This window comes from Paenibacillus sp. FSL R10-2736 (genome assembly GCF_038000245.1).
GTDB lineage: Bacteria > Bacillota > Bacilli > Paenibacillales > Paenibacillaceae > Paenibacillus_AQ > Paenibacillus_AQ phytohabitans.
In genome coordinates this window covers 57672-115342 of the sequence record NZ_JBBOBN010000001.1, presented here as the reverse complement: position 1 = coordinate 115342, position 57671 = coordinate 57672, and the positions used below count along the sequence as shown (strand labels likewise).

The window sequence follows — 57671 nt, the reverse complement described above, 5'->3', positions numbered from 1 at the left end:
AACCTGCTCTACATAATAACGGCTTACCTCACGCGTTGTCATGCCATCCGTGAAATCCCCAAGGTGAATGATCCCATCAAAGCCTACTTCTTTATGCAATTGTTGGATGGACGCAGACGTGTCATCCCAAGTCCCATTTACTGTATAATGTGTATCGGTTAACAATGCAAAGGAAAGTTCATTCTTTTCCCGTACATCCATAACATGCTTCGCGACCCGCTCTACTTCATTTCTGATCCACGGCTTCATTTCAGGCGGGGAAGCTGCATTTTTTTCAAAAGAAAGAATACGATTTAGTTCCTCGGAACCTTCAAATGCTGTTCCATTCATTTTCCTTAGACATACACGAAAGTAAACGCACTCTGTAAACATATAATCGTCTTGCTTGTAACTGTTGCCGCTCAAATCCTGTCGGTAAACCGTCCAGCTCTCGTCCGGGGCATAGTCATAGGTGTAAATCCAACAATCTTTCACTTCCGCAGCGTAGGTTGCAACGTTGAACTTATACTCCGAATCCATGAGCCGAAGTATATCGCCAGGCTGTGCTAAATAAAAAAGAGGGGTGCTTAGCATCTCAGGATGTCCCAGCTCTTGGCAGCCATCAACTGCGCGTATTTTCATCCCTGCAAGACCCGTTAATGATAGCTTCAAGCACTCCACTCCTTAACTAGAGTTTATAACGATTATCTTTGAGCTTCTTTCAGCTCTTTTCTTGTTACATCCAGCGAGTTTCTGACGATTTGCCACATATCATAATATTTGTATTCAGCCAGCCTGCCGCCGAAAATGACGTTTTCTTCTTTATCGGCAAGTTCTTTATAACTTAAATAACGCATGTTGTTCTTTTGATCATTAACCGGATAATAAGGTTCATCTCCATTTTCATACTCTTTTGAATACTCACGCGTAACTACTGTTTTAGGCTGAGTGCCAAATTCAAAGTGTTTATGTTCGATAATACGCGTAAACGGGGTTTCCGGATCTGTGTAATTCACAACAGCGTTACCTTGGAAATTCGGTTGATCAAGGATTTCCGAGTCAAACCGGAGCGTACGATACTCAAGCGGCCCGAATTGATAATTATAGAACTCATCAAGCATTCCTGTGTAAACAATTTTTGTAGCAATACCATCAAAGGATTCTCTTTGTGCGAAATAGTCTGTACTCAGTCTAACCTCGCTGCCTTCAAGCAGCTTTTCAATAATTGGCGTATACCCTCCGACAGGTATTCCTTGATACTGGTCGTTAAAATAATTATTATCCCAAGTGAAACGAACGGGCAGGCGCTTAATAATAAACGCAGGCAAGTCCTTGCAATCACGCCCCCATTGCTTTTCTGTATAGCCTTTGATCAATTTTTCGTAAATATCGCGTCCGACCAATGAGAGAGCCTGCTCTTCAAGGTTCTGCGGCTCCTCACCTTTCAAGCGCTGCGATTCTATAATTTTTTCTGCTTCTGCCGGATCGGAAACTCCCCACAACCGGTAGAATGTATTCATATTAAAAGGCAGATTGTATATCTCACCATTAAAATTCGCTATCGGGGAATTGGTATAACGATTAAACGTCGCAAGACGATTAACATACTCCCATACTTCTTTATCATTGGTGTGAAAAATATGCGCGCCGTATTTATGCACATTAATACCTTCCACTTGCTCCGTGTAAATATTTCCTCCGATATGGTCACGCTTATCTATTACTAAGCATTTTTTATTACACTTCATGGCTTCATGTGCAAATATTGCACCAAATGGCCCTGCACCGACAATCAAGTAATCGTACTTCATTAATGCAACACCGCCCTTATAGACTTCTCATAGTTTTCATCCAAGTTTTTCTATCAGGATGAGAAATCTCCGCATGACGGAGTTTGGCCTGCAATCTGTTTTCTTATCGCTTTTTGCAACATAGAGGAGCTTGTGCTTTGTGTATATGGGAAAAACTCAAGTTCCGAGCCTAGACTACGCAGCTGACTTTGAAGTCTTGTCCAAGAAAGCTCGCTGTCATGGTCACTACCCGAAAACAAGCAGCCGTAGCGTAATTCTTTCCATGCGTCAATTTTATTTGTATTGTGCTTGTCCACCGAAATGGCTCTATCAATATATTTGCACTGCTTAACAATCTCAATACGCTCTTCAAATGGGATAAACGGGGTTTTATGTTTTTCATGTTCAATTATTTCATCTGTTAGTACTCCTGCAATCAAGTAATGACAGCGCTCCTTGCATCTCTTCAAAAGATTAAGATGACCAATATGAAACAAATCAAATGCTCCTGTTACATAACCTATATTATATTTTCCGTCGGACATTGTATCAGCAACAGTTAATGGCAGTAAATCATCAATACCTTTCTGATAAATACGATAACTGTCCTCATAGATACCCATAGAATTCAATTGCTCAACAATCGGTTGATAATTTGCAACTGCTATAACAATTCGGTATGTTCCATAAATAAGACTACTAACTTCAGACGGTGATTTTACAGTTATCCCACATTTCACTGTTCCCCATTGATCCCTGTTGTTATCTATAATAAACTCTGTTTTGTACTGCTCTCCGTATTTATCCAAAAAATAATCCGCATATGTTCCGGAGCCGAAAAGGACCAGCTTTTTGTCATTGAGTCCCGAAATGGCGTCGAAAAGCTTAATTGAACTGTCGCTGCTCAATTTCATTGTCCTCCTATTGCTTCTAAGAATATACTCGGAATCATTCATCCATGTTGAACGTCCAGTATAGATATCCCGGTTTACTATCTTTTTGGTTAATTCATCTTCCATCTTCAAATAGGAACTCCATAAACTTTTCAACTTATACCTTCCCTGCATTTCTACAAGCGGAATCAGTTTTTCAGTATCAGGTATAAAATTATAAATATCATGAACAGCTCGGAACATAACATATCCTGCCGGACAATTATCCATAGTATATTCCTGATCAAAAAACAAAAGTTCTCCATCTATAAAAAAGCAGTTAACAGGAATCATTTCAACATATGCCTTTTTTAATACAGGTCCCCAATTTTCATTTTGTGCTAAGCTTGAAAATGAACTATCAGAAGTATAATCCGATGAGTTCATTATGTGCTTATAAAGTATATCTAAGCAATCAAAAACAGCTTGCGTATTTTTATCATCTACCAGCTTCCTAAGGTAGTTCGATAATGTCGGCGCTTCTATTTTATCCATAACTGCAATTCCGTTATCAATCGATATTTTAAGTGACGGAATTTTTCTTTTAATCTGCTCTTCTGCATTTCTTTTTAATTCTTCAAGGCCGGATAGTCCTTCATCATATATAGGCATCTTTCTTACCTTACCGTCGTTGCATATAACTGTGGCAAATGCTCTGCTACGGCTCCTTTCTGAAGAGATTGCAGAATACAGTATATTACTGGTTTTAACATCGTTTCCGCACTCGGCAATAAAATAATTCGAAAAAGAAGTCAATACATTATTTTGAGCAAGGATACTATAGAGGTTCTTTTCACTTAAAAGTCTCTCGTTGTTTTTAGATAGATATACCTTCAAACGCTCGGTTATATCTTCTGCAGGAGGATTGTCATCTGTATATATAAGTTGAGGATTTCTATAGTCGGGAAACGGATAATAGAGCTTTATGGAGTCGAACTGCATATTTTCAAGAAAATTCAAGAGCTCATTACGGCTAAATCGATACGTACTAAAGTGATTATCGGTTATTCCTTCAAACGGCAATCCCGATTGGATATCTCTTTCTCCGCATAAAAAACGGATACCCATGCGATTTGGAATTACGGCAAGAATTTTCCCTTTTGGTGCAAGCAGGCTTTTCATCGCTGAAAAGTTGATTTCATAGTCTTTTTCACTCAAACTGTCATTACCTTCGTCAATTGCCCATATGATATAATCGAAGACTTGATCGGATTCTTTTCGGTACTGAATCACATCGGAATTTATAACACTGAGATTTTTGACATTATTCATACGCTTCTTAAGAAAGTGCGCACGATAGCCGTCTTTTTCTACAATGACAGTGTTTTCGCATCTTCTGCATATGCTAGTCAAGAACGCACCGAAAAATCCGCCGATTACCAATACTTTCGAAGTGCTTTCAAATGGATACCATGCAAACAAACCGTTTGGGATATCGCTTAAATAGCGTGCAATCTCCAGACGCTTGTCCTTTCTTATAACATCGATGAAATTCTTGTCAGTACGCGAGTTAATGTATGCCCCTATATCAGCGTCAATTTCATTTAACGGATGAGGAATATCGTTAATCATAACTCAGCTCCGTTCATGAAAATTTTAGGTAATATTCATTTTTGCAAATAAAAGTTACTTAACAATAAAGTATCTGCATCTAAGGTATACGCATAAATATGATCATCTGCAATGCCCATGCTTAATAATTGTTTTTCTATTTCTTGACGGTGAGCCTTGTTAGCAACAATATATGTTGTCTGCGGATAGTCCCGAACTGCCTGTTCTGGCGAAATTATAGGTTTTCCTTGCAACTCATTACCCCACAAATCAGAATTATTATCGCAGCAGGCTTCAACTTTATCTATTCCGTTCATTCCGAGCAAAACAGAAACAAATTCCCCAAATAAACCACATCCAAAAATAACAATCTGATTAACAACAGACATTTTTTCTAATAAACAGGAAAGCTCTCTGCGCTTTTTAGTTTCGGCGGTTATATAATAATCATATAGAGATATCGGATTATGTATCATTAATTCTAATTCTGGCAGTTCTTTAAGCAATAAATGTTCAGATGCAATAGGATTACCATTAATTCCTTGTTTTAATTTGTCGGAAATGATCTGCAGATCCGAAATTGCCAAATCCCAGACGCTGCCCGAAACCGCCATTAACCTGATTCTTTGGTTTGTTTGACGAAACATTTTGCAATAGCTTAAAATTCGCCATATTTCATCTTGGTTTTGAAGCAAATTATCTGCATATTGGTACTCTTCAACAATGTAATGAAACGCATTGGGATTGTATAAAGAAGCATTCGGATTATCCTGCCGATAATGATAAAATATTTCATCCATATAAACTGCTTTTTGCGCTCTGCAAAAGGTCTGAAAAAGAAAACCAATGTCCTGATAGGCAGCACCAGGAGTTTCATTCAGTCGTATTGATTTAACAAAATCATTTTTATATATACCAGTCCACAAATAGTAATCCCTAAGAATAAGATCCGGTGTTATGCTTGGATTAACAGAAACCGCTCCATGACCAGGAGCAAACTCTTTTTTTGAAAACACTTCTATTTTTCTGGTATATGTTAGCCCATCGGTCACTCCAAAAAACCTTTCTGCACTTCCCTTAACATAATCTGCTTTTGATTCCAAAGCCACACTGTACAAGGTTTCATACATATTTAATGCTATATAGTCATCAGTTTCTACAATTCCAATAAAGTCTCCACAAGCCTTTGAAATTCCCAGGTTTACTTGGTAGCCATAGCTTCTTTTATCCGAGTGTATAATATGAACTCTATGGTCCTGCAACTCGAGTGCCCTCAAAATCTCAAGGGTTCCGTCATTCGACCCTGCATCTACAACAATAATTTCTATATCTTTCAGCGTTTGCTTTATTACGCTTTCCATACATTTTTCAATATAACCTGCCACGTTTAAGGACGGCATAATTATGGAAACCTTAGGCATTTTAATTGCTCCTTATACCATCAATTAAATCCAATATAAATCTTGCCACACGCTCGCTTGCATGTCCGTCTTCATGAACTCCGTACTTTTCCATAAATTCATCAACTTTACTTACATATTTATCCTGTTTAAAACTTTCAATATTATATGCCAGTTCTTCGTTTGATTCCGCAATAGGAAATGGCAGAGTATCGTAGTCAATCAACAACTTGCGTTCACCGTCGATATATTCCTTGCGGTCAGGTGCATATAGAAACACAGGTTTCCTTACAAAAGCAGGTTCAAACATAATGCTTGAATAATCTGTAATCATTACATCTGCAGCGGCAACAAGTTCTTGACTGTCGGGATAATCGCTAGCGTCAATAACGTAATCCGGTCGTTTCATCGATGTACTCGCATCGGAAACGATCGGATGTAATCTTAGCAGAATACTCCAGTCATCAGTAAATCTGTCAGCCAACTTTTTCACCAGTAACCCATAATCAATATTGGTTTCGTAAGCTTCAGGTGTATAATATACACCTTGTTTGTAACGAAACGTCGGTGCATATAACAATATTTTTTTATTATTATCTAAATTGAAATAGTTGCATATTTTTTCTCTGTATTGGCCCTCATTAAAAAGAATATCAGAACGCGGCGAGCCGGCTTGTAAAACCTTACCATTATAGACAAAGCCGCTTCTGCAAGCATCTGTATCAAATTCGCTGCCTGTAATTATATAATCAATCATTACTGAATTATGTTTATAGACTACGAGATCCCTATCTTCATTGCGAAAGTTAGAAACATCAAACCCAAAAGTTTTCAATGTGACACTGGACCAATGTTTAACCTGAACATAAATTTGTTCCGGTCGCTTTTGAAAGTATAATGGAACCAAATTATCATATATCCACATCTTGGCTGTTTCCAGTTCGGGAATATATTTGTTTCTGTTTCCCCCATATACAAGTCTGATCCCTTCTGGCACATTTAGCGTCAAATCGCTAACAATCCAAACAATGTCTAAATCATTTCGCAGCTTTAACAACTGCTCAGTTATATATTTCCCATGCCCGAAATAGCCCCCTGTATTGTAAAACACAAGCTTATTAGGCTCAATTTTGTCAGTTTGTTTCTTGTAAATATTATCAATAATATAATCTTTGGCCCTAATAAAGGACTTTGTTCTTATTGTTTCCATGGCTATTAATGAAAAATAATTGTTTATTCCTAAGCTTTCAAGTTGCTCTGCAATTTGTTCGGATGCGTTTAAATTAGCTATAAGGATAACGATATGATCAACCGGATACTGATTTAATACGGATACATCCAAAACTTTCTTTTCTTGACACTTATTCAACGCTTTTTTATTGACAAACAAATCAATCGGAAGCCCTTGTTTTTTTTTATCATTATCAATGATGCCTACAATATGGTTTTCATCATTCTCAAAATAAAATTCAGCACCGTAACCAATGCCGAATATAAACACTTTTTTTTTTCTAAAATAATCAAAGTCTTCCCATGTCTGAGAATTAAATTTATCTATATTAAATTTATAGTTCCTATTACTTGATACTTTTTCCCTTGTGTCCATACTAATGATCATCCCTTTCACTATGCTCAAGACTAATCCCTCAATAAAGTCAAATGGCTTAGAATGAACACCAATTATATTGAGCACTTGCAGACACTATTTTTTTGCCAATTAAAGATTATAAAATGAAGGCTTTCTCTTCCAAATTAACCTGCTCCATATATACTTTTTCGATATTTTTAATTCTAATGATTTAGCATCAATTGATCCAAATCATCGTTACACGAAAGAACCAATGAACTTCGTAGCCTACTTATTTCAGTTTGTTAGCACCTTAAACACATTTTTTATCCCCTCACTATTTAAGATTTTAGTAACTTCAGTTTGATCTTTCATAGCGATTATTACTCCGATCTTATCTTTCTGTAGTCTGGTTTCCGACAGATAATAAATTGGATGGTCGTTAACATGCGATTCTTTAGGTCGTCCATCAGATATGATAAATCCCTCAAAACCAATCCCATTTGCAGTCAAATATTGTGCATATTTCCTCCCCATAACCCCAGCTCCATAAATATAATTTCGTTTATTTTTTTTACAGAAATCAATTAAAAGCCCGATTTCTTCTTTTTCAATCAAATTTAAGTAGCCAATAACATCACTATTTCTATTTAAACCGTTCAACATAAAATTTTGCATAGACATTTGTAAGGATGCATAATTATCGTTCATTACGGTCCCGCTATAATATCCTTTGTCTTGTGCCAGATATGGCAATATCATTTTAAACACATTATCCATATATTCACTGTTAAGCAATGAAGGTTCAAAGCTAACATCCAGCAATTTATTCAATATACTAGTTCTCCCCCAGAAGCATGAAACAAACGAAAACGGGGGTGCATCTGCATTAATATCACATTTCAAGCCAATGACATCAGCGAATAATTTTACTTTTCCATGATTTTCACGCCATTCTAAAAAAGGCATCCCAAAATATTGAGAATGATATGGCATTGGTGGCATCAACAAACCCAGTTTGTTATGTTTTTCAAATTCATCAATAATATTTTCAATATATTCTGGACTTTTCAATGTGTTCTCCCACATATTATTCATTAATGTTTCATCAATAATATACGGGCCATATTGACCTAGTTCTTGATTTTCATGAATAAACCCAATATATTTATATTTTAGTATTATATGCTTATTTTCTATTAAAAACGGTAATATTGTAGCGGCGTCGCAGTTGAACAGTTGGATATGACACTTATAATCAGCATCCGAGCCTAGTAAATCACTTAATTTATTCTTAACTGATTGGTTATTAGTTGTCACATAAATCTCTATTCCTTTCGGAATCTGTTTAATAAAATGAGTCCATTCAACCAAAAACTTATCATGAAATATTAATATGAAAACTGCTGCATTATCAATCTCAAGTAAATCGCTTCCCCTTGTATTGACATTTGCAGGTAAAATATAATCAAGATGCAATGCACTATGAATTTCTGATATATTATAAATTCTAAGAATGTTACTCCATATCAAATCGGCATTGTATTTTGTATGTTTTTCAATATAATTCAGTGTTTTAGCAGCATCCACACCTCCGTTTAGATTTAATAGTCCTCCATTTAACGTAATAAAGTTTTTGCGCTTTACGATAGGACATTTATATTTATAAATCAAATTAAAGGCTTCATAAACAGAATAATTATAATTATTTTCCGTCTTATTTGACGCAAAAGGATTTATATCTATATAGGAATCAAACTTATAACCAAGTTCTGCAAAATGCTGAGTCAATATAATCTCAAATTTTCGAACAGCATCATTATAATTATTTATCTGACCTAGATTTTCAAAGAACAGAAAGAAATCCTTACTTTTTAATAATTTTTCCCTGAATACCAAAAAATAAGATTGCAAATGAACTGGAGTAACTATATTGTCAAAAATCAATAAATTATTCTGTAATGTAATACCCCAAAAATCCGAACTATCTCTTACACTCATTTCATCAAACATATCTTTAAAGGGATAAATAGGGCCATAAAAGGTATCGTTAAATAATACAAGCTCATCAAAACTATATACCTTGTCCCATCCATACAAAGAAGTCAGCGCAGCTTTCCAAGCGGTAGAATCATAGCCTGTGTTATCACGAATAAATACGTCCCTTGTATACTTTTCCAGCTTTGCTAGACCAGTCTCCTCAACTTTTCCATTGCAGACAATAACAAGATGGTTTAAATTTTCCATCATACCGTCCAGTAAGTGAAGAACATAATCATCGACGATTCCTTCTTTATCATAGAAGACAAAAATACCAAGACGTGAAACTGGTATGCTTTCGTTATTCAACACGGTCAAGATCTCCTATCATGTAAAGAATATTAATTTCGGTACGTACGTTTTATACATTACTAAATCCTTTACTACATTTCCTCTACAATAGATAGTATTAACATTGAAACTAATTCCGTCTCCATATTTCTTCCCCATGCACTCGTGTAAACTTTCATTATTATCTGCTTAGTGCCAGTTCATATATATATCGAAGACCTAATGACTTTTTGAAGTCTATCAAATAATTTGGATAAGACAGTTTTTAAAAATTCTCCAAATTCCACTCCGGATTTTCATATAAACTTTCCACAAAACTCCCCTTGTTTAATTGAACGGCTCGTTTGTCAGATTCATCTAATTCATATTGATCTTACTACATCAAATTTTCCCGACAACCTTAAAGGCTCCATTAAACCACTCATATGTTGATAAATCTGGTAACACACTACTTTCAATAGTACTTTTTTCAATAAGCCCCAAAATAGAATCTGTAAACTCTCCATCAAAACGTTCTGGTATGCCTCCTGAGAAAGAATCAATAAAGTCAACGCAAAATTCAAAAATCCCTTTTTGTATTTTGATCATAAATTGTTTCCCTTCAATTGTCCTGTCCTCAGGGAAGAAAAGCTTACTCTCTTTCGAGATTTTCTTAAGACAAGGTTCAGGAGAAGAAATAATATATTCTAAAAGAGAATACAGCTTAAAAACATTATAATTTTTTTCATAATGATTATTTGCTTTATATAAACTGAAATAATCTATTTCATTTCTTCTCGAAATTCCACTGATAGATTTATGCAAGTAAACACCATTTAGTTTTTTATCTAAAATCCGTTCTAAATTATCCTGTCCTGTTCCTTTAGAAAAAAAGTCAAAGAGCATAACTTCATTATCAAAGCAAATATTTTGATCGTCTAAATATGACTGATAATCTATACGCTCTTGTTGAGCTTCTTTAATAATTTCATCTACATTAACCTTAACATTTTCAGCAATAGATGCATCTGGGTTGACTTCGTATCCATCAAGACAAAAAATATTAGTAAATAATTCTTGCACATCTCCTTTAAATTCCTCTAACATAGGCAGCAAATCCGTAATATCTGTCATAGCAGGGATAGATGCTGCTCTTCCAGATGTATAGATATATTTCCCTTTCGGTAAATCGTTCAGTTTTTGCTTCTGACATATCATTTGATATATTTTCATCGGTAAATATCCGTCTCTGGAAACAAATAAAATATCACTAGCTTTCTGTTCCTGCACCCTTTGAATTATCCATAACAAATAATTAAGTATTGTCGGAGCAATTAAATTGCTAAGTTTATCAAGTGTATTAATTTGATATTTCCCTTTGGTACCATACAAGGCAAATGGACTATTAAATAATCTGCTGATCATCAATCCTAAATAATACCTATTATATATCTTGTCAGATCCGTCCATTATTTTATAATAGGAACTATGATTCACCATTTCATAAGCTTTCATTATTTTAAACGCGGAGATCCCCAAGCTTTCGGCAGCAAGAACATCGGCTTTTTCATCATCGCCGATATGTAAGATTCTTTTCGAATCTTCAAAAAGCAATAATTCACTAAACAGGCCCTCTTGTTTTGTTTTCCGATACTCACAGGATATAAATAATTTTTCAAAACCCGAAATCCCATTTTCCTCCAACAAAGCTTCCATTTCTGTAATCGGCAAATACATGTCTGATACGATGTATACTTTTTTATTATGATTAATCGCATAATGAAAAGCTTCTATTATATCATCTCTTGGTATAATTAATTGATGTTCTTTCTGAATCTCCATTTGCATAAGTTCTTGACAAATCTCTTTACTAAGATCATATTTCACTCTAATTGAATCGTATATCTCACTCAATTTTGGATACCTTAAGCGCATTAATCCCAGTTCTGTTTCCTGTCTTATATCAGAAAAAACAAAACCTAAATTTTTATCCTTAAATTCATAATCCAATAATAAGAAAAGGTCTTTTGGGTACAATATCTTACGCATAATAAGTGTGTCAAATACATCAAATGATATCACATCATATTTATCAATCTCATCCAGCAAATTTTGTTTTTGAAATAAATAATATTGATTATTTAACTCTTGAAAATCTTCTTCTGCGTGTATTTGCTCTCCAGTAATTGAAAAAGCAGGAATGTTGTTATTTTCCACATATTCTGCGATACGTCTATAGATTATCTGATGTACCGAAGGCCTCGCTATAATCACTATTAAATCTACGCCGTTCTCTTTCAGCTCATTAACATGCAAAATTGGATATCCCCAGAGTTTTTCACCTGCTTTTTCTGCATCCATTAACCCGACAAAATTATACTGATCTCCTAATTCATCTAATATTGCCTTAGTATGCTTACCAATCCCATATAAAACAATTCTCTTATCCTTGCCTTTTGCAATATTCGTATTAAATGTTTCCACAACATACTTCCATTCGATCTGCATGACAACATCCTCCTTGCGAATTACAGAGAGTATTAAAGAGACTTATTTACGTTATCCTAAAAGTTCTCATATCTGCTGTTCTCCTGTAAGAACCTTTCCATAACCTCCGCTATCGCAATTGAATCCTTGTATGTCAATTTGAATTCACTCTCGGGATTGCCATTTATCAGAGAAAGAAAATCATTGATCTCATATCTCAACCCATCACCAAGAAACTTGTCTGAGTATTTTTCCACATCATTTGGATCTTCGTAGTGAACCTCGAAATAAGTTGTTTTCCACCACGGTGAGTCTACTTTGATATACCCTTTAGTACCAGATATGATAAGATGACCCTCAGATTTGACTCCAAGACCGCAAGTAGCAGTCCCGATACCATTTGAATATCTAAAGTATGCCTTCGTAAAAATATCAAGACCGTTTTCATCTTTTATTGAATCAAATCGTATATCTTCGTATTCAGTTCCAAAGATCTTAATAATAGGAAGCATGGTGTAGCTCCCAAGCTCAGTTAAGCTGCCTCCGAATTTCAAATCAGTCAGCTCACGGCTTGCAGGATCTTCAAGCTTCGTAAAGCAAGCCTCAACATTACGTATGCTTCCGATCATTCCGCTACATGCAATTCCCATCAGCTTGCTGAAACCCGGACAATAGGCTGTCTTAATACCTTCAAAAAGCACCAGACCATGCTCCTTTGCATATGCGAAAAGCTCTTCTGCCTGTGTTTTTTCCAAAACCATAGGTTTTTCACAGAGAACATGCTTTCCTTGCTCAAGCGACATTTTGATGTATTGGTAATGCGTTTCGTGCGGCGACGCAATGTAAACCGCGTCGACCGCAGCAAAGAAATCTTCAATTTCGGTATAGGGATTAACCTCCCATTTCTCAGCAAACCTTATAACGCTTTCTGCATTTGGATTATAAATGCCCTGGGTATTAATACCGCTAACAAGTTTCACTTCCGGTATAAACCTCTCCGCAATACGCCCTGTTCCGATAACTCCAATTCTCTGGATATGCTTATTTTGCGTGCGAAGCATTGTGCTGGAAATATCCTTAGTTCTTTCAAGGTATACAACCTTGCAATAATCGTTCAAATAATCAAAATGTCCGATCCAGTCTGAACCCACCGTAAAAATATCAATTTGATATTTTTTAATATCCCGGAATTTCTGTCCCTGGGACTCTTCAATAATAATTTCATCGGCAAAGCCCGTTTTCCGAACATTTTCAACTCGAGTTATCAATGAATCTATTACATTAAGCTTCCCTCTAGTCTGGTCATATCCCTCGGTGGTTACTCCAACAACAAGATAATCGCCAAGTTCTTTGGCTCTTTGAAGCAGTCTGTAATGGCCTTCATGGAACAAATCGAATGTACCGTATGTTATTACCTTAGTCATACAGATAGCCCCCTAATTTCCATTCAGATAGTTCTTTATAAACTTATGGACCTTTTCACCGCATGTCCCATCATTATTAGCAGCAATTTCTCCATAAGCCGTAATCTGATTCTCCTTATTAAAGGCATTTCCCGTGATATTTTCCTCAAGGAAATCAGAAAGAGTATTAAACGCACTTTCTTCGCAGCAATACTGCAACCATTCGGAATTCTTTTTAAACCCAGGCTCGTTCGCCTTCAGCTCACTGATATTAAATTCAATATTGAGTTCTTCATAATTACTGTTTTCCAAATCAATATTGTATAGTTTTCGGTCGTAAAGTGAAAATAAATTATAGAAATTCTTAGCTTCATCTGTCGGATACCGGAACCAGCTTCTGCACCATGAAGAATAATATCCGTTCTTTATATTGTCCGGCGTATCAAATGGAGGGTGCCATTCAATAGATTCACCTGTAACTCTATTAAGTTTAATGTACATATTCGACCAATATGGAGCTAAATACACATAGTCTCCACAGAATGCAGGATGGCTAAAAGGCCGTTCCACACACTCAAATCCAAAATTACCATGTCTGCATTTCATATTCTCAGGAAAATCCGAATATTCGCGAACTTCACCGCTTTCAGGATTCCAGCATGTAACAGTAGTTCCCGAAAAAGGCATAAACCACAAATTACTCCCGTCAGAAACCAAATACATACAGCCGCAGGCATTATTTGCGTCTGTAGTTAGAACCTGTTGTTTCCCACTTTCGGCTTCAATTGCTAAGACACGATTGTCTACAGGAGAGGCAATAAACAAATATCCGTTCTGAACACAAACTCCGCCTACCAAACGCTCGCCATTTCCTTTGCCGCTAATAACATCGAGATTAGCATCGAAGTATCGGATTTCTCCATTTGCAGTATTGTACCTTACAATAGCAGGATAATGAAGTGGTATTAGGAAAATATAGTTCCCACAGCTTACTGCTCCTACAAATGAGCCAGGACGATCAATGTATTTTTTTAACTTAATACGTTTGCTGATTTTATTATTATTAAAAACGATTATATCTTGTGCATTCCTTGGACAAACGTATGTTTCATTTCCAAAAGTCAATATATATGCATAATAATCACCATAAGCATAATCGGACAAATCGCACAGATACTGGTATTTATAATTGTTATCCGGAGAATAGTATAGTTTATTCCCGCGTGTAATCAACCATTTATCATCAGAGTACATATTGAATCCTCTGATAATCATTTCACCGCGCCAGTCCTCTTCAGAAGGTTCTGTGTTAATGTTATTATCTAAGATAAATATCGGCTTTCCTGCAATACCGAAAAGGGAAACAACCGAAGTACCCGAATCACCAATGTAAGCGTCACAAAGCGCGATGGTATTTGTAATATCTGGTGTATCATCGTAAATCCCGATCTCATTTCCAATGAAAAATCTTTTCAATTTAGAATAAATTTGTTTATATTCCGGCCTCATAGATTTAAGTGTTGATTCTAGCAATGGGTGGGGTCTCCACAACAGGCACACATCGTCATGAGCCGCAAATACTCTAAATACATATTGCATTTTTTTCAAAAAAACTTCAGTATTACTCAACATACCGTTAATACTTGTGTTGTAAAAATAAACCTTTTTACCTTCCATTTTTGCTTTCCAGGCAGCAGGCGGCTCAGGCGGATTATTGCATATTCTTATAACCCGATCAAACTTTGGCGAACCCATTGGAAGCAATTTTTTCGAAAAAGTAGAATCATAAAACCCACGATATTTCTCTGCTTGTGTAACTATATAATCTGCATGATAATAAGCAGAACAATTCTTTTGTCCCTCACTCATACCACCCGAAGTAGAATAATAAGGAATATAAACTAGTGTATCTGTAAACTTCTTTAATTCATCGGAATAAAACCGTGGATCAACTGAAGTAACTGCGTTATAGATGTCATACGGATTATGAATATAAATAACATCCGGTCTGCGAATACTTATGTCGTAGGATTCATAATGAGTAACCGGAACATAATCAGGCATATCTTCGCCCTCATAATGAAATTCACCGAATGAACCATCAGGTTTTCGGTCGTAGTATGGTATAGGTACAACATAAGCATCGCATTGTGCATCTTCGTTGGCTGCCATCCATACGCTTTCAAGCGAGTCCCACATTGACGCTTTATAAGGGAAAAAGACAATCTCAATCTTGTTTGGCTTGAGCTCATTTTTAATGCTGCTTTCAATCATCTTAAGTTCTTTTTTTAGTTGCTTAATGAAGCCAATATTAATGGATTCGATGTCCATAGCAATATTATAAAGGCTTGTATGGTATTCTGTTAACAATTCAACCGTTCGTGTACCTTCACCTTCAAAGCTCTCTATAAACTCACCTATATGTACCGCCGCATCCTGGCAATCACTCAATAGGTTAATTACTGTCGGAATATTTTTCCTGGAGAATTGCCGACCGATTTCGTCAGTCGCTTCATACAGTGTTATAACTAATTTCTGAATTTGTTCTTGTTGATGCTTTCTCATCAAGCTCCCGCCCCTGTATGAATGTTATATTTCTACGCCTGCCCTTTAACTCTTCGAACAGGTGAATAAATCATACTTAAATACTTGAACAATCTTCAGCTTTTAGGATCCTGATATACTAAACATGCCCCACCCCAGTGCTTTTAGTACATTTAATAGTAATTACTGCTCTCACTTATATTATCGGTCTTTTTCTGAGGAACGTTAAGTTTATTAACTTTATCTTTTTTACTTGAGTCTTGCGAAATCGACCTGAATGTCTTGAAAAAGACAGAGCTGTAGTGTGTTAGGCTATGAGACGCTTTAGGCAGATAACCGAAACAACTTGAGAATGTCGAAAAGAGGCTTCTTTTCCAGGGCTTGTTGATACACATAGACGATCATTTGCCCGAAATGCTCTTCTCGAATGCGGCGCTCCACATCACCCAGCGTGAGGTTTGGCGTCTGCTTTCATCCACTCTTGCCGCTGACACTCCAGGAAGTTCTGCGTCAAGAACTGGATCGCCCAAAAGCGCTCAATGCCATGAAACGAAAGCAATTGATATTGGTCAAAGCCAAGCAGTTCCTTGAAGTCTCGATATCCCGTCTCGATATTCCAGCGCACGTGATAATACCTTTGGATCGTAACGAGATCTAGAGACAGATCCGTGCACAGGAGACAAACCTGTGGTTTGCTCGAAGCCGTGTATTCGTCCTTCCAGGACAGCAATAGTTTGACGTTTTCGATGTCGCTCACGGGTCCCTCGTATGGCTAAACCCAGTACTTTCCTTGATCCTCGACGGTAACGGAGTGGAGGTCAGACTTGCGAATGTACTGTTGAGCAAAATCATCCAAAGGGAGCCTAATCCCTGTCGGACGAATCCGGCGATTGGTTTTGACGGCGGCAATGACATGAAATCCTTTGCGGTTACACGCGTTAATCACCTTTTCGCTGGTGTACCAGCTATCCATGAGGACGTAGACCCGTTCATCTGTGGGAATGGGAAACGCCTCGACCATCTCTAACGCCAAATCATTTTTGCTCTTAAAAGGCAGACGCTGAGCCTGGCAATACTTTTCGGAATAGTAGGGCCGATAATCCCAGGCATATGACCCCTCTGCAGCAACCACCTGGGTAGTGACCAAGCAATGGCACCACACCGTTTTTCCGGCTTCGTGAGCGTACTGAAAGCTGAGCCCCTCCATTTTGCGAGTCGACTTGTCTTTCTTACAACACGTGTCGTCCACGATGAGGAACACGGGAGCACGCTTATCGCCAGCTTTGGCCGAAATTCGTTTTATGACCCTTTCCATGCGCCGACGCTGCATGCGGTTCACACACCACGGCGAATGATTCAGGAAATTCGTCGTGCTGCTTAAGTGACGATTGCCCTTGGCCGCATGCTGAATTTGAGTGATATTCTTTCGCCCGGCGCAGAGAATAATGCCTTGAACGAGCGTAAACAAATGGCTGAGCTGCGGCTTCGACATGTGCAAGTGGAGGGACAAAATAAACTTGACGATGGGCGTTGATTAGTTTATGTTGAAAAAAAAGGGTTGGATCAACGTGTGTATCAAATAGTGAAATCGCTAGCCATTTCCAAGTGAGCGATTTCTTTTTAGATTCTATATACTATAGGACCAACTTGGCTTACCCAATGGAACTCAAAGAAAGAACGCTGTACGGAGACCACCGGAAACCGGAAAAACCTGAGAAACAAGGAAGGGTACCTTTTAGCTCTACGCCAAATAACGGAGCTGGAAGGTGTATTTGGACAACTGAAGAACAACCGGGGGTTCCGCGATTCCTGCTTCGCGATATCGATAAAGTGACTCTCAAAGTCGGTCGACTTTTGCTCATCCATAATTTATTGAAGCAAGCTAAAATTAAGCAACAAAAAAAATAGCGATTCTCCAATACGGGAGAATCGCTGCTTTTTTAATGTTTGAAAGCTTTTGAGAAGATCGAAAATCTGACTCGTCAGTAGAATATCTACTTTGGGGACGGTCCCTTCTAATTCTTATAAAAAACTCATAGTTTGATTTCATCTTCTATAAAAGTACGTACAAACGAAATATCAGCAAATTCAGGGCATTCCGCTATAAATTTATTTACAAAGTAACCCTTTTGCTCCTTGGGCGCGCTCTGAATTAGAGCATAGTAAAGGTGTTTAGCCTTGGGATTCAAAATTATCGCTTCACTTAGAAACTCCACTGCATCAGAATGATAACCATGATTAGCATGGTACAACCCAAGATTGACAAGACTAACAATATCTAATTTATGTTCCGACAACAATAACGAGTAATAATTCATAGCCATTTCGGTCATATTCAAGCTATAGAAGTAGTTAGCCAATTCATTAATTAATCCAGTAGATCTGACCGTTTGTATAAACCGGTCAAACAATTCGTACTCTTTGATTAGAAACAGTTGTTTAGCCACTAAAAACAATGAATTGCAATGCGTCTTCAGGCTTTGCTCATCCAAATCTGATTTTCCTGTTAACATCTGAAGCACAAGTTCATTCAGCTTTGGAATACTTTCATTTCTGAAGTTTATAGTCATCTCTTCAAGCTTTTGAGGCGTACTCCATTTAAGTGTTGCTACAACTATTTGTGTCCACATCTGTAGTTCACTTTCCTGATCCACATCCTGTTTAGGGGCAATTGTAGATATCCATAATTCTTCATTGCCTTTAAGAGTGGAGTACCTTAACTGGTCAAGGGTATTAAGATATCCTGTCTCGTTTAAATATTGTTCATAATATTGGACTAATTCCGCTTGCCCTAGCACAAGGGATACTTTAAATAACAGATTGCAATCAGCTTTATTTCTAACATCATATATCTTATCCAGAAATCCTATAACTGCAGATGGATCTTCATTCTGAGATAACCATTCTACAAGACGCAGCAGCACCTTCGGATTTCTCGTATCTTTATTCAGCAATTTGGACAACCAATAAATAGCCTGTTGATTATCATTTAGTTTAAAATAAATATCTACTAGTTGTTTGGCCGGCGTATCAAAACTATACATAGGATCCGTTAACCAAGCTTCTAGATTCTTTTGAGTTCTTTGTTCAGCAGTATCAATCGCTTTTAGATATGAAGTCGCTGCTTGGTGAAGGAACCCCATTTTCTCCAGGTGAATGCCTTTTATGGTATGATATTCAGAATACTCCTGATATTTAGATAATTTAGCTTCCGTCCATTTCCATGATTGCTCTAGGGAATTCCGTTTATAATACAACCCAATAGCTCCAAGCAAACAATGAGTGTACCATGGCTCCTCGGAACTGGCTACTTTTAACGCCCGTTCATAGCAACGCAGTGCCTCTTCATCCTCTTTGCCATAGCGATACTGGTTCGCAAGTGTAAACCAATCATATTCACTTAACTTATTGTTTTTTTTCATTTCGTTAAATATTTGCATGTTACGTTCATGCTTACTCTTGTCTGTTACACGCTCAATTTGATATCCTGTATGATAAATACTCAGTGATATTTTTTCGTAGAATAAGTTTCTTTTCGAGCCTCTAGTCAACTGCTCATGAATAGGCCGCTCAAAATAGATCCCTTTGAAATTCGGAAATAGCCGCGTTACTGGCGCTGTTGTGATCTCATCCGGATGATCCTTGTCTCCAGTAAAGTTCACTACTGTTAATGTGTAGGCAATCTGAGCCTTTGGCTCTTGCTTTACAAACTGCCCCCACTTTTCTCGATCATCGATTCCCAAGTATTCATCAGCATCCAGTACCAATATCCATTTCCCCGTTGCATGACGAAGAGACTCGTTTCTGGCAGCAGCAAAATCATTGATCCAAGTGTACTCATAAATCTTCGCGTTATAATCTGCAGCAATCTGTTTGGTCCGATCTGTGGAACCGGTATCGACGATAATAATCTCATCAGCGATGCCACTCACACTGTTGAGACATCTTGACAGTAGGGCTTCTTCATCTTTTACTATCATACAAACACTAAGTTGCTTCATTGAGATTTATCAGCCCTTTAACTTAATTCTTCCGATCTATAAACATGCTGTCCGCTGAAAAGCTCGAACTATACGCATTTTTTTGTATTTTTATTGTACCTTGCCTAGCTAACCAATTACTGGCATCCTGCTTAAGAAAGTCCATCTTTGATAAAATAACCTCGTCAAAACAACTTAACTTTATTAAACGCTGCTTAAACTCAATTGTAAGTGAGTCTTTTTGCTTTTCAATTAAACCAACAAGCTGTTCTCTATATTCTGAGAATCCAGCTAGTTGCTCATAAGTAGTACTATCTATAGCCTCAACTATTTCTGAAGTTATCTTCTCTAATTGATCTATATATTTATTTAGTTCACTCATTTAACTTGTTCCGCAGAAGAACTTGGCGATTTGCTAGCTGTATCCCAAGCATCACGCAGCTCTATTAAGTAATCTAAGACTTCAATAGCTGGCTTTTTATCTTTTTTTAAATTAGATTGAATCAACTGGTGAATCATGTATTCATAGACCTGGTAGAGTGTTTTGGCAACAGGGTAATCGTGATTGAGCGCTGCAATCAGCTCATTGATGACTGCTTGTGCCTTACATAAATAGTTGTTTGCTTTTTCATAATTTTTCTCATCGATTCCGGAAGTACCCATTCGTACGAAACGGATAGCACCATCATACAGCATCAGCAGAAGTTGAGCGGGAGGCGCTGTCTGTAATTGGGTCTGTTGATATTTCTGATAGGGTGAAGTAATCAAAAGAAATCCCTCCTAATTTAATTAAGATAGCATACTCGATAAGCTGGAGGAGGTACTGTTATACTTATTTATGGCTGTCTCCATTGCCGTAAATTGCTTATAATATTGATTTTCTTTCATAGTCAGCCTTGTATTCATATCTGCAATTTTTCTTTCAAAAGCTCTCAACTGTTCCCCCATTTGACTGGAAACAATAAATTCAGTTGTAAGATCGCTGCTTACTTTCGACGTCCCCGCTTTTTCAAACATTGAGGAAAGCGAAAGGTTGTTAACTTTTTTCAGCCGATTAAATAAACCGTCTTTCTCAGTATAATCCTTCTTGGTTGAGGTGTCTGTCTGTGCGAATAAAGCACTCACCTTTTCGGGATTGGCTTGAAGAGCTGCTCGTAGCTTAGTTTCATCCAGAACCAGTTTTCCTTTTTCGTTATAGCTACCAGTAGTAATACCGATTTGAGTCATATTGATTGTGGATCCGTCAGGAAGCACGACATCCGTTATCATCGCGGCCCGCATATCTGTTAATGTCTTATTTAAAATTGTATCATTCTTGAGCATCCCACTTTTGGCTTTGCTCTCCCAAAGTGTAATTTCATCCTCTTTCATATCTGCTTTTTGCTCTGTACTCAGGGGCAAGAAGGTCCTGTACCGTTCTTCGGATGTCTTCTGATTGAGCGCAGCTATAGTCGCATTATACGTTTCCACGAAAGATTTGATGGTCTCAACCATCTTATCCTCGTCTTGAGACACTTGGATCTGAGACGTCTCCCCGGCAGGTGTAGTACCTTTTAGAGAAATGTTCACGCCATTAATAGCGAAATTGTTAGAGGACTGATTGGTTGTCAAGCCGTTAATCACAACAACAGCATCTTTGCCCTTGTTGACTGTAGTCATTCCAAGACTTGTCAGCAATCCACCGGATAATGTTATATCCTTCTCTCCAGTTTCTCTATTTGTAAAAGACATTTTTCCAGAAGCCGTATCGTATACCGCAGTAACACCTGAGCTTTTATCATTATTAATTTTTTTGACAAGCGAATCAATTGTCTCATCCGCTGAAAAATTAATAGTTGCGCCTCCTACAGTGATACTGCCCGCTCCCCCAGAATAGACTTGAGAAACCAGCGTCGCCTTGGGAACTCCGCCTGTGGAGACAACAGAAGAAGCGGTGGCCAAACTGGTAACACTTATATTTAGTACTGAATTGGTGGCCGCCCCAGTAGCTGTAGCAGTCACGTTTGAAGCTCCTGTAACCGTAGCCTTTTTGGAGTCAATAGAATCTGTTCTACCATAGGTAGAAAGCTTATCATTAAAGCTGACCAAGTTTGTGCTTATTGTGCGGTATCCTTCTCTTTTCCATTCCAACTGTTGCTTTTGCTGATTCAGCTTGTCCAATGGTACCTTGGCCGCTGTCATTAATTGTTTTACCATTGAATCAATATCCATACCTGACGCCAATCCGCCAATTCTCATAATAGCCTCCTCAATTCATGCCTTTTCATCCACTATAAGTCCACTTAATTCCATCATATTCGCTGCCACATCAAGTAATTTTTCTGGCGGGATTTCTCTTATTAAATCACCTGATTGTTTGTCAAATATCTTGACCATTATTGCATGAGTTTTTTCATGAACAGAGATTTCAAATGATTTCTCAGGCCCTTGTACAGCCCGTATCGCCTTTTCTAATTGCTGAATAAGTTGTTCCCTCTCCACAGGTAAACCAGCAGATTCAATAGTAGCCATAACGGGTTTCAAAGCACTCTCTTTTTCACTGCCACTTTTTGTTGAAGGTATTGGGCCCAGTGCAGCATTATTAATATTATTCAGCGCAATTTTGTTGCTCAAAATTTTACCTCCCCACATATATTGAGCATTCCTCTGTTTATTCAAGTTTGTTATTCTATATATCGGATAATTTGCAGGGAATATGTAGATAAAGCGATGAAGAAAAAAGAAAAAGAGGCCTTGAAATTCAAGGCCTCTTTGCAAAAAACGATGAAGATTAACGAAGTACGGACAGGATACCTTGTGGTGCAGAGTTTGCTTGAGCAAGCATTGACTGGGAAGCCTGCAGCAAGATGTTGTTCTTCGAGAGAGCAACCATTTCCTTAGCCATGTCTGTATCACGGATACGGGATTCTGCAGCAGACAAGTTCTCAACTGTAGTTCCGATGTTATTGGAAGTATACTCGAGACGGTTTTGCACAGCCCCTAGCTTAGCGCGTTCAGAGGAAACTGCTTCTATTGCTTTTTCTACGTCAGCAAGCGATGTTGTTGAACTTAGGCTTGTGAAAGAGGTAGTTGTAATTGCTCCAATGCTAATTGTGCTAGTAGCTTTGTCATTAACAGTAATATCAGCACCCACTGTAATACTAGTACCGTTAAAAGTAGTTTTGGTCATAATTTCATCGATTTGGTCACCTAGTTGAGTCAACTCTTGATCGATGTTAGCTTTGTCACTTGTGCTGTAAGTTCCACTTGCTTTTTGAACATTCAGTTCTTTCATACGGGTCAGCATGGAAGATACTTCGTTCATTGCACCTTCAGCTGTCTGTACGAACGAGATCCCGTCTTGAGCATTACGTTGAGCTTGCTCCAGACCACGGATTTGACCACGCATGGATTCGGAGATGGACAAGCCAGCTGCATCGTCAGCGGCACGGTTGATGCGCAGACCGGAAGACAATTTCTCCATGTTTTTGCTTGTTGCTGCAGTGTTCAGCCCCATGTTACGGTGTGTGTTTAAAGCCGGAATATTGTGGTTGATAATCATTTGATATTTCCTCCCTGAAATTGTATTGTTCCCACATCCATGTGGTATCAGCGTCTTCACAGGTCGGCCGCCCTGAAGAATTACCGCTCTAAAGTATATATCGACCTTACGGAATAGAATGTGTAGAGCAATTTCATAATTATTCTATATTTATTTTGACTTCTAAAACCTTTCTTCAAAATATATATAGGACTATTTATCTAAATCAAGCATCACATTTTTGATGGCTTCTATATGCATTGCCGCACTTTGATTATTTTGTTGAATAGCATCAAATATCTCTTTCCGATAAATATCAATTTCTTTGGGAGCGGATATTCCAATTTTCAGCACGTCCCCTTCAACCGAAAGCACTGTAAGCACAATGTTATTCTGAATAACAATTGACTCACCTTTTTTACGAGTCAGCACCAACATTAGGAATCACCGCCTTCACCGGTTCTTATTCTCTCATTTTCTGTCCATAATAAATGTTTGGTACTGTACGATGTGTTTTGCAGCACTATCTGTTTCCCTTTCAGATTTTTGATATTGAAAACAAGTGGTGCTAACAAGTTCACTGTGCTTTTATCCCTGTCACTGTGCCAAGTCACAATACATCTCACTGCAACCTGCTCACGGTCACTAACTTCTATATCCTGAATCGCTTCATCAGGAAGTACGAATTCGTAATTAGCATGAAAATCAAAAGGATTAACAGTAATAAATGTGACCTCCGGCTGGTCAACCGCACTCAGTAAACTGAAAACTTCATTATACTCTTTCAGAGTAAATTGTCTCAATTGATCAAAACCTGGCATCCCCTTGGGAAACGTATATATCGGCGTCGTTGTTTGAATGAATTCTTCCTGTTGTACATGATCCGGTGTCATTTTATCATCCTCCTAGTAATACTAACAAAAGAAGCTATGGACTTCTTGTCCATAGCTTCTCATTTCGGTTTCAAAGAATCAAGTCTACCTCATAAAATCCATTAATGAAGGCTGTAATATTGAAGCTGAAGATTTCAAGGCAGCCTCATAGATAGTCTGGGCCGTGGTGGACTTGATCATGACCTCAGCAATATCAGCGTCTTCAATCTTGGATTGCAGCGTAGTCAAATTTAAATTCCGGTCATCCAAACGGGCCTGAACCAGTTCAACACGGTTAGTCCGTGCACCTACTTCAGACAATGCAGCCTGCATTTTAGTGGATCTCGATTCTATTTTTGCAGATTGAGCTCCGATGCCTGCATAGTCTCCGCTTCCTAATGCCGCTATCAGGTCATCCATCACCTTGTATACATTATCCGTATCGGTTGAAGCACCAAAAAAATCACTCCCGGAGGTATTCACTTGAAAGGTCGACTGATCCCCAATCGCATACTTGACTGCTTCTGTATCAGTATCAATCTGGGCAAAATTAGTTACAGTAGACGACAACTCATACGGAGGCTGGTCATAGTTTTGTCCATTGAAAATATATTTGCCGCGAATTTGAGCATTCCCTATGTTGCCTAATTGCCCTTTGAGCTGTTCCACTTCCAGTTTGATGGCATCCAGACCAGACTGGGGAACCGTCGAACTTGAAGCCTGGACAGTCAGTTCTTTCAGGCGTTGCATCACATCTGTTGCTTGCTGCATCGTTGAATCGGTAAAGTCCAGCCAGCTTACGGCAGCATCAGCATTCGTCTGGAATTGCTCATTGGAAGCCAGCTCCGCCCTGTAGCGGAGTGCATAAGTCACCCCAACCGGATCATCGGAGGGTTTATTAATTTTGAGGCCGGTAGAGGCCTGATTAGCCAAATCACTTCTGGTGCTGTTATTTCTGTTCAGATTGCTGAGCGTCTGCATGCTCATCATTCCTTGAGTTACACGAATAGACATTGATGTACCTCCTTCCGCAGATTAGAGACCTACCCGGCCTGTTCCGTTAATTAGTTTATTGAGAAGTTCGTCGAACGTGGTCATGAACCGGGACGCTGCACTGTAAGCATGCTGGAACTTGATCAGGTCAGTCATTTCTTCATCCAGCGATACCCCACTGACAGAAGCACGGTTCAATTCCACTTGCTCTGTCAGCTGTTCCGCATTCTTGGCTTGACGTTCGGCTTCCTGTGTTTGTACACCCAGTTGGCCGACAATAGAGCTGAAATAATCATCAACCGTACCAGGTGTGGATAATGCAGCTCCAAAGTCAAATTTAGCTGTCTTCAACCCTGCCATGGCTAATGCCATATCATTATTCCCAATAACAACCTTCTCATTAGAGGTACCCGCGCCGGTAACACGCATTGAAGTGGAAATTTTGTTAGGATCTGTTGCAATTAACGGATTAAGTGTAATATTGCCTGCTGTTATGGCCCCACCATCCTTGGAAGTAAACAGAGCTAACCCCTTCTCCGGTGTGGTTCCGCTAACTGTATATCCTAATTGCAATAACCCGTTAATTCCTTTGACGGTCACTTTGGTATCCGTGGTGATGGTCCGGTTGTTATTTGCATTCGAATATGTAACAGCTGTACCGTTGGCTCCAGTATTGAGGACAGTGCCTTCAGGCAGAACTGTTCCGGCAGGCAGCGTAATTTCGATATCTCCATTGGCCAGCGTGTTGGCTAACTGATTCATCTGGCTCTTGTAGTCGGTTACGTATTTATCCCTGGACATAAACATCCCATAGACCTCGCCGCCGGTCAGTGTCCCGCCATCATAAGCGGACTTCAGACTCTCTGCTGTTACTGCGGTGACCTGATCTCCGGTTACAACCAATTGTCCGCCCAAAGTTACCTGGTAACCATCGCTAAGCTGGGTAACTTGAACATTCGCAAGCTTAGATAGCTTGTCGATAGCCAGGTCACGTTGATCCCTTAAATCGTTCGGACTATCCCCCAAGCCTTCCAGCTTGGTAATGTTATTATTGAGATTAGCTACAGTCTGTAACAGGGAGTTCACTTCTGTAGTTTTGAGAGAAATATTACTGGTCAAATCAGAGGTCAAGGTATCCAACTGGGTGCTGATTTGATTCATTGCATCCGTAAGTGCCTGAGTTGTTTCTTTGACGATCTTGCGGTTAGTTATATTCTCCGGGTCCTGACTGAGGTCAGACCATGCACTCCAAAAATTATCCAGGACTTTACGGATCCCCGTATCTGAGGGTTCATTCATGATCGATTCAAGCTTCTGCAGTGTATCGAATCTAACGTCCCAGCTTCCTGAATTTGAACTTTCATTACGGTATTGATCATCCAGAAAGCTCTGTCTCACCCGTTCAATGGAAGTAAATTCTACCCCAGTACCCATCTGACCGGCTGCTGTTGAGCGCAAGAATCCATAGGCCTCCATAGGAAGCGAGGCTTGCATCTTCACGACTTGTCTAGAGTATCCCTCAGTATTAACATTAGAGATGTTATGGCCTGTCGTGTTTAATGCAGCCGTCTGAGTATTCAGGCTTCGTTTGGCGGTTTCTATACTATGAAATGTTGAAGTCATCTTTATTCCTCCAAAATTAGGCCCGAGAATCAAAAAGTCCGGAGCGTTGAACCCCAGCTGTTTTTCCCGCCGGATGGTGATACGTAGCTTCTGTCTCAGAATAATAAGACATGCTTTCAATTGAAAACTCTATATAGGAGAGCGCTTGTTGGAGCAGTTGCTGGTTCAGCATATTTGCTTCTTTCAGTTCCTGCAAAGTACCAGAGAGCCGCTTCTGTATATCCAGCAGCTTCTGTTTGTCTTTAAGGTCAAATACAAGCCGGGACAACTCATTCAGGTTCAGGTTCAGGTTGGACCGTATCCCTACTCCCTGTAAAAAGATATATGCAGCTTGTGCCCGTTCTTCCTCCAACTGCTCAATTAGTTTCGATAGCTTGGATTCCTTGTTAAGGATCTTGATAAGTTCTTCTACCTTATTCTCCTTAATAGCCTGCTTCTTAGTAACGGCCAGATCCAGCATCTGAATATGTGCCTCATCCAGCCGTTCCAGTGCTTCTAACAATGGTGTAAGTGTCATGGGTGTGTTCACCTAATTCTCGGAGGATTGCTTAAAGTATGGGGCGAGTGTTTCTGCGAGTTTGGCTGCGTCAACTTGGTAGGTACCTGCGGAAACTTGTTGTTTCAAGCTTGCGATCTTGTCCGCGCGTTCGGCATCAACTTCGCTGCTCTTCTGCGCCTGCAATAGCTTCAATGCTTCATCCGAAATCGATACCTCATCCTTGCGTGTGCTCTTCTTCATTTGTTCCTGCCTTTGCGATTCCGCACTCCGTTGATACGGGTTCATCGCGTTAATTCGTCCGGTCTCGTTAATTTTCATAACTTCCACCTTCCTTCTGATATAAAAAAGCCGATAATCTTTACTAAGTTTATCGGCCTTTGTTGAAACATTCTTTATAGCTGCAAACGTTTTTTTGCAGATTTTATTAGTTGCGGAACTTGTCTACGGCGCGATATGCGGCATCTGAAGCCTTTTTGGTACTGCTTTTGTCTACAGTTTCCTTGGCAGCATTTGCCAGATCCTTGGTCAAACGGCTGCGGCAGCTATCGCACATATGCCCGTCCCGGATCAAGGTCCCGCAGACTTCGCAAGGGTACATCATGTTAGGTGCGTTCGCTATGGAAATCCGGCCCTCACGAATAAAACGGGTGATTTCCTTAATGGAGATCTCCGTGGCATCGGACAGTTCCTGAATATTAGTGCCTCTATTTTTGCGCAGGTAGTCTACACAGATTTCATATTCATGCTCTAAATCTTTGATACAAGGCTGGCACAGGTTCATTAAATTCTTAACATATAGCCGGCCGCATCTTGGACAATTATCTACATTCATTTCTACCGCGGCTCCCTTCCTTACATTCTGCACAGCTTATAAATATCTTATGCTAATAAGATTACATGATAGCTGAAGTTCCGTCTATGATTAGTATCGGTTGTGGAGCAGGTTTAATTTAATTTCCGAACGGCCGAAACCGCTAAGAACGTGCCCATGTCAGACTGTATATCTCCGCCGCATAGCCCAAATCACCAATGAGCCGGTGAAGTGCTTCAGCGCAGGCCCTCATCGTGCTCCCTGTGGTGTAAATATCATCGATAATTATAATCTGGAGAGGGCGATTCTGCAGCCGGGCTGCAATTGACACCAGGTGTCCGCCCAGCCTTTGCAGAAGCTTCTGCTCTGTATTCCCGGCAAAAACCTGCTTCATATCGGCCAGCCGTTCACTTCTGCTTTTGAAGCTTTGTTTGCCGGTATGCCGGGTACGAATCAGCAGCGGAAGCTGCGGAATTCCCCTCCGTAGAGATAATACATCTGCCAGTTGCTCCGCCTGATTAAACCCTCTTTCAGCCAGGCGGGCTGAGCTTACAGGCACAGGGACCAGCAAATCGGCTTGCCATAGGGCCGGGTGAATAAGAAGATAGTTTGGCTTTGCTGCTGAAAAAGGTCTGCGGGAAGAATTACTTTGTAGAGTAGCGGTTTGTTGTTGTTCACTCTGCTCTTGTTGGAGTATGGCATATGCCTTGTCCAGCATTAGGCCCAGTATAGGGGCCAAGCGTTCATTCCCCCTGTATTTGTACTGACCCAGCAGCTCGCGCATCTCACTTGTATAGGCCACCGCGCTGCGGTTGCAGCGGATCGGTACAGGCTCGCGGCTGCGGCTGCAATCCGGACAGCCGACATGGCGACCGCAGGTCTGGCACCGGGGACAGCGGATCCACGGGATCCCTGTATGACAGCTTACGCAAATTCCGGGCAGCCCGGATGAAGGACGGCCTCTTTTACCACAGAACAGACATTGAGGCAGGGAAGGGGCGATTAATAGTCGGGCTTTTTTTATCCAAGACATTATGGAATTCATCTATAACCTCCTTCTTACGGCTAAATGCAGAAAATTATGAATAAAAGAGTGTATGTAGCGTCTTATCTCACAGGTATCCCTGCCTATGGGCAATCGCGTTCATGCTGCAAATCTGTGAAATGGCTCTGCGCTGCGACTTGCTCCACTCTGCGGAAGCGAATACTACGTGGCCGTCCGGATCATCTTTGGAGCGTCCTGCCCGGCCTGCCATCTGCACCAAAGCTGCCTCGTCAAACAGACTGCTGTCCGCATCCAGAATAAACACATCACTGCGCGGAACCGTAACTCCCCGCTCCAGAATTGTCGTCGTCACCAGAAGCGATATCGCACAGTTACGGAATTCCAGCACCCTCTCTGCTCTATCCGGATCTTTGGAGGAGGTTCCTTCCATAGGAACGCCAGGAAAAATACACCTTAAAAGCTGAAGCAGTCCTGAAATGTGGGCAATCCGCGAGACAAAGAGAAAAATCTGTGCTTTGCGGTCAAGAGATCTTCGCAAGGCACGGATCAGACTTCCAGGGAGTCTCCCCTGCTTCAAACAACGGTGGAGCGGCGGCATATGTAAATGCACTGGAACCGGCAAGGGATGGCCGTGGAAGCGGACCGGTACTCTCGCATGCGGCAGTTTTCCTGAACGGGCGAGGCGCTGTAATTCGGCCGGTGGTGTGGCTGAGAGAAAAATGAAGGATCCAGAGGGCTTACAAACCTGCTCGGCAGCGTAGGCCAGCATTGGATCATTATGATAGGGAAAAGCATCGAGCTCATCAATTATGACGAGGTCAAAGGCTTGATGGAACCTCATTAGCTGATGGGTTGTTGCCAGCGTTATGTTGCTCGCGCTCCAGCGGTCCTCGCTGCCTCCATACAGCACGGCGGGGGTATCCGCCGGGAAGGCCTTGGCCAGGCGCGGCGCCAGCTCCAGCACGACGTCGCGCCGCGGCGTTGCGATCAGCGCCCGGCCTCCGGCTGCGAGCGCCGCCTCCAGGAGCGGGAACGTAATCTCCGTCTTTCCCGCTCCCGTCACTGCCCAGAGCAGGAACCGCTCTGGGCCTCTTAGGGCGGAGCGCTCCCGCGGCTCCGCCAGGAACCCCAGCGCAGCGGTGGCCGCAGCCGCCTGCGCTGCGCTAAGCCCCCACCGGCGTGCCGCTACGGTGGGGGCTACGCCTGCCGTGCAGCGCACGGCAGGCAGCGGCGCGCTGCGCAGCAGCAGCGCGCAAGCCCGGCTGCGCCCGAGTGCGAGGCAGGCCTCGCAATAGGCGCAGCCGGCAAGGCCGCACGCGGCGCAGGCCGTGCGGCCCGTGGGTACGCTGCCGCAGCGCAGGCAGCGTGGTGCCCCGCGGCGGGCGGCAGCGCCGCGCCGGGGCAGGTGCAGCTGCGGCAGGCGGAGCGCCGCAGCGTGCAAGAGGCGGCCGGTGACCACGGGGAACCGGCCAACAGTCAGGCGCGGGCGGACACCGCGCCCGGCAACTGCCTCGCTCACCCGTCCCAACACATGCACACTCTGCTTCATCTTCCTCCCCCACCCCAGCACTCCCCCACCTTGCTCCCGGCTACCTATTCGCTCCGTCTCTTTCCCTCTCTGCTTCGCCTGACTCACCCACCCCAGCACTCCCCCGCCTTGCTCCCGGTTATTATAAGCAACTGCAGCCTCAATTCTTATCCGCCCCTGCAGATGCGCCAGCTGCACTGCAGCAGACCAATTTCCTGCCAGGTCAGGCAGCCGCTCTGCCACCAGTGCTTCTGCTTCGCCCTGCAGCAGAGAACGGCCGGCAAGCGCTCCTGCCAACTGATTAGCCGCCGCCGCTAATGCAGCGAGGTCATCCCAGCCGTACAAGCTATCCTTAGGCATTACAGGCTGAGCATAGTTCCCGACACGTGCAGTCTCCTTCAGACCTCCTTCCGTCCAGCCCAGTATGGATTCTGAAGCGATACCCCCTTCTGTCAGCCACTCCTCTTCCCGCAGACCTCCCTCCTCCTGTTCTTTCCTGATCTCAGCCTTCAAGCAATTGGCGACATACCTTTTCCAGTCCTCCTTCTTCCATAGCGTCATGGCCGGTGAAGCTCTGAAGCCCTTCCTCAGCTTCACCCCCCAGCCTAACGGGAGCGATGGTGACAGCAGCACCAGACTGTCCGCTTGCCCGCCGCCCCAGCCTTCGCCTCCCATTCCCTCACCATTCCACCATAACCTGTCCACAGCCATGTTTAGCGATATTCTGATCTCCCAAGCGGCATTGCGCTCTACCGCATATACTGCTACTCTCATCAAACCCCTCCCTCTCTCCTTCAAAGTGGCACATCACCGAGACCATAGATTACGATTCCCCCGAATCCACACTTAATTAATTGAACTTTTTATTTTTCTACTCCGCGATAGCCATGACTACAGCAAATGTTTGGACTCCGGCCACTGTCAGGTTTGGATTTAGCTATACTTGAACAGCAGACAGCTTAACTGCATTTACTGCAACTATTTATTGCTGTAACAGCCTATCTATCCACTGAAGTGTATTTCGTACAACTATAATCCGGGAAAACCGCAGTTTGGCCTCATGTCCGCAATAATAAATGTACGAAGTGCAGCTATCTCCAGATATCCTGTCTAAATCTGAATAATAGCTGCACGAAATACAACTAAAGCAGCTGACCTTAAGTTTGGTGTCCGGCTGAACCACTAAGCAATCCGTGTTTGCTCATCAAACACAAAAAAGCACACCCCCCCATCAATGGAGAGTGTGCTTCACCCGTTGCCGACATATTTAATTATCATTCGCCATGCTTCGATCCGTATCCCCTGCTTCCCGGCAGCCGCATCATCTTCAGCGGAAAAGGCTGCTCCTGCGTCCGCAGATCCAGTACGTTTTCCTTCCGGTGCTCCGCTTCGCCAAGAGTGTTGTAGTGCGGCATTACCGGAGCGAACCTGATAGACGAGCCGCTGCAGTCTAACCGTGAGGCAACCGCCAGCGTTCCATCCAGGGAACCATCATCCATCAAAGTGACATACAGCGGTCTGCCCATCCAAAAAGCATAAACTGCGAGCATTCGGATATACCATTCCACAACAGCTTCATGATTGCGGGTGATCAGAATATAATGAAGCCGCTTTTCAGGCCGCATTGCCTCCCGGCTCTCTTCTCTGCGATGCAGAATATGAACAAGGGCTGCTGCGGATGCATAGATAGACACAATCGAGATTAACTGGGCGATCATGGAGATGCACCTCCCTCTTATACCGACACTATATGCCGGTGATAAAGGGACGGTGACAGCCCAGCCTCCCGGGACAGATGACCCGGTTATTCTGACTCTTTATATATCGCAAAGCACAGAATTTCCGCCTTCCTGCAGGAAGACAGATTAAAGCTTCCGGTTTCGGGTACATATTTAAATCAGCATTTTGCAAAATTCGAATATCATGCGGACTGAAACAATACTTTGACTGCAGCTAGACCACTGCAATCAAGTTATGTACCGTTTTATAAGGATCATTAGGATTCTCCAAAACGCTCAGTTAAAAGTTTACGTGTGAATTATAATGTTACCCAGCCATATTTGATCGAATTGATAACAGCCTGCGTGCGGTCGTCGACTTCCATCTTTTGCAGAATGCTGCTGACATGGTTTTTGACTGTTTTTTCGCTGATAAAAAGGTATTCTCCAATCATCTTGTTGCTCTTGCCTTCAGCCATAAGACGCAGCACTTCTGCTTCGCGGCGGGTCAGCGGATTGTTGTCGCCTGCGACAAATTTCACGCCTGCTTCCTTAACCGGAGTCTCGGCCATGGCACCTGTCTCGTTAAGATACGTCATGCGGCGCAGCTGATTGATCAGCTTGCCGGTTACCTTGGGATGAATGAAGGCATGGCCTTCACATACAGAGCGGATCGCATTAATAAGCGACTCTGCCTCCATATCCTTCAGCAAATATCCATTCGCACCCTTGCGCAGGGTTTCGAATACGTAACTTTCGTCATCATGGATCGAGAGGATAATCACCTTAACATCCGGGAACATTTCCCGCAGCTTCTGTGTAGCCTCCACACCGTTCTCAATAGGCATATTAATATCCATCAGCACGATATCCGGCTTGTTGATATTGCAGAATTCAAGCACCTGGATGCCGTCACCGCACTCACCTATGACTTCAATGTCGTCCTCCATATTCAAAATACGTTTAAGCCCTTCACGAAACAACTGATGATCATCCGCCAAAAGAACCTTTATGGGCGATTTTCCAGAATTCTGGTTTTCCATCACATTACTCCTTTCCTTTGTCCACATTCGTCGGAATGTGAATTATGATTGTTGTGCCCTGGTTCTCTGCTGACTGTATTTCCACTCTACCTTCCAGCAATTCCACACGTTCACGCATTCCCACCAGCCCAAAGCTTTCACGGTTGGCTTGCTCACTGATCTTTTTCACATTGAAGCCTAAGCCATTGTCTTTCACTACGATCTTAATTAACTGTGCCTGATACGTAATTTCCACCAGAACATAACTTGGATAGGCATGCTTCGCCGCGTTGGACAAAGCTTCCTGAACAAGACGGTAGACTGCAGCCTCCATCGCTGAAGACAGCCGGTGCTCTTTCCCCCTTGTTTCAAAAGAAGTGCGGATCTTCGTCTTCTCCTCATAATCATGCACGTATTTCCGGAGTGTCGGAATCAGTCCTAAATCATCGAGGGCCATCGGACGGAGATTAAAAATCACTTTACGCATTTCTTCCAGGCTGTACCTTACCTGTCCCTTTAAGTCTATTACTTCGGCTTGTACCAGCCCAAATTCCTGCTTTACCAGCATTCTTTCTACAATTTCCGTCCTTAGGACTAGATTTGCCAGCATTTGAGCAGGACCATCGTGAATTTCCCGGGCAATTCTCTTCCGTTCTTCTTCCTGGGCCTGGATTATCTTGAGTCCAACCATTTGCGTGTTTTTCGCAGATTCGACAATTCTCGTCACTTGGCCTAGTTCTCCAGACAGATATTCCAGGACAACGCTCATTTGCGAACCAATCGATTCGGCCCGCTCCACAGAATTTTCGACACTGCGAGCCCGCATTTGCAGCTCATCCCGTCTGCTCCGCAGGTAGGCTTCCCTCTCCCTCGTCATCATCAGCTCTAACTGAAGCTCCGTCGCTTTCTCGTAAGCAACCCGGATATCCTTCTCCGTATAGCGGACAAAGTCCCGGCTGACCTCGGTCAGCCGGATCCGGGAGCGGTGGTACTGCAGCTCCAGCTTGTCTACCTTTTGCAATGTTTCATCCGTTTCTTCCATAACCCGCTGCAGTTCTTTGGTGAGTGCAGCAAGCTCATCACGTGCAACCTGCAATATTTCAAAAATCTGATACTTGCTGCTCTCCATCACGTCGATGGTATTCTTAATGACGCGATCAATCGCATCGGCTTGAAATTCCACGGATGCTTGCCCCATTTCTATCGGATCGTATTAAAGGCTTTCCTTTATACTAACATATCACGATTCGATAGTTACGGTCTTCGTTATCTGTTCCCATTTTACAGTGAGTCCTAGCTGTTCTGTCACGAGTCTAAGCGGTACTAAAGTCCTGCCATTCAGGATTAAAGGCGCTACATCAGCACTCTGGCGTTTCCCGTTAAGCAGAAATTCCTTCTTGTTTACCGTCAGATCCAGCGCTTTCGCTCCGCGAAGCACCATGATCTTCTTGGTATTCTGATCCCATATGGCATTCCCGCCAAAGGCATCAAGCACATATTTAATCGGCACATACGTGCTGCCATCCTTTACAATCGGCGCAACATCGATCGCCTGCTTTGTCCCGTTTACAAGCATCGACTTGGCTCCGATACTCATGGACGCCGTTCCCTTAGGCAATCCGGCTTCACTGGACAGCGAAGGCATAACGAAGGAAATATTATCAAAGGCTACCGTGCCTGTCTTAGCCCGCTCGTCCTGGCCTTCCTCTACATTTACCACGTAAAGTCTCTTTAGGGAAGCCGGGAATTTAATCCCTGAACCGGAAAGATCAATATTGAGGTTCTTCCAGCCATTCCAGTCGATCACTTTGGCCAGATCAATATACGCTGTTGCCCCGCTGGCATCCGTTACCTCTGCACGCAGCCAGTTAAGACTCATATCCCCCATCACGTCTACGGACATAGACGTTGCCGTTGCCGGAATACTCTTGCCTGTTGTCCCGTTGAACTGGGCATAAGCATACATTTTACCGGTGCCAGCAGTCATGTCATAGCTAAGCGACAATACCTTCGAGCCAGCCCGTTCCGCACTGCCCGGGACAACTGCTGCAGTTCCCGTTACCCCTGCCGCATTGGTTGTGAAGGCAAATGGATACGTGGCATTTTCGAAATTCTCCCAAGCCGTTGACGCCGCTGCAGAGAACACAACAGCTGTGCTGAAGCCGTCATAACGGGCAATGGCATAACCGGTTGTTACCCCCGGATCCACGGATTCGACAGTAAGCTTACCGTCACCTACATTCCCTTTAAAGCCGATAAACTCCCATTTCAGCGATGCAGCCGGAACGGCAATCGTTGCCCCGCTCTTCGACACCGCATTAACTGGAACAGATACGGAGGCTCCCGCTATAAGCGGCGCAGTAGTTGTGCTTGAAGTCAGACTTGTCAGGTCATCTCCGCCCAGAACGGTTACCTTGGTCTCTGCACTGGCCGAACCGCTGGTTGCTTTCAGGTTAACAGTTCCCGCTTTGACTGCGGTTGCTTCCCCTGCATTCACCGTAACACTGCCGCCACTGGAGCTCCAGGCAGGATTAGCTGCAGCTACATCAATTGGATTGTAGTAAGTATCATAGCCTTTTAGAGAATACGTAGCCTTTTGTCCGATTAACAATACAGAACTGCCGCTGATCTTAATTCCTTTCACTTCACCTTGTGGAGCAGAAGTATATACACCAAGGCCGTTAACGATGCTGCGCTGCTCTGTGCCGTATTCTGTATTAAAGGTAAGGGTAGTGGAGGTTTCCGCAAGCGGACGGTCTACCATCGTTGTAGAGCCCCCTCCGTCCAGGTTGATCCCTTTCCAGACACCGATATTGGTCATGAACGATTGCAGCTCCGTCAGAGACAGTCCTGCACTATTGTTATTTTTCTCAGCTGCAATGACATATACATATCGTCCATCCTCTGAATAACCCAGAGCTGTGCGGGCACGATACCCGCCGATGCTGCTGGTGGAGCGGGAGAAGGTCGCCGCTTTCCCGTTATTAACCAGAATGGTATGCCCCCCGATCATCATCTGCAGTGTGGATGGGTCAAGCTCCTGCTGAGTAGTTTTGGAACGAAGCGTGTAGACACTGCTTAGCTTCTGGCCTACCACCAGATGAGCTTTTACAAATTGGGCTGCAAGCCCGTGAGTGCGCAGAATGTACGCCCCTTTAGGCACGGTTATCGGCAAGGCAGCATCAGGGGAAATCTGGGTAACGATATCATTCTCCACCAGTACCTCTGTAGGCGTCGTAGAGCTGTTCTTAGGCCGCTCCAGCGCTGTCCAGGCATCTGTGTAGATATAGGCGGCATTGGCATGACTGTAGGTAGAACTGCCGCCCTCAGGGTTATAGGCCCCTTTATTGATGCCGGATAACGGAAACTGTGAACCATCCTCAGCAGTCAGCATGCCTTCGAATGTATATTCATCAATAACCGGCTTACGGTCTTTGGTCACAGCAAAAGCATACATTCCATCAAGCTGGGAAGGTGTAGATACTACAACCCCGCCTGATACTTGACCACCGATCGGTGCACCTTCCCCGCCGGTATTGAAGTAATCCCCGTTAACTGCGGCCACTGCTCCGGTCTCTGCCGCCATACCTCCGGTACTTTGCCGCGTAGTCAGATTACCGCCTTTGCCCGTCATTACATCTACAGACACATAAGGGTTATTCAGATCGACCCGAACCACGTCAGCCAGCCCTGTTACACTTTTGCCGGACCGCACGGTCGTAAATTTATATTTCATCATCATCGCGCCTGAAGTAATGACTTCTTCGCTCAGCTTTGTTACTGAGAAGGAGGCTGTAGCAGCTTGCGCTACTGAAGCGGAGCCTAAACTGAATAAGGAAGGCCCAGTGCTTCCAATAACCGGCATGATCCACAATACGCCTGCTAACGAGGCAGCAACCCACTTTTTAGAAGATAGACTTTTGTTTCCCCGTACCAACTCGCTATTCTTTTTCCCCATGAAAACTTCATTCATTTCAGTATAACTCTCCCATCTTATTTACTCTTAATGTATAAAAAAATATCTCTATCAATAGTTCCTGCTATTCCATTACATCTTTAATAGACTGGTTTTAGGCTAAAAAGTTGCGGAAATTGGCAGATTCCAACTCTATTTGAACCGGGGAAGCACCACATTTCTATCCATAAAAAAAGCATCCGGCCAAGGCCGGACGCTCACAGAACAAATATGACTACTATATTCGGTTTACAAAAACCCTGCCATCGAAAGCATGCGCTGCAGCATCACTGCAGCTTGGGCGCGGGTAGCATTGCCCTGCGGCTGAAATTCGGTGGGTGTCATACCGAGAATAATTCCCTGCTGGACCGCTTTGGCTACAAATTCAGCGCTTTGATTCTGAATCTTAGCTTTATCCTTAAAAACAGACAAAGCCGCAGAAGAGGTTCCATTCAACGTAATCGGCTTTCCGGAATACTCCATAGCCCGAATAATCATGATTGCCAGCTGTTCGCGGGTAATATTATCATTCGGACGGAAGGTAGCATCCGTATTGCCGGTGATAATTCCGGCTTTAGCCGCAGCCCCGATATAATCACCGGTTTGTGTGGAAGGCTGCACATCTCTGAACCGCTGCGCCGTCTCACGGTCACCCAGCAGTCCCAGCCCCCGGCTGAGCATGACAGCAAATTCGGCCCGTGTAATTTTTTGCTCCGGCTTAAAGCTGCTGCCATAACTGCTGTCGATAATATTTTTAGCAGCCAGCAGTGAGACTATCGAATTACTCCAATGTTTGCTCATGTCACTGAACGTCCGGGTGGAGAGAAATGTTCCAACCACCTGATTGCCGACTGTATTGGCCCGAATCACAGTACTGCTTCCAGCCGTACTGATTTTGGTAGGCAGATAGGTAGCATCATAATAAGCCAGATCCAGCCTGGCTGCTGAAACCTGATTACTGTTTAGTGTAGCAGTTGTACGTGCAGCATACTCAGCCGCTACGCTGAGTGCGCTGGCATTGGCATAGTTGCTGCTGACTGAAGCCGTCAGACGGATATCTGTTAAGCCCGTAATAGCCTGCAATCCTTGCGATTGCAGCTTTTGCTCAAATGGCGTAAATGTGCCTGCCGGTACTTTTTCTATCCTTAATATAAGTGAAATATTGCTGCTGTCTGCCACCAGGTTTGCCGCAAGGCTATTCATATCGACGTTATTCAAAGGCAAGGTATAGAGATTATCTCCAAATCGTATAACCATTGCAGCTTTCTTATCCCGGTTCACTGCATTTAGAAGCGGCTTCAGCGGCAAGGTTACGTAAGCTGCCATTTCTGTAGAAGGCACTTCAAAGGCAAGCACGGAAGCTCCCAGCTTGTACAGGTAATCATAGCTTGCTGTCAAACGGTCCGCAGTTAATGTATATCTTTTGACGGACTGGCTATATACAGAACGGTCATCTGCAACCGTTGCCGAATCACTTTTGAGCAGCGGATATTCCTGGCCGAATTCGCTGGCAGCAAGTGTCCCCAGATATGAAGGGCGGCTGGAACTACCCGAAGAGGTTCCTGTCCCGTTGTAGACTGAGAGCGCAGTGAATGAAGGCAGCGGAATTCCGCTGGCATCCGTTATCGCACCGGATCCGGCCATATACGACAGATCCACAACTTGCCCTATTTTAACTATGGTGGACAACGTCAGCTTCAGGACATTTCCGGAGACATAATAGGACTGAACACCAACACTACTGCCATCAACCCGGACTCCAAACTGATTCGTATAGAGTGAGGCAGAAGATGCTTGCATATTCTTACTAAAGGTTACCATAATCTCATCCCCCGAGATAGTAGCCGAACTAATGTCAGGTACAGAGGTTCCCGTACTTCCGGATACCGATACTGCCTGCAGATTAAGATAGGCTGCACGGTTACCGTTCAGGTCACTGAGCCCGGCACTGCCTGGTACATACGAAAGGGTAGTATATTGATTAAGTGCAAGCGTACTCTGGAGCGTAAGTGTGACCTGAGTTCCACTTACCGAAATGCCGGTTACATAATTGGGAGTACTGGTACTGCCCACAAGAACAGAGAACTGACTGTTTAGCGGCAACGCAGATGAGGATATTCCTTCATTATAAGTCAGTACTATTTTATTCCCTGTTCCAACAGCATTCTGGAAGACCGGTGCAGTGGTATCACTGGTATTCCGGATATAAAAATCGTTAAAATTAGCAATGTTCTGGCCGTACTGATCCTGAAGCGGATAGGAGCCGGCGTAGTATGAGACTCGTATAGTCTGTCCGTTGGATGCAGCATTACTTAGGCCAAGGACAACGGAGCTGCCGCTAGAGCTGATGCTGCTCACTCCAAGGGAACCACCATCCGCATAGACATAGAATTGGCTATAGGCATTGGCAGAGACCGGCTTTAGGCTATCATTGAAATTCAGTGTCACTGTTTTGCCGGATAAAACTCCATCCCTTGGTGTAGGCAAGGCAGATTGAATTGAATTCGTAACCTGTTGTGATGTAAATGTGCCGGCTGAGTTGCCGTGGCTATCCTGAATCGTACGCAAGCCGCCTGAATAGCTTATCTTCACGACTTGTCCAACAGCTATTCCTGTAGAAAGGGTAATGTATACACTGTCTCCTTGAACATACAGACTTTCTATTGTGCGCTTCTCCTCATTTACCGTCGCTGCGAAGCTTGAATAGAGGAGAGCTACCCCTGAATTAAGCGTTTCGTTATATTTCAGACGGATCGTACGGTTGTTATCCAGTTGTGCCGACACGAGTGCAGGAGCAGTGGTATCCATTACCTCCGTCTGAAAGCTCCATGACGTCTTGCCGCTTATTCCGTCATATACCAGACCTGCAGTATTTGCGTCTGTAAATACGCCTTTGGCGATATCCACATAATACGTTGTTGCTGGATCTAGAGCAGCTGCGGGGCTGATAATGAATTCTTTGGCTGAAGCCCCATTGCTCACGTTAACGGGAACTTTGGTACCATTGCTCTTATAAAGCGTCACACCGTCTATAATAGTGCTATTGTAGAGTGCATCTCGGTTAAAAGTGATTGTCATCGCTTTACTTACCCCTACAGATTCACTCCTGTCAGCAGGCGACAAGGCGGCAGCAGCAAGACCTGAGAGCGGGGTAGTCGTAAAAGTCCAAGTATAAGGACCCGAGGCCGGAAACACATTTCCGTCCCGGTCATAAAAAGCCCCTTGAGGGATCGTTACCGTGTAAGTCGTTCCGCTTAACAAAGGTGAATCATTCGTCGCTGGTGTGAACGCAATAGACTTCTCCCCGCCACCAACTACAGAGGTTGAGTTCACATTAATCCATCTGGTTCTGGAATCATCGGCTGTACCGGGCGAGACTGTAATGTATCCGGATCCCGGCATCATAGGACGGTCAAAGTTCAGCCTGAACACTTCAGTTGTAGGTACATTCACTGCACCCTTATCCGGAACTGTAGTTATATTCTTCGCCTCTCCGCCTATTGTAGAGAAACTCCAGACATTTCCGCTGGAGATCCCGGCAAAGGTTCGATTATCGTCTGCTTTGAATGCATATGAATCGATAAGTATATAATAATTGCTGCCCGCTGCTATTTTATTCGCGGCTATTGTCAGCTTCACTGTTGTCGAGGAAGCATCACTTTGCACATCTACACCAGGAACATCATCCCATATTTTAAATTCCTGAACGATGTCATTGTTAAATGAAGACATTAACCGGACAGTTCCTCCGCCCTTCAACAGCTTTTTATTCAATTTGAAGCTTAATTGGGTTAACCCGGCAGCATCTACTCTGCTGTTATTCGCTGGTGTAAGCTCACTTGCTGCTATTGAGGTATCATTCTCAGGCGCTGTGACAAACGACCAGCTGGTGGCTGCAGACCCGTTACCTTCATTGTCTTTGAACAATCCTTGAGGGATCGATGCCGTGTATTTCGTATTGGGAGCAAGCTTCTTGTCTCCACCCCACTTAATATCATAAGCATTGGAGGGGCCCACCAGTCCATAACTGCCAACAGGAATCTTCACAAATTCAGCCTTTGTATCGCTAGTTATAATTGAGATTTCTCCAATTTGCGGACTTACCTGTCGATCGAAGCTCAGTCTGAGATTCGCAGCCGTGTTCACATAAGTGGCTCCTGCCGAAGGTGATACCGTAATGCCGAATTCAGCGGCTGCATACACTGCCTGGTTTGTGAATCCGCTCAGGGGCTGCCATGTTCCCATCATCATGCTGCCTGATAGAATAATTGCTGTCCAGATTGAAATTTTCCTTTTCATGCCGTGATAGACTCCTCTCAAGCCATACTTTCGTCTTTTCGTATATTCTTATATTCGGTTAAAGGGCTTCCAAAGTTTAGAAAAGTGCTTGTCCGAATCTGTGAATGCTCAACATGTGCATGAACAAAAATAACCCGCAAAGGCTGCTCCATTGGCCGGAGATTCGCCTTGCGGGTTTCTAATAAACATTTCTTTGTCTGATATTATGATTCTATATTAAATCCCTGCCTGGGCTTTCAACATATCTGCTTTGTCGACACGTTCCCAAGGAAGGTCAATATCTGTACGGCCAAAATGTCCATACGCTGCGGTCTGTCTATAAATAGGCTTACGCAAATCCAGCATGGAGATGATGCCTGCCGGACGAAGATCGAAGTTGCTGCTGATAAGATTCGCCAGCTTCTCTTCACTGATCTTGCCTGTTCCGTATGTATCTACATTGATCGAGACAGGATTAGCTACACCAATCGCATATGCCAGTTGAATTTCACATTTGTCAGCAAGGCCCGCAGCAACCAGATTCTTCGCTACATAACGTGCAGCATAAGCAGCAGAGCGGTCTACTTTGGTTGGATCCTTACCGGAGAATGCACCGCCGCCATGACGCGCATACCCGCCATATGTATCAACGATGATTTTGCGCCCGGTCAGACCGGCGTCACCCTGAGGACCACCAATCACAAAGCGGCCTGTCGGATTAATGAAATACTTAGTAGCTTCATCCAGTAGCTCAGCCGGGACAACAGGCAGAATAACATGCTCTTTAATGTCCGCCTGAATCTGCTCAAGAGAAATTTCTTCAGCATGCTGCGTGGAAACAACGATCGTATCTACACGAACCGGTTTCTCATCCTGATATTCAATTGTTACCTGAGTTTTGCCATCCGGGCGCAGATACTCAAGAGTTCCATTCTTACGAACCTCCGCCAAGCGACGGGCAATCCGGTGCGACAAAGCAATCGGAAGCGGCATAAGTTCTGGTGTTTCATTAGTAGCAAAACCAAACATCAAACCTTGGTCACCCGCACCAATGTTAGCCGTTTCTTCAGCTACAAGGGCAGGATCCCGATTCTCCAGAGCTGCATTTACCCCTTGGGCGATGTCAGCAGACTGCTCATTTAAAGAACTAAGCACAGCACAGGTGTTAAAATCAAAGCCATATTTTGCACGAGTATAGCCGATTTCCTTAATCGTATTACGTACAATTGCCGGGATATCCACATATTCTGATTTGGTGCTGATCTCCCCGATAACAAGCACGAGGCCTGTTGCTACGGCTACCTCGCAGGCTACCCGGGCATTGGGATCGTTAGCAAGAAATGCATCGAGTACCGCATCGGATATCTGGTCACAGATTTTATCCGGATGTCCCTCTGTTACAGACTCAGAAGTAAACAAATGACGACCTTTAATAGACATGTACAACTACCTCCCATATTGTTAGTCTGACACTGTATAAGGGGGCACCTTAGTAATTAACAGGCCAAATATATTAAGTAGAATAATAAAGACTGATAAGCCGGTTTATTCAAAAAATGAACCTTTTCCGCATGGAAAAGGTCTAAGGCTTTCCTCAAAAGTCATATTATCTTATTTACCGGTTGCTGTCAATTGAAGGCAGCTTATGCGAAAAGAGACTGCTCCGCCTGTTTGATCAACCTCTTTGTAATTTCCCCGCCTACAGATCCATTATCTCTGGAAGTAAGGTGTCCCAGATACGGAGTACCACCGGTTGCACCGGCCCCGCCCGTCATTCCCAGCTCAGAAGCAAATTCCGTATCCATGCCACCGCCATATGATGCTCCATATAATCCAAATTCAGAAGCGATCTCATATTGCATTTGTTTCAGCATTGCCCGGCTCTCTGGTACAACTGTACGATTAGTGCGTGCCATGTTACAGCACCTCCTGTGAATTTTTTAAGATTACAGGTAGTATTGTGTGCGAATTCCAGAGGCCTCAGTCCGCTCAATGTTTGTCAGCTGTGGGAAAGAGTTCCGGGTGTATGTTCAAGCATATTACAGGGCATTCTTAATATAAGAAGGAAAACATTCATTTAGTGCTTACCAATGCGATGTGCAAATGCTTATTTCAATGTGTATGAACCGCGGACCATAACAACAAGACCTAATGTCTGACCGTTCTGCACCGTAATTCCACGTCCATCCCTTGGGAAAGATAACAGGTGATTCGTTGGAGCAGCCGCGCCGTTTGCCAGATCTACACCATCTGTCAGATCAGCAACACCGTTAGCATCCTGGGAATAAATAATCGCCTTACCTGCGCGGACAATAAATTCTGCACCTGCACCAGCAATTAAAGTCTGTCCGGGTTTTACATCAACGATTTCGCTGGCATTCCCAGCAGTTCCGGTATTTCCGTTACCTTGAGTTGGCGCAGGTGTCGGAGCTGCAGTTGCGGCAGGCGCATTCGTTGCACTTGGAGCTTGCGTTGGTGTAGTAATGGTCCCACCTTGCAAGACTTTTTGAATCTGTTGATCTACATAACTCTTGGTGACAACAGGATCATCTGCTGTGCCTGGCTGTGAACCTACACCGGCACCTTCAGCTGTAATATTAAGCATCGAACCTGCCCATAGGCCACCAGCTAACAGTACCGCAGACATCGAGACTTTCCAAACCGTTTTCAACTAAATTCCTCCTCCACTCGGGATAAATGGCTATAAAAAAAGAATAGCCTCCGAAGAGGCTATTCTTTGCTTCGGTAATCGGAGATTACTTAGCGGCTACGATTGTACCAGTAACAACAGGGTTGCTTCCTGGTGCCAAATCTTTAATGGTTGGAGCAACATCTTTTACAGTTACTGTGATTGTATTGATGTTGTTAGCATTCAAATCTTGAACAGTAGTATCCGTATTAGCTGTACCATCTGCCAATGTTGGGAATATTACATTTTTAGCGAATGTAAAGTAGAATTTACCTTTATCAGTTCCGCTCGCTTGAGGATTCAGTACACCAGCTTGTTTAGCAGTAACAACCTTATCATTAATCTTGAAGGTAAGATCTGCTACATCAAATGGTTGCACATCTTCAGAGAAGGAAACTACAAGAACAGTAGAATCACCAGAAGAAACAATAGCAGATGCAAGTGCAGGTTTCACTCTGTCTGTCAGAGTTGCTTTCTTCTCAGCAACCAAGATACCATTACCTGCTTTATCGGCAATACCGAAAGCTTGGAAAGTGTATTCTTTAGTTTCACTGATACTTGATCTTGGGATGTAAACATAAGCACTTGCAGCAGTTGGAGCAGCAGCATCGCCTACAACATCAGTCAAGATTACATAAGAATTAATTGGAAGAGCAGTATTGTTAAGAGTGTAGCTGTTCACATCACGCAGAGTAGCAACGTTCAGTCCACCAGCGTCTGTAGCTTTTACAACATAGTAAACGTCAGATGTTACTGTGCTGTCGTGAGCATCAACACTTACAACTACAGGTCTAGTAGTATCTCCAGTAGAAGTGGTTCCTGCAGTTACAGTAAGATTAGCACCTGCAAGAGCGTTAGTGGAGAAGGAATCATCAGTTACCAACCCTTGCGGCAAGCGTACTGTGTAAGATGCTCCTGGAAGAGAAACATTAGAATAAGTCAAAGTCTTCTTATCACTGGACAATACACCAGTTCTAGCGAGAGTAGCAGGGCTTACTGCTTGACCAGTAGCTTCATTGATGAAAACAATTTCTTTGGTGTTTGCAGTAGTAGCATCAGTGATTACTTCTTCAGAGAACTTCAGAACCAATCCTTTTGTGCTAGAGTAAGTCGCACTTGTTACAGTTGGAGCAACAGTGTCTTTAGTAAATGTAATTGCTTGGGAAGCAGCAGTTCCAAGGGTATTACCAAGTGTGTCACGTACAGATGCACCAAACACGATGGTTCCAGTGAAAGAACTGGATGTTGGGAATGTCGATTTGCTTAGTGGCGAGAACAATTTGATTGTGTCGCTATCTGATGAAGTAACTACAGAGAAGACACCTTTACTTTCACCGTTAGCATCCAGCAAACGAACATTACCCACCAGGGAATCTTTGTTTACTTTCTTATCAAATTTAACTTCAACATAACGATCGCCTACTGGAGTTACGCTCTTGATTACTGGAGCAGCAACATCAGAAACAACGGTTACTGATGTTTTGATTGGGTTAGGATTAGCAACGTTACCTGCAAAGTCAGTTACATTTGAAAGGGAAACATCATAAGTAGTACCACTGTTCAATGTGCCAGTAGTCAGTACAAATGTGTCGTAAGTGTCTTTTTGAACCGTTGCAGCTACGCCATTAACATAAGCAATGATCCCAGCTGGTTTAACTGGTTCGCTGAATTTAACATATACTTTGTTAGTTGTAGTTTTAGCTACAGCATTTACAGTAGTTACTGTAGGGGCCACAGTATCAGCTACGGTCAACAGAGTTGTGAAAGGTGCAACAGCTTCACCAGCAGAAGTCTTAACGGTGTCGTTAACAACTACTGTATATTGACCCTTCAAATATTCAAGATTTGGAACTGTAATCCAAGCTTCAGTTCCATCCGCAGCCCAAGAAACTTCAGCACCATTAGTAGTAACAGCTGGTGCACCACTTAGAGCAGTCACTTGAACTACATCTTTAATCAATTTGCCATCTTCAACAACTGTATCAGTATCAACAGCACGGTTGAATTTAACAACCAGTTGCTTAGCGTTTGGAGCTGTTACAGAAACAACCTTAGGCGCTTGCAGTGTTACTTTTGCAGTGTAGTCTTTTTCAAGGTGCTTGAAGTTAATTGTAGTTTCAACGCCTGCTACCAGAGCAGTTGTCAATTCAACATTTGCAGTTGTTTTGTCAGAGAATGTTACAACTACTTTGGTTGGGCTTACTGCTTCAGCAGAAGCTACAGTCAATGTAGGTTTTACGGACAATTGATCAACTGCATAAGCTGTTTCTACTACCAAAGAGCGAGTAGCGTTAGCTTTGAAGTTAGTTGTTTGAGCAACCAGACCAGCGTTGATAACTGCTTGAGCATAGCCCTTAGCCCATACAGAAGCGGAGTTATCAGTTGTTGTAGGTTGTTCCAGTTTCAAAGCGCGGAACAATACAGCCGCTACTTCTTCAACTGTTACTTTACCGTTGTAGTCGAAAAGACCTTTAACAGTATCTTTACCTTGCATCAAGTTAGCTGCAGTAACAGCTTCGATGTAAGGAACAGCCCAGTTAGTAGCTGTGTAGCCTTTGTCTTTGTAAGACAACTTGCCAGATACTTCAGTAAGACCGAACAATTTAGTAACGATCTTAGCGAATTCTGCACGAGTCAGATCTTTTTCAAGGTGAGCCTGACCATCTGGGTACCCATTGAGAATACCTTTAGCTGCCAGAGCGTCAAATGCCTGTTGTGGAGTTGCTTTTGCTGTTTCACCAAATGCTACAGAGGCAAACATCGAGAATGCCATTGCTGTAGATAATGCTACGGATAAAATTTTCTTCATAACCTTTTTTTCTCCTCCTTGGACGTTCATGAACTGAGATTTTTCTTTAGTTGGGTAGCTCATGTCACTCATTAGCCGATGCACCCCCTTTCCCGAGTTGAGCATATTAAGTATAAATAATGTCTGTGACGGGTATCACAGAAACTTGTAAACAGGTTCAAGGCAGACTAATACTAGATTCCTAATTCTACCTAAGTATTATACAATGTGCCTCTAGTCACGTAAAGCTAATTTTTCCATCCAGCCGTGTACCTTCATTCCTTGGTGGCCATTAGGTAATTGCCTTGTGTAAGTGACTCTACACCTTAAACGCAATAGTTTCGAAAAAGTTGCGCTTTGTTCAAAAAAACTTTTTTTCTTTTTGTATCCCGGGCCCCGTTCCAATAGAAGAACCATATGTATGTTCTACTAACTATTGTTAATGTTGGGTGGCTACGGGAATCAGTATAGCATAGACGCTTTCCAAACGTCATTAAGCAATATTTGTTAAGTTAATAAACATAATCTTCCTTTTTCAAACTCTAAAACATCTTTACTCTGGCATAATAAAAAGCGCCGTTTCCGGCGCTCTTTTTTATGGCAGATGAACTAGCGGATCTTCATTGATAGTTGAATCAATTCCTGACGCTTCTCAGGGCTGGCATTTACATTCTCATACATTGCATCGATCGCCCCACGGTTCTCGCGGTAGCTCTTCTCATGTTTGATCGTAGTGTGCGACCAATCAATCAAAGCATTCTCGGCAATAACGAGGTCATTATATGCATCATGGAACCCAGTAGACTGTACAAGCTCTTCCATCAGTTCCTGTGTAATCTCCTGTAGTGCACGTTTGGCGGCAATTTCCTTCTCCAGGATTTTGGCTCTATTCTCAAACATATTCTTTGCTTTCGTGTAATCCAGCTGTGCTTTTGATAAAATCGGTTTCATCGATGGCTTTCACCTTTCAGAAAATATTATTTTCTAAGTTATTGTAACGTAAATCGGTGCAGATTACAAAAGTTAATGTGCACCGTATGTAATTAAATTACAATAAAACAGGTCCGCGAACAGTTTTTCGCGGACCTGCTGTTCAAGTAGTCACATTAGTTGAAGGTTTTCGGGAAGATGCTGGTGCTCTTCTGCAGCAGTGCTACAGCAATTTTACCAGCTTCCGCTCTTGTAAGCTTGCCCTTTGGATTAAAATTATATACGGGCTTAGCTTGACCTGTAATCGTTGTAGCATTGCCTTCCATAATCTTCGCTTTCGATACTGCCTCAATGGCTGGTCTGGAATAGAAGTCCATACTGCCGGAGTCAACGAATGACTTCCCTAGGCTTGTTAACAATTTGGCATCGTTAGCAGACATTTTGAGTTTAAGGGCTCTGGCGATCATAACCGCAGCCTGCTCACGGGTCAGCGACTGGTCAGGACCGAAGAATCCGTCACTAAGGCCGGTTATGATCCCTGCCCTCGCTGCTGTTTCAATGCTTTTAAAGTTCCATGTTGTTGAAACGGCTTCCGGTACGATATCAAAGAATGTTTGTTTATTGGAATCATAACTCAGCGGAATGCTTAGTCCTGTTACAAGCAAGGTGGCAAATTCACCACGGGTTGTTGTATCATCCGCTCCAAAAGCATCGGATCGGATGTTGGTCATAATGCCTTTAGAATACAGACCATTCAGAATATTTCTCGCCCAAGGGTGATTGGTGATATCCGTGAATCCTCTGCGCAACTTCATTACGGTATAATAACCGAATTCATCGAAGGGTACCGTAACCGTATGGTTTTTGGTATCTACCTCTCCGCCAATGTTCTCCCACTTCCCTGCATCGGTATATCTGAAAACAGTAATAGTCGTCCCGACCTCATCCACTATGCTGGAGTTAAAGCTTAAGGTTAGCTCACCACGCTGGGATGGGACAATTTTACGTGTAGAACTGTATTGCGTGAAATATCCTTCTATAGAATAAGGCGCAATTCCATTCGTCGCTGGCATATAGGATTGTGAGCCTTGGGTTCCCGACTCTCCAAGTCCACCATTCAGCCAATAAATATCCGATACTCTGGAGAAATTATTGGTAGTGGCTGTCGAGGTAAATCTCAGTACAAGCTCTTGGGGAATGACCAGCGGAAGCTTCCCGCCAAGAGTACGGCTGTCCGAAGGACTGACATTGATGATATTCCCGTAATCATTAGTCCGCTCTACGACGCCGTCCACGGGATCGGCGATACCAAACAGCAGTTTCGTATCCGGATAATATTTAGCGGCTCCAGTGGTTGTGTAGCCCTTCATAATTGTCCCTTTCGGGAATGAAAGTTGCAGCGCTTTGTTAAATACAGTGTATTTCGTCGCGACCTTCTCAGCCATAAACTGAGTATCGATCTGTATAGCACTCGCATAATAAACAGAAATTGTATCGTTCAGGGTAGAATCGGCCCGGACGATTTGAATTTTGATCGTTGTTGCCTTATCCGGCTTCAAGCCTACAAAATCATAAGTGAAGCGGTTCTCAAGATCAGTACGCTTCACAGCCTCATACTTATCAATCATAACCTTGGTTGCACCTTCAGCTTCAATATCGAAGCGGACAAAGTTCTTATTCACTACAATCTGATCCCCGACTGTTGCTACAGGGGACAAGACCCTGTAAGGAGATACCTCACGTACGATTTCAAGACGCTGCGTTGTTCTTGCTCCAGTCTTGTTGATTAGCTCCATGGTGTATACGTGGCTTCCAGGAGCATCAAATTTGAAATCCCGCAGACGCAGAATGAAGTCCTTGCTGCTGCCGTAATAATCAAAATATATTCCGGTTGGATTAGACGGTACAGGGCCAAGCAGCTTATCCGTGGTACCCAGCATATCCGCAGTACCTGTCGAGGTGAAAATCAGCTCTGAACCTCTATAGAGGTTCATGGTTGTCGCTCCACCACCCCGAAGCACCAGATCATAGCTCTCTGCATTGGTAGTGTACTTTTCATCTTTATAGACGAATTCTGCAGGCAATGCGAGAATTTTGTTGCGCTCAGTTTCATTGCTTAATGACTGAGTCGAGAAGGCAGTACGCCCGGTTCCTATCGCCGGATGAAACTGCGTCAAATTCGATACATTAGTATCAATAATATATATCTTCAGCTCTTTGGTGATGATCCGCTGATTCTGGCCGTTATCCTGGGATATCCCGGTGAATACAATCTTATTCTCTCCATAGACCAACGGACCGGACTGGGTGATCCACAAATCGAAACTGAAGGTCTGTTTGTCTTTGTCTACACCTAAAGCAAATTTATTAACGCGTGTATCCCCAGCACTGTCTTTGGTATCAGGGAGGAGATTACTGTCAATCCCGTTAATCTGAACCTGAGCACTTACGAAATTCTCGAATCCGATATATTCACCTGAAACCTTCATGCTGGTCTCAGCAGCAGAATTAAACTCATATGTCTGTCCATCCTGCAAACTGCTTACGTAGATATAGTTCTTGGATATATACGAAATATCTGCATTATAGTAGGAATTAGATGTCCCGTAACGGAACTGTACCTTCTGTTGTCCGTTTGAGAAACCTGTGATTTTGTAAATGTACTCATTAGTTCCTTGTCCAGTCATTCCGGTGATAGGCGGATCTGTCAAAGCCAGCGCTTTATTACTAAGCGGAAGATAATTGGCCGATAATTTGGCTGTGCCGACGCCTACATTGGTTTTGACCAGAATGTAGAAGTTATCCTTCTCCATCTGTTGTCCGTTCAGAGGCAGTTTGGAGATGTTTGAGATGCTGCCCGAACCTGTATATCCCGGAAGGTAATACATATCGGTAATTACAACTTCTCCCGGAAGATATCTATAGGAGTAGACTAACGAAGAGCTATAAGTGCCATAGTCTACGGCCAGAGTAAATTCGGTTAGTCCTGTGACAAGCGTTAAGTCAGCCTGAGTTGTGAATTTAACCAATTTGTACGCAGGGGTCACTCCGTCAGCGCCGGGAATGGTTAACTCCTGATCAACCGATGCAATATTTACCGGAATAGGAGTCGTGGTATTTTTGTTAATAGTAAGCTTTCCTGAGCTTGCAAATGTAGTGCTGCTATAAGGGACCAGAATTTGACCGGAAAAACCGGCCTTACTAGAAGTGCTGTCACTAAGTGTAGGAATGTTGTTCAAAATATTATAAGTTCCTGAACCATGCACCAGGTTTAAGGAAGCATACGGCTGGTCTGTATCAAAGAAATATAAGGAGCGTTCGATATCTATGGAATCGGATGCATTCTTAATAGCTATTTTAATATTGGTTAAGCCCGGCTTCAGCGTTAAGGAAGGAGAGAAGAACGTACCGTCCTCAAGAAGGGTTGTTGTCAGTGCATTTCCGCCATTCACAGAAATTGTAACCTGCGTCGCATTCGTTGCCTTACCCTGCAGCGTAACTGTGTCGACGGGAACGACTACTTGTGTCCCTTCATTTAGATTAAGTGCTGCAGGACCACCGAGCACTTGAAGTGCAGATAGATATGGAACTTTGTCGTAAAGGATATAAAAGGACTCCGAACGCGTCAGGTTACCCTGCATACCGGAGAAAGTAATTTTATTAAAGCCTGCATATAAAACTACACCGCTAGTAGTAAAGCGATTGCTTGGACTATTGGCGTCGGGTGTAACCGTACCTGTAGTCAAACGGGTAGAGTCTGTAGTCCACTTTCCGTTTGTACTTTGAGTCAGTTGCTCAACAGTAACCTTCATTGTAGATGATGTTACCTGAGAATAGGTACCTGTAATAGACAGGTTTTGGTTCGTAGTCAGATACACACTGGATCGGCTGATTAGCCCTTCTGCACCTGCTGTTATTACATTCGGATCCAGAACAACGGTATCCCGCAACTTGAGCTCATCCGGACTGAAGTAAGTCGTGGTAGCTGCCGCCGCAAGGGGCGTATATTTGCCTGGAAACATAGAAACGATCAGTGCCGCCAGCAGCAGCCAAACGAATGGTCTCTTAAAGCGTAACATGTGTATATCTCTCCTTTGAGTTTATGTTCTGATAAGCCTCACTTTGTACTTTATCGGTTAGTAGAAGGTATATTTTTAGGGAATACAGCAAAAAACTCATCCCAAAAAGGATGAGTTTTGCTAACTTAAGGAAAAATCAATAAATGCGTGTCAATTATAGTCTAAGATTTAGAACTGCGCTCAGGATCCAGCTTCATGCGCATTCTTAGGATTAAGTCTATGACCGGGCGTTTGGTTTTGCTGATCACACCAGTGATCTCCGCGCCAATCTGCAGGAAGAAGAGCATAACGCAGATCACCACGAACGTAACCCAGTTGGCTTCATACAGCGAAGCGGATGTCTGGATGACAGCCAGAATTCCGAAGAAGGCGGCGATGCCATAAATAATCAATACGGTCTGGCGGTGGCTGAAGCCAAGTTCACGCAGGCAGTGATGAAGATGGCCTTTGTCCGGTGCAAAGATTGGCTTCTTCTGCAGCTTGCGCCGTACGATGGCAAAGAATGTATCCGATAAAGGAACCCCGATAATCAGGAGTGGTGTGATAAACGATACCACCGCAATCTGCTTGAATCCGAGCAGCGCGAGCAGCGCCAGGCAGAAGCCCAGGAACAGCGAGCCTGTATCACCCATGAAGATTTTGGCGGGATGAAAGTTAAAGAACAGAAAACCGAGTATACTGCCCAAAAGCAGTAAGCACAGCAGAGCAACCATGGTATTGCCCATCAGGAAGGCCATTACAGCAATGGTGGCAATCGCGATACCGGATACACCGGCTGCAAGCCCGTCCAGTCCGTCGATCAGATTCACGGCATTCGTGACGCCGACAATCCAGAAGATCGTCAGAGGGATGGCAATCCAGCTCTCCAGTGAGGAATAGCTATTATGAAAAGGAATGTTTACGAAATCAACAGTAATTCCAAACCCGAAAACTACGATGCAGGCTGCGGCAATTTGGCCCAGCAGCTTCACCTTGGCTGATAGCTCGAACCGGTCATCGAGACCGCCGATCAGCACAATCAGACCGCCGCCACAGAGCAGCGCTTTGATGAAGTTAGCCTCCCGCGGAGTGAAGTCATACGGAATAATCGGTAATACGGCAAGCAGGCCTAACACAAACGCCAGAAATATGCCGAGTCCGCCAAGGCGGGGCATGATCTTCGTATGCACTTTACGGGCATTAGGCACATCTGTCGCACCGATCTTAATAGCAAATTTCTTAACGAGCGGCGTCAAAAGCAGTGCAAGTCCCATGCACACAATAAATCCGGCGATGTATATGATTAACATTTGTTCAGTCGACCCCCATTTCTCTACCGCATTGAATTATACGCTGAACCAAAAACAAATTCCAATACCGTTTTTAGGCTGTTACACGGATTTTTTCAGTAAATATCCTCAAATTACTGGTCTTTTGTCACTTTATCTTTCTCTCGTACCACTTTTACTGCAAATTTCGGCAGCGCAAGCATTCTTTTGTAACGTGTAGGTTCCTTAATCAGCCGGTATAACCATTCTGCCCTCAATTTCTGGAAGGCTTTGGGGGCACGGCGGCTCTTGCCGGAGATTACATCGAAGCTTCCGCCGACGCCCATCATGACCGGAATCTGGAGACGGGACTTATATTTAGCAATCCATGGCTCCTGGCTGTCTGCCCCTCTGGCAACGAAAAGCAGGTCAGGCTTAGCTTCGAGAATTCCGGCGATTATCTGCTCATCCTCATCCGGACCAAAGAACCCGTCATGATAACCTGCGATGACAATGCCGGGATATCCAGTTTGTAACCTAGAAGTCGTCTCGCGAATCACCTCGGGGGTTGAGCCCAGCAAATATACTCTCCAGTTGTAGCTTTCACCCTGGCGCAATAATTCATGTAAAAGATCAAAACCCGCTACACGCTCAGCGACTGGCTCTTTGCAGTAATCCGCTGCCCACACTACACCAGTCCCGTCGGGAACTACAAGCTCTGCTGATTTCATAATCTCCATATACGACGGATTCTCAAGGGCCGCCATGACCATGATCGGATTAGCTGTAATGACCTGGTGGGGAACACGATTATGAACCGCCTCCGTCAAATAAGAAACCGTTGTCTTCATATCAACTTTGGATACTCGAATGCCGAAAATTGGCACTGTTGGTATCGCGCTATCTGCTTTCACTTGTCACTCATCCTTTACGGCGGAAATATTGGGCAACTTGCCGGGCCGGAGCCTCAGCTTCTTCAACCAGCGAAGCAATCAGCGGTTCACGCTCACGCTTCCATGCCTCTCCCGATTTCAGCAGCTCCAGAAGTCCCGCTGCAACCATATCACCTTCCAGCGCAGCTGTCGAACCTACCGGCCGGCAACTGATCCGTTCAAGGAAATGGTCGATCTTCGGATCATAGGAGACCCCCATCAGCGGAACCCGTCTTCCGGCAGCATAGATCAGGCTGTGGAGCCGCATGCCAATCAGCGCCTGACACTGTCCTACTTCACGCAGCATCTGCTGCGGATGGAGCGCATCCTCACAAATACTGACGGTTCCCCCATGCTCCTCTACACCTTGTCCCAGCTTCTGCATGACATAACGTGAAGCCTCATTGTCCGCAGAATGATGAAAGGGCAGAAAACGTAAGTGAAGCGGCAGCTCTGCTGATACCTTCACCAGACCTTCAGCCAATGCATCCAGCTCTTTGCGCGACTGCTCCCAGAAACGTACGGAGATGCCCACGGTATAAGGCTCTGTCTGCAGATTAGGGATATCTGAATCATGGACATGCGCATTGCCGCTACTCGGCTCATGCGTTTCTGTACGTATATCCTCCGGTAGCGTAAGGCCCATAACCGGGTCAGGGACGACATCTATCGTGCCCTTATCCAGACCCATAGACTGCAGCAGCAGGCGGGACTGCTCGTCCCGCACGGATACATAAGCACATTTACGGAAAATTGATTTGATCAGCGGATGAAACAGCTTGCGGTTCACCGGGCCTATCCCCTGGGCATAGATAAAGGTTGGCTTGCCCATCCACTGGGCCAGCTTAATGATGGCCAGATAGTACGGAATAGTCTTGCTGCTTGTTACATCCTGCAGCAGACTGCCCCCGCCGCTTATCAGCCCGGCACTCTCTGATATTGCCTTCCGGACTTCCCCCAGCTTCATCCGGTGCACGGATTCGACGCCGTAAGCAGCGGTTGTCCATTCCGGATCAATGGAGAGCACCACGGGCGTCAGCGTTATTCCAGCAGCCTCGGACTGCTTACGGAGTGCGTTCAGAATGGACTGCAGAACCGCCTCGTCTCCGCTGTTGCGGAATCCGTAATAACCCGAGATTATAATTTTTTGAGCAGCGGCGACCATCGTTTCCAACACCCTTCCGCAATCTGCCATACCCCTATAGCGATAATGCCGATGATAAGACCGAGTCCCAGACCCAGAAGTCCGCGGACCAGCGAGATCAGAACCGGCGAATGAATATGGGCAAAGGTATCTACCATGGACAACTGGCCGATAACCGCAATAATCATAATAAAAGCAGCATTCCGGTATTTATAGGCCATGAAAGCGCCAAGGATAAAGAGCGGATGTGCCAGCAGGAACTCCTTGTTACGCGGTCTTACTCCGACAGTATTCTCCAGGAAGGTGCGGAACGACATCTCGAGCGAGCTTACACTGCCGCTGTTGCCTGTACGGCTTAAATAGTACATCCCCAGAATACCCAGCACGCCGGCAGCAATTACCATTGCGAGCGTGATCGGCGTCCGCAGCAGCTTGCCGGTCTTGTTGAAGGCAAATTCCCCACGGTACAAAAGCACATACAGCGCAGTCAGTCCAATCGGTGCTAAATGAAGCAGACTTACGCCGCGGAACTGATTGAGCACCAGGGCATAGGTGACATTATTCAAGAGCGCAATTACAAAGGGTACTGCACTAAACGAGATGAGCGCTGTTTTGACGTAAAGAACCAGACTATGTGTCAGCCTGCGGCGCGGGCCCATCACAGCAAAGGTCAAGGCATTGGGACGCAACGGCGGTCCCATTTCATTAATCTTGCGGATAGCCAGCACCATAGCCACGGTAGGCGCACTTATAGCCACTGCAAGAGCGAGTGCCTGTTCAAATAACGCCGGCTTCAGAACCATAAGTCCTGCACTTCCCAGCAGCCCCAGCACCCATGCAGGCAGTGTAAGCCAAGGAACAAAGTAGGAAACCAGGAGTGCAACCATGGCTACAGCCCCGATTACAGCAATTAATTTGAAATAACGCTGGAAAGAGGAATCCACCACATCAAACGCAGTAGCTTGTCCCATTTCAAAACCGTTAGCTTCAATTTTTGCAACTGCACCATCAGGCCCGCTAAGACTGGTAACCAGATTGTCGAGCGTATCGGTAACCTGTGCCTTGGATGTATCCCGTGACGGAATCGTATTAAGATAGATCATCCGGATGTTACGGTCTTTCGTAGCAAGTGCAAAGCGGTCGGCAATCACTTCTGTGGACAGGCCGGAATCAGCCTCACTGAGCGAGTACAGCCGGGTCACGTTATAGTCCAGCAGATAGGCCAGTTTGGAGAAGCCTTTTTGCTGTACCTTAATATTCTCAATGGCTGCAATCCCCATCCCGCGCTCCTTCAGCAGATCGGCGAATGCTGTGATACTGGCCAGATCGGCATCATCGGAGTAGCCTTTAACAGACTCGCCTTCGAAAAGCAGACGTTTGACGCCAAGCTCCGCGTAACGGTCCAGCAGACTCTTAACGGCTTCCTGATTATACGCCAGCGAATCTACAAGGCGCGGCACAATATTGAAGCCTTTGTCATGCAGCATCTCCAGTGTAGACGGATCCGGCTGCAGCGGCTTGAGCGTTGCATCCTCCAGGGGAGTTTTGATAATCAGGCCTTGTTGTCCGCGGTAGGTCCAATCTTCTGTTGCAATATCCAAGCCGGCAAATGCCTCCCGGATGATCGGTGAGAGCGTTCCACTGTTCTTCGCACTGGTAAAGAGGACATATGTATAGTTCTCATTCTCAGGAATTACAGTATCGGTCAGATTAGCGATATCAGCCGCTCCCCACAGCATCAGGCGGCGGGCCTTGCGGAAATCCTCCAATGTGCTTTCGTATATTGCCATACTCTGAACACCGGCAGACTTCAGCCGGTCGAGCTGCTCGGAGATATAATCCTGCGGATTCCCCCGGTAGCTGGCTACTTCGACCAGATCGCGGTAATCAAAGACAAATTCAACCGTTTTGGAAGACTTCTCCGTCTGAAGACGATCATACACAACCGGGAGAGCAGCAAGCAGGCCAATCACCACGATAATCCACAACCATTTGCGCGAAGCTATATTCCAGCGTTGCCATTTCTGATGCACCAAAAGTACCTCCTCTTTCACTTTAAAGCTAATTGCCAATCCGTCATAATAAGCTCAAACA

Annotated in this window: 41 protein-coding genes (1 of these 41 only partly in view); all 41 read right to left on the bottom strand. The window is 43.6% G+C overall.

What is annotated here, in order from left to right:
• Positions 1 to 651, bottom strand: partial view of a metallophosphoesterase family protein gene (locus NSQ73_RS00480; RefSeq protein WP_340985077.1) — the start only. Its footprint begins 660 nt before the window's first position; only the first 651 of its 1311 coding nucleotides appear in the window; its start codon is at positions 649 to 651; its stop codon lies off the left edge, out of view.
• 32 nt (positions 652 to 683) lie between these two features.
• On the bottom strand, positions 684 to 1790 hold the full coding sequence (glf, locus tag NSQ73_RS00475; RefSeq protein ID WP_340985076.1) for a UDP-galactopyranose mutase: 1107 nt from the start codon (positions 1788 to 1790) through the stop codon (positions 684 to 686).
• A 53-nt stretch (positions 1791 to 1843) separates the two neighbouring features.
• The gene (locus NSQ73_RS00470; RefSeq protein WP_340985075.1) at positions 1844 to 4273 is read right to left on the bottom strand and encodes an adenylyltransferase/cytidyltransferase family protein; all 2430 of its coding nucleotides are present in this window, start codon (positions 4271 to 4273) and stop codon (positions 1844 to 1846) included.
• Positions 4274 to 4308: 35 nt separating this feature from the next.
• A complete protein-coding gene (locus tag NSQ73_RS00465; protein ID WP_340985074.1) occupies positions 4309 to 5673 on the bottom strand; it encodes a glycosyltransferase family 2 protein in 1365 nt (454 codons plus the stop codon).
• Between the two features lies 1 nt (position 5674).
• Positions 5675 to 7258 (bottom strand): CDP-glycerol glycerophosphotransferase family protein, encoded by a 1584-nt coding sequence (locus NSQ73_RS00460; RefSeq protein ID WP_340985073.1) that lies wholly within the window; start codon positions 7256 to 7258, stop codon positions 5675 to 5677.
• Positions 7259 to 7516: 258 nt separating this feature from the next.
• Complete coding sequence (locus tag NSQ73_RS00455; RefSeq protein WP_340985072.1) at positions 7517 to 9571, bottom strand: rhamnan synthesis F family protein; 2055 nt, start codon at positions 9569 to 9571, stop codon at positions 7517 to 7519.
• Between the two features lie 360 nt (positions 9572 to 9931).
• On the bottom strand, positions 9932 to 12037 hold the full coding sequence (locus tag NSQ73_RS00450) for an HAD-IA family hydrolase (protein WP_340985071.1): 2106 nt from the start codon (positions 12035 to 12037) through the stop codon (positions 9932 to 9934).
• A gap of 56 nt (positions 12038 to 12093) precedes the next feature.
• Positions 12094 to 13440: a Gfo/Idh/MocA family oxidoreductase gene (locus tag NSQ73_RS00445; RefSeq protein WP_340985070.1), complete on the bottom strand. Its 1347-nt coding sequence runs from the start codon at positions 13438 to 13440 to the stop codon at positions 12094 to 12096.
• A 12-nt stretch (positions 13441 to 13452) separates the two neighbouring features.
• Entirely contained in the window at positions 13453 to 15984 is a 2532-nt protein-coding gene (locus tag NSQ73_RS00440; RefSeq protein ID WP_340985069.1) for a hypothetical protein, read from the bottom strand.
• Between the two features lie 421 nt (positions 15985 to 16405).
• Positions 16406 to 16720 carry a transposase gene (locus tag NSQ73_RS00435; protein ID WP_340985068.1) on the bottom strand — a complete coding sequence of 105 codons (315 nt, stop codon included), beginning with the start codon at positions 16718 to 16720 and terminating at the stop codon, positions 16406 to 16408.
• A 15-nt stretch (positions 16721 to 16735) separates the two neighbouring features.
• Positions 16736 to 17431, bottom strand: coding sequence for a transposase (locus NSQ73_RS00430; protein WP_340985067.1), 696 nt, complete (start codon positions 17429 to 17431; stop codon positions 16736 to 16738).
• Between the two features lie 565 nt (positions 17432 to 17996).
• Positions 17997 to 19964 (bottom strand): tetratricopeptide repeat-containing glycosyltransferase family 2 protein, encoded by a 1968-nt coding sequence (locus NSQ73_RS00425; RefSeq protein ID WP_340985066.1) that lies wholly within the window; start codon positions 19962 to 19964, stop codon positions 17997 to 17999.
• 22 nt (positions 19965 to 19986) lie between these two features.
• A complete protein-coding gene (locus NSQ73_RS00420; protein WP_340985065.1) occupies positions 19987 to 20325 on the bottom strand; it encodes a hypothetical protein in 339 nt (112 codons plus the stop codon).
• Positions 20322 to 20711, bottom strand: a complete 390-nt coding sequence (fliS, locus tag NSQ73_RS00415; protein WP_340985064.1) for a flagellar export chaperone FliS — start codon at positions 20709 to 20711, stop codon at positions 20322 to 20324. The genes NSQ73_RS00420 and fliS overlap by 4 nt, the downstream gene beginning before the upstream one ends.
• Before the next feature lie 21 nt (positions 20712 to 20732).
• Positions 20733 to 22181, bottom strand: coding sequence for a flagellar filament capping protein FliD (gene fliD / locus NSQ73_RS00410; RefSeq protein ID WP_340985063.1), 1449 nt, complete (start codon positions 22179 to 22181; stop codon positions 20733 to 20735).
• 15 nt (positions 22182 to 22196) lie between these two features.
• Positions 22197 to 22454, bottom strand: coding sequence for a flagellar protein FlaG (locus NSQ73_RS00405; RefSeq protein ID WP_445669648.1), 258 nt, complete (start codon positions 22452 to 22454; stop codon positions 22197 to 22199).
• Between the two features lie 259 nt (positions 22455 to 22713).
• Positions 22714 to 23484, bottom strand: coding sequence for a flagellin N-terminal helical domain-containing protein (locus NSQ73_RS00400; RefSeq protein WP_340985061.1), 771 nt, complete (start codon positions 23482 to 23484; stop codon positions 22714 to 22716).
• A 192-nt stretch (positions 23485 to 23676) separates the two neighbouring features.
• Positions 23677 to 23901: a carbon storage regulator CsrA gene (gene csrA / locus NSQ73_RS00395; protein WP_340985060.1), complete on the bottom strand. Its 225-nt coding sequence runs from the start codon at positions 23899 to 23901 to the stop codon at positions 23677 to 23679.
• The gene (locus NSQ73_RS00390) at positions 23901 to 24356 is read right to left on the bottom strand and encodes a flagellar assembly protein FliW (RefSeq protein ID WP_340985059.1); all 456 of its coding nucleotides are present in this window, start codon (positions 24354 to 24356) and stop codon (positions 23901 to 23903) included. The genes csrA and NSQ73_RS00390 overlap by 1 nt, the downstream gene beginning before the upstream one ends.
• Before the next feature lie 84 nt (positions 24357 to 24440).
• A complete protein-coding gene (gene flgL / locus NSQ73_RS00385) occupies positions 24441 to 25349 on the bottom strand; it encodes a flagellar hook-associated protein FlgL (protein WP_340985058.1) in 909 nt (302 codons plus the stop codon).
• Between the two features lie 21 nt (positions 25350 to 25370).
• Positions 25371 to 26951 carry a flagellar hook-associated protein FlgK gene (gene flgK / locus NSQ73_RS00380; protein WP_340985057.1) on the bottom strand — a complete coding sequence of 527 codons (1581 nt, stop codon included), beginning with the start codon at positions 26949 to 26951 and terminating at the stop codon, positions 25371 to 25373.
• 16 nt (positions 26952 to 26967) lie between these two features.
• Entirely contained in the window at positions 26968 to 27468 is a 501-nt protein-coding gene (gene flgN / locus NSQ73_RS00375; protein ID WP_340985056.1) for a flagellar export chaperone FlgN, read from the bottom strand.
• Between the two features lie 12 nt (positions 27469 to 27480).
• Positions 27481 to 27768, bottom strand: a complete 288-nt coding sequence (flgM, locus tag NSQ73_RS00370) for a flagellar biosynthesis anti-sigma factor FlgM (RefSeq protein ID WP_340985055.1) — start codon at positions 27766 to 27768, stop codon at positions 27481 to 27483.
• Between the two features lie 106 nt (positions 27769 to 27874).
• Entirely contained in the window at positions 27875 to 28282 is a 408-nt protein-coding gene (locus NSQ73_RS00365) for a TIGR03826 family flagellar region protein (RefSeq protein ID WP_039302660.1), read from the bottom strand.
• A 142-nt stretch (positions 28283 to 28424) separates the two neighbouring features.
• Entirely contained in the window at positions 28425 to 29306 is an 882-nt protein-coding gene (locus tag NSQ73_RS00360) for a ComF family protein (protein WP_340985054.1), read from the bottom strand.
• Positions 29307 to 29373: 67 nt separating this feature from the next.
• Positions 29374 to 31569 carry a helicase-related protein gene (locus NSQ73_RS00355; protein WP_340985053.1) on the bottom strand — a complete coding sequence of 732 codons (2196 nt, stop codon included), beginning with the start codon at positions 31567 to 31569 and terminating at the stop codon, positions 29374 to 29376.
• A gap of 500 nt (positions 31570 to 32069) precedes the next feature.
• The gene (locus NSQ73_RS00350) at positions 32070 to 32513 is read right to left on the bottom strand and encodes a hypothetical protein (protein ID WP_340985052.1); all 444 of its coding nucleotides are present in this window, start codon (positions 32511 to 32513) and stop codon (positions 32070 to 32072) included.
• 320 nt (positions 32514 to 32833) lie between these two features.
• Positions 32834 to 33556, bottom strand: a complete 723-nt coding sequence (locus tag NSQ73_RS00345; protein WP_039303779.1) for a response regulator — start codon at positions 33554 to 33556, stop codon at positions 32834 to 32836.
• Between the two features lie 4 nt (positions 33557 to 33560).
• Positions 33561 to 34718, bottom strand: coding sequence for a sensor histidine kinase (locus NSQ73_RS00340; protein WP_042141753.1), 1158 nt, complete (start codon positions 34716 to 34718; stop codon positions 33561 to 33563).
• A gap of 57 nt (positions 34719 to 34775) precedes the next feature.
• Positions 34776 to 37508: a stalk domain-containing protein gene (locus tag NSQ73_RS00335; protein WP_445669474.1), complete on the bottom strand. Its 2733-nt coding sequence runs from the start codon at positions 37506 to 37508 to the stop codon at positions 34776 to 34778.
• Positions 37509 to 37739: 231 nt separating this feature from the next.
• Positions 37740 to 41789: an Ig-like domain-containing protein gene (locus tag NSQ73_RS00330; protein ID WP_340985051.1), complete on the bottom strand. Its 4050-nt coding sequence runs from the start codon at positions 41787 to 41789 to the stop codon at positions 37740 to 37742.
• A gap of 216 nt (positions 41790 to 42005) precedes the next feature.
• The gene (gene metK, locus NSQ73_RS00325; protein WP_171717164.1) at positions 42006 to 43208 is read right to left on the bottom strand and encodes a methionine adenosyltransferase; all 1203 of its coding nucleotides are present in this window, start codon (positions 43206 to 43208) and stop codon (positions 42006 to 42008) included.
• Positions 43209 to 43411: 203 nt separating this feature from the next.
• Positions 43412 to 43684, bottom strand: a complete 273-nt coding sequence (locus tag NSQ73_RS00320) for an alpha/beta-type small acid-soluble spore protein (protein ID WP_039303766.1) — start codon at positions 43682 to 43684, stop codon at positions 43412 to 43414.
• 191 nt (positions 43685 to 43875) lie between these two features.
• A complete protein-coding gene (locus tag NSQ73_RS00315; RefSeq protein ID WP_340985050.1) occupies positions 43876 to 44439 on the bottom strand; it encodes a hypothetical protein in 564 nt (187 codons plus the stop codon).
• Between the two features lie 85 nt (positions 44440 to 44524).
• Entirely contained in the window at positions 44525 to 47338 is a 2814-nt protein-coding gene (locus tag NSQ73_RS00310; RefSeq protein WP_171717167.1) for an S-layer homology domain-containing protein, read from the bottom strand.
• 516 nt (positions 47339 to 47854) lie between these two features.
• Entirely contained in the window at positions 47855 to 48196 is a 342-nt protein-coding gene (locus NSQ73_RS00305; protein ID WP_171717168.1) for a hypothetical protein, read from the bottom strand.
• Between the two features lie 155 nt (positions 48197 to 48351).
• Positions 48352 to 52254: an S-layer homology domain-containing protein gene (locus NSQ73_RS00300; protein WP_340985049.1), complete on the bottom strand. Its 3903-nt coding sequence runs from the start codon at positions 52252 to 52254 to the stop codon at positions 48352 to 48354.
• A gap of 161 nt (positions 52255 to 52415) precedes the next feature.
• A complete protein-coding gene (locus NSQ73_RS00295; RefSeq protein ID WP_042140236.1) occupies positions 52416 to 53543 on the bottom strand; it encodes a glycosyltransferase family 4 protein in 1128 nt (375 codons plus the stop codon).
• A gap of 113 nt (positions 53544 to 53656) precedes the next feature.
• Positions 53657 to 54415 (bottom strand): WecB/TagA/CpsF family glycosyltransferase, encoded by a 759-nt coding sequence (locus NSQ73_RS00290; protein ID WP_340985048.1) that lies wholly within the window; start codon positions 54413 to 54415, stop codon positions 53657 to 53659.
• Positions 54416 to 54422: 7 nt separating this feature from the next.
• A complete protein-coding gene (gene csaB / locus NSQ73_RS00285; protein ID WP_340989162.1) occupies positions 54423 to 55598 on the bottom strand; it encodes a polysaccharide pyruvyl transferase CsaB in 1176 nt (391 codons plus the stop codon).
• Entirely contained in the window at positions 55571 to 57610 is a 2040-nt protein-coding gene (locus NSQ73_RS00280) for a DUF5693 family protein (RefSeq protein ID WP_042140239.1), read from the bottom strand. The genes csaB and NSQ73_RS00280 overlap by 28 nt, the downstream gene beginning before the upstream one ends.
• Between the last annotated feature and the right edge of the window lie 61 nt (positions 57611 to 57671).

What these genes read in the sequence shown, in the direction of transcription:
- glf (WP_340985076.1), bottom strand. Translation starts at nt 1,790, where the DNA reads ATGAAGTACGATTACTTGATTGTCGGTGCAGGGCCATTTGGTGCAATA.
- NSQ73_RS00470 (WP_340985075.1), bottom strand. Translation starts at nt 4,273, where the DNA reads ATGATTAACGATATTCCTCATCCGTTAAATGAAATTGACGCTGATATA.
- NSQ73_RS00465 (WP_340985074.1), bottom strand. Translation starts at nt 5,673, where the DNA reads ATGCCTAAGGTTTCCATAATTATGCCGTCCTTAAACGTGGCAGGTTAT.
- NSQ73_RS00460 (WP_340985073.1), bottom strand. Translation starts at nt 7,258, where the DNA reads ATGGACACAAGGGAAAAAGTATCAAGTAATAGGAACTATAAATTTAAT.
- NSQ73_RS00450 (WP_340985071.1), bottom strand. Translation starts at nt 12,037, where the DNA reads ATGCAGATCGAATGGAAGTATGTTGTGGAAACATTTAATACGAATATT.
- NSQ73_RS00445 (WP_340985070.1), bottom strand. Translation starts at nt 13,440, where the DNA reads ATGACTAAGGTAATAACATACGGTACATTCGATTTGTTCCATGAAGGC.
- NSQ73_RS00440 (WP_340985069.1), bottom strand. Translation starts at nt 15,984, where the DNA reads ATGAGAAAGCATCAACAAGAACAAATTCAGAAATTAGTTATAACACTG.
- NSQ73_RS00425 (WP_340985066.1), bottom strand. Translation starts at nt 19,964, where the DNA reads ATGAAGCAACTTAGTGTTTGTATGATAGTAAAAGATGAAGAAGCCCTA.
- NSQ73_RS00420 (WP_340985065.1), bottom strand. Translation starts at nt 20,325, where the DNA reads ATGAGTGAACTAAATAAATATATAGATCAATTAGAGAAGATAACTTCA.
- fliD (WP_340985063.1), bottom strand. Translation starts at nt 22,181, where the DNA reads ATGAGAATTGGCGGATTGGCGTCAGGTATGGATATTGATTCAATGGTA.
- NSQ73_RS00405 (WP_445669648.1), bottom strand. Translation starts at nt 22,454, where the DNA reads ATGGCTACTATTGAATCTGCTGGTTTACCTGTGGAGAGGGAACAACTT.
- NSQ73_RS00400 (WP_340985061.1), bottom strand. Translation starts at nt 23,484, where the DNA reads ATGATTATCAACCACAATATTCCGGCTTTAAACACACACCGTAACATG.
- csrA (WP_340985060.1), bottom strand. Translation starts at nt 23,901, where the DNA reads ATGTTGGTGCTGACTCGTAAAAAAGGTGAGTCAATTGTTATTCAGAAT.
- NSQ73_RS00390 (WP_340985059.1), bottom strand. Translation starts at nt 24,356, where the DNA reads ATGACACCGGATCATGTACAACAGGAAGAATTCATTCAAACAACGACG.
- flgL (WP_340985058.1), bottom strand. Translation starts at nt 25,349, where the DNA reads ATGTCTATTCGTGTAACTCAAGGAATGATGAGCATGCAGACGCTCAGC.
- flgK (WP_340985057.1), bottom strand. Translation starts at nt 26,951, where the DNA reads ATGACTTCAACATTTCATAGTATAGAAACCGCCAAACGAAGCCTGAAT.
- flgN (WP_340985056.1), bottom strand. Translation starts at nt 27,468, where the DNA reads ATGACACTTACACCATTGTTAGAAGCACTGGAACGGCTGGATGAGGCA.
- flgM (WP_340985055.1), bottom strand. Translation starts at nt 27,768, where the DNA reads ATGAAAATTAACGAGACCGGACGAATTAACGCGATGAACCCGTATCAA.
- NSQ73_RS00365 (WP_039302660.1), bottom strand. Translation starts at nt 28,282, where the DNA reads ATGAATGTAGATAATTGTCCAAGATGCGGCCGGCTATATGTTAAGAAT.
- NSQ73_RS00360 (WP_340985054.1), bottom strand. Translation starts at nt 29,306, where the DNA reads ATGAATTCCATAATGTCTTGGATAAAAAAAGCCCGACTATTAATCGCC.
- NSQ73_RS00355 (WP_340985053.1), bottom strand. Translation starts at nt 31,569, where the DNA reads ATGAGAGTAGCAGTATATGCGGTAGAGCGCAATGCCGCTTGGGAGATC.
- NSQ73_RS00350 (WP_340985052.1), bottom strand. Translation starts at nt 32,513, where the DNA reads ATGATCGCCCAGTTAATCTCGATTGTGTCTATCTATGCATCCGCAGCA.
- NSQ73_RS00345 (WP_039303779.1), bottom strand. Translation starts at nt 33,556, where the DNA reads ATGGAAAACCAGAATTCTGGAAAATCGCCCATAAAGGTTCTTTTGGCG.
- NSQ73_RS00335 (WP_445669474.1), bottom strand. Translation starts at nt 37,508, where the DNA reads ATGAATGAAGTTTTCATGGGGAAAAAGAATAGCGAGTTGGTACGGGGA.
- NSQ73_RS00330 (WP_340985051.1), bottom strand. Translation starts at nt 41,789, where the DNA reads ATGAAAAGGAAAATTTCAATCTGGACAGCAATTATTCTATCAGGCAGC.
- metK (WP_171717164.1), bottom strand. Translation starts at nt 43,208, where the DNA reads ATGTCTATTAAAGGTCGTCATTTGTTTACTTCTGAGTCTGTAACAGAG.
- NSQ73_RS00320 (WP_039303766.1), bottom strand. Translation starts at nt 43,684, where the DNA reads ATGGCACGCACTAATCGTACAGTTGTACCAGAGAGCCGGGCAATGCTG.
- NSQ73_RS00310 (WP_171717167.1), bottom strand. Translation starts at nt 47,338, where the DNA reads ATGAGTGACATGAGCTACCCAACTAAAGAAAAATCTCAGTTCATGAAC.
- NSQ73_RS00305 (WP_171717168.1), bottom strand. Translation starts at nt 48,196, where the DNA reads ATGAAACCGATTTTATCAAAAGCACAGCTGGATTACACGAAAGCAAAG.
- NSQ73_RS00300 (WP_340985049.1), bottom strand. Translation starts at nt 52,254, where the DNA reads ATGTTACGCTTTAAGAGACCATTCGTTTGGCTGCTGCTGGCGGCACTG.
- NSQ73_RS00295 (WP_042140236.1), bottom strand. Translation starts at nt 53,543, where the DNA reads ATGTTAATCATATACATCGCCGGATTTATTGTGTGCATGGGACTTGCA.
- csaB (WP_340989162.1), bottom strand. Translation starts at nt 55,598, where the DNA reads ATGGTCGCCGCTGCTCAAAAAATTATAATCTCGGGTTATTACGGATTC.